49 protein-coding genes and 2 tRNA genes (1 of these 51 running past the window's edge) are annotated in these 57,671 nt (G+C 58.8%); 31 read left to right on the forward strand and 20 right to left on the reverse strand.

Features of this window, described 5'->3' with window-relative positions; all coding sequences use genetic code 11:
* Positions 1-6: 6 nt before the first annotated feature.
* Positions 7-534 (reverse strand): outer membrane protein assembly factor BamE, encoded by a 528-nt coding sequence (locus tag JH25_RS08545; protein ID WP_005791510.1) that lies wholly within the window; start codon positions 532-534, stop codon positions 7-9.
* Positions 535-632: 98 nt separating this feature from the next.
* Between JH25_RS08545 and fur the strand changes: the two genes are divergently transcribed.
* Positions 633-1,037, forward strand: coding sequence for a ferric iron uptake transcriptional regulator (fur, locus tag JH25_RS08540; RefSeq protein ID WP_003194220.1), 405 nt, complete (start codon positions 633-635; stop codon positions 1,035-1,037).
* Positions 1,038-1,123: 86 nt separating this feature from the next.
* Here fur and recN read toward each other — a convergent pair whose 3' ends face one another.
* Positions 1,124-2,797, reverse strand: coding sequence for a DNA repair protein RecN (recN, locus tag JH25_RS08535; protein WP_032879439.1), 1,674 nt, complete (start codon positions 2,795-2,797; stop codon positions 1,124-1,126).
* 254 nt (positions 2,798-3,051) lie between these two features.
* Here recN and grpE point away from each other — a divergent pair, with 254 nt between their 5' ends.
* The 8 genes from grpE to JH25_RS08495 all read left to right on the forward strand — a co-directional run bounded on the left by grpE (position 3,052) and on the right by JH25_RS08495 (position 13,525).
* The gene (grpE, locus tag JH25_RS08530; protein WP_005791505.1) at positions 3,052-3,612 is read left to right on the forward strand and encodes a nucleotide exchange factor GrpE; all 561 of its coding nucleotides are present in this window, start codon (positions 3,052-3,054) and stop codon (positions 3,610-3,612) included.
* Positions 3,613-3,714: 102 nt separating this feature from the next.
* Complete coding sequence (gene dnaK / locus JH25_RS08525) at positions 3,715-5,637, forward strand: molecular chaperone DnaK (protein ID WP_005791503.1); 1,923 nt, start codon at positions 3,715-3,717, stop codon at positions 5,635-5,637.
* 317 nt (positions 5,638-5,954) lie between these two features.
* Positions 5,955-7,079: a molecular chaperone DnaJ gene (gene dnaJ / locus JH25_RS08520; RefSeq protein ID WP_005791501.1), complete on the forward strand. Its 1,125-nt coding sequence runs from the start codon at positions 5,955-5,957 to the stop codon at positions 7,077-7,079.
* Between the two features lie 10 nt (positions 7,080-7,089).
* Complete coding sequence (gene dapB, locus JH25_RS08515) at positions 7,090-7,896, forward strand: 4-hydroxy-tetrahydrodipicolinate reductase (protein ID WP_005791500.1); 807 nt, start codon at positions 7,090-7,092, stop codon at positions 7,894-7,896.
* Between the two features lie 259 nt (positions 7,897-8,155).
* Positions 8,156-9,292: a glutamine-hydrolyzing carbamoyl-phosphate synthase small subunit gene (carA, locus tag JH25_RS08510; RefSeq protein ID WP_005791498.1), complete on the forward strand. Its 1,137-nt coding sequence runs from the start codon at positions 8,156-8,158 to the stop codon at positions 9,290-9,292.
* 105 nt (positions 9,293-9,397) lie between these two features.
* Positions 9,398-12,619: a carbamoyl-phosphate synthase large subunit gene (gene carB, locus JH25_RS08505; RefSeq protein WP_032879440.1), complete on the forward strand. Its 3,222-nt coding sequence runs from the start codon at positions 9,398-9,400 to the stop codon at positions 12,617-12,619.
* Entirely contained in the window at positions 12,616-13,092 is a 477-nt protein-coding gene (gene greA, locus JH25_RS08500; protein ID WP_005791494.1) for a transcription elongation factor GreA, read from the forward strand. Before carB ends, greA begins: the two co-directional genes overlap by 4 nt.
* Positions 13,093-13,120: 28 nt before the next feature.
* Positions 13,121-13,525: a hypothetical protein gene (locus tag JH25_RS08495; RefSeq protein WP_032879441.1), complete on the forward strand. Its 405-nt coding sequence runs from the start codon at positions 13,121-13,123 to the stop codon at positions 13,523-13,525.
* A 9-nt stretch (positions 13,526-13,534) separates the two neighbouring features.
* On the opposite strand, the gene JH25_RS08490 is transcribed toward JH25_RS08495, so the two are convergent.
* Entirely contained in the window at positions 13,535-13,843 is a 309-nt protein-coding gene (locus JH25_RS08490) for a YhbY family RNA-binding protein (RefSeq protein WP_003176146.1), read from the reverse strand.
* 106 nt (positions 13,844-13,949) lie between these two features.
* On the opposite strand from JH25_RS08490, the gene rlmE reads away from it, so the two are divergent.
* The 16 genes from rlmE to JH25_RS08415 all read left to right on the forward strand — a co-directional run bounded on the left by rlmE (position 13,950) and on the right by JH25_RS08415 (position 30,165).
* Positions 13,950-14,600: a 23S rRNA (uridine(2552)-2'-O)-methyltransferase RlmE gene (rlmE, locus tag JH25_RS08485; RefSeq protein ID WP_003194199.1), complete on the forward strand. Its 651-nt coding sequence runs from the start codon at positions 13,950-13,952 to the stop codon at positions 14,598-14,600.
* A 200-nt stretch (positions 14,601-14,800) separates the two neighbouring features.
* On the forward strand, positions 14,801-16,711 hold the full coding sequence (gene ftsH, locus JH25_RS08480; RefSeq protein WP_032803717.1) for an ATP-dependent zinc metalloprotease FtsH: 1,911 nt from the start codon (positions 14,801-14,803) through the stop codon (positions 16,709-16,711).
* Positions 16,712-16,719: 8 nt separating this feature from the next.
* Positions 16,720-17,571 carry a dihydropteroate synthase gene (gene folP, locus JH25_RS08475; RefSeq protein ID WP_032879443.1) on the forward strand — a complete coding sequence of 284 codons (852 nt, stop codon included), beginning with the start codon at positions 16,720-16,722 and terminating at the stop codon, positions 17,569-17,571.
* A 16-nt stretch (positions 17,572-17,587) separates the two neighbouring features.
* A complete protein-coding gene (gene glmM, locus JH25_RS08470) occupies positions 17,588-18,925 on the forward strand; it encodes a phosphoglucosamine mutase (protein ID WP_005791485.1) in 1,338 nt (445 codons plus the stop codon).
* Positions 18,926-18,991: 66 nt separating this feature from the next.
* Positions 18,992-19,747, forward strand: a complete 756-nt coding sequence (gene tpiA, locus JH25_RS08465) for a triose-phosphate isomerase (protein ID WP_005791483.1) — start codon at positions 18,992-18,994, stop codon at positions 19,745-19,747.
* Between the two features lie 4 nt (positions 19,748-19,751).
* Positions 19,752-20,135 carry a preprotein translocase subunit SecG gene (secG, locus tag JH25_RS28230; RefSeq protein WP_003194191.1) on the forward strand — a complete coding sequence of 128 codons (384 nt, stop codon included), beginning with the start codon at positions 19,752-19,754 and terminating at the stop codon, positions 20,133-20,135.
* Positions 20,136-20,157: 22 nt separating this feature from the next.
* Positions 20,158-20,243 (forward strand) — tRNA-Leu (locus tag JH25_RS08460).
* A 96-nt stretch (positions 20,244-20,339) separates the two neighbouring features.
* Positions 20,340-20,416, forward strand: a tRNA-Met gene (locus JH25_RS08455).
* A 140-nt stretch (positions 20,417-20,556) separates the two neighbouring features.
* Positions 20,557-21,015, forward strand: coding sequence for a ribosome maturation factor RimP (rimP, locus tag JH25_RS08450; RefSeq protein ID WP_003235029.1), 459 nt, complete (start codon positions 20,557-20,559; stop codon positions 21,013-21,015).
* 47 nt (positions 21,016-21,062) lie between these two features.
* The gene (gene nusA / locus JH25_RS08445; RefSeq protein ID WP_005791481.1) at positions 21,063-22,544 is read left to right on the forward strand and encodes a transcription termination factor NusA; all 1,482 of its coding nucleotides are present in this window, start codon (positions 21,063-21,065) and stop codon (positions 22,542-22,544) included.
* A gap of 27 nt (positions 22,545-22,571) precedes the next feature.
* Positions 22,572-25,088, forward strand: a complete 2,517-nt coding sequence (infB, locus tag JH25_RS08440; protein ID WP_032879444.1) for a translation initiation factor IF-2 — start codon at positions 22,572-22,574, stop codon at positions 25,086-25,088.
* A 159-nt stretch (positions 25,089-25,247) separates the two neighbouring features.
* The gene (gene rbfA, locus JH25_RS08435; protein ID WP_003176137.1) at positions 25,248-25,643 is read left to right on the forward strand and encodes a 30S ribosome-binding factor RbfA; all 396 of its coding nucleotides are present in this window, start codon (positions 25,248-25,250) and stop codon (positions 25,641-25,643) included.
* Positions 25,644-25,646: 3 nt separating this feature from the next.
* Positions 25,647-26,564 carry a tRNA pseudouridine(55) synthase TruB gene (gene truB, locus JH25_RS08430; RefSeq protein WP_005791476.1) on the forward strand — a complete coding sequence of 306 codons (918 nt, stop codon included), beginning with the start codon at positions 25,647-25,649 and terminating at the stop codon, positions 26,562-26,564.
* Between the two features lie 115 nt (positions 26,565-26,679).
* Entirely contained in the window at positions 26,680-26,949 is a 270-nt protein-coding gene (gene rpsO / locus JH25_RS08425; protein WP_003177875.1) for a 30S ribosomal protein S15, read from the forward strand.
* A 195-nt stretch (positions 26,950-27,144) separates the two neighbouring features.
* Complete coding sequence (gene pnp, locus JH25_RS08420) at positions 27,145-29,250, forward strand: polyribonucleotide nucleotidyltransferase (protein ID WP_005791474.1); 2,106 nt, start codon at positions 27,145-27,147, stop codon at positions 29,248-29,250.
* A gap of 294 nt (positions 29,251-29,544) precedes the next feature.
* Positions 29,545-30,165 (forward strand): BON domain-containing protein, encoded by a 621-nt coding sequence (locus JH25_RS08415; RefSeq protein ID WP_032879445.1) that lies wholly within the window; start codon positions 29,545-29,547, stop codon positions 30,163-30,165.
* 294 nt (positions 30,166-30,459) lie between these two features.
* On the opposite strand, the gene JH25_RS08410 is transcribed toward JH25_RS08415, so the two are convergent.
* The 13 genes from JH25_RS08410 to dksA form a co-directional block, all read right to left on the reverse strand.
* Positions 30,460-33,387 (reverse strand): DUF748 domain-containing protein, encoded by a 2,928-nt coding sequence (locus JH25_RS08410; RefSeq protein ID WP_032879446.1) that lies wholly within the window; start codon positions 33,385-33,387, stop codon positions 30,460-30,462.
* 87 nt (positions 33,388-33,474) lie between these two features.
* Positions 33,475-34,491 carry a class I SAM-dependent rRNA methyltransferase gene (locus JH25_RS08405; RefSeq protein WP_032879447.1) on the reverse strand — a complete coding sequence of 339 codons (1,017 nt, stop codon included), beginning with the start codon at positions 34,489-34,491 and terminating at the stop codon, positions 33,475-33,477.
* A gap of 93 nt (positions 34,492-34,584) precedes the next feature.
* Positions 34,585-36,522, reverse strand: coding sequence for an acetate--CoA ligase (gene acs / locus JH25_RS08400; RefSeq protein ID WP_032879448.1), 1,938 nt, complete (start codon positions 36,520-36,522; stop codon positions 34,585-34,587).
* A gap of 105 nt (positions 36,523-36,627) precedes the next feature.
* Positions 36,628-38,292, reverse strand: coding sequence for a glucose-6-phosphate isomerase (gene pgi, locus JH25_RS08395; RefSeq protein WP_032879450.1), 1,665 nt, complete (start codon positions 38,290-38,292; stop codon positions 36,628-36,630).
* A 223-nt stretch (positions 38,293-38,515) separates the two neighbouring features.
* Positions 38,516-39,367 carry a pantoate--beta-alanine ligase gene (gene panC / locus JH25_RS08390; RefSeq protein WP_032879451.1) on the reverse strand — a complete coding sequence of 284 codons (852 nt, stop codon included), beginning with the start codon at positions 39,365-39,367 and terminating at the stop codon, positions 38,516-38,518.
* The gene (panB, locus tag JH25_RS08385; RefSeq protein ID WP_032879452.1) at positions 39,364-40,164 is read right to left on the reverse strand and encodes a 3-methyl-2-oxobutanoate hydroxymethyltransferase; all 801 of its coding nucleotides are present in this window, start codon (positions 40,162-40,164) and stop codon (positions 39,364-39,366) included. The genes panC and panB overlap by 4 nt, the downstream gene beginning before the upstream one ends.
* Positions 40,165-40,526: 362 nt before the next feature.
* A complete protein-coding gene (gene folK, locus JH25_RS08380; protein WP_032879453.1) occupies positions 40,527-41,012 on the reverse strand; it encodes a 2-amino-4-hydroxy-6-hydroxymethyldihydropteridine diphosphokinase in 486 nt (161 codons plus the stop codon).
* Between the two features lie 2 nt (positions 41,013-41,014).
* Positions 41,015-42,418, reverse strand: coding sequence for a polynucleotide adenylyltransferase PcnB (locus tag JH25_RS08375; protein ID WP_032879455.1), 1,404 nt, complete (start codon positions 42,416-42,418; stop codon positions 41,015-41,017).
* 697 nt (positions 42,419-43,115) lie between these two features.
* Positions 43,116-44,555 (reverse strand): sigma-54-dependent transcriptional regulator, encoded by a 1,440-nt coding sequence (locus tag JH25_RS08370; protein ID WP_032879456.1) that lies wholly within the window; start codon positions 44,553-44,555, stop codon positions 43,116-43,118.
* A 22-nt stretch (positions 44,556-44,577) separates the two neighbouring features.
* On the reverse strand, positions 44,578-47,532 hold the full coding sequence (locus tag JH25_RS08365; protein WP_005791453.1) for a sensor histidine kinase: 2,955 nt from the start codon (positions 47,530-47,532) through the stop codon (positions 44,578-44,580).
* Positions 47,516-47,692, reverse strand: coding sequence for a hypothetical protein (locus JH25_RS28715; RefSeq protein ID WP_003176118.1), 177 nt, complete (start codon positions 47,690-47,692; stop codon positions 47,516-47,518). Before JH25_RS28715 ends, JH25_RS08365 begins: the two co-directional genes overlap by 17 nt.
* 62 nt (positions 47,693-47,754) lie before the next feature.
* Entirely contained in the window at positions 47,755-48,642 is an 888-nt protein-coding gene (gene gluQRS / locus JH25_RS08355; protein WP_032879458.1) for a tRNA glutamyl-Q(34) synthetase GluQRS, read from the reverse strand.
* 82 nt (positions 48,643-48,724) lie between these two features.
* Positions 48,725-49,159 (reverse strand): RNA polymerase-binding protein DksA, encoded by a 435-nt coding sequence (gene dksA, locus JH25_RS08350; RefSeq protein WP_005791430.1) that lies wholly within the window; start codon positions 49,157-49,159, stop codon positions 48,725-48,727.
* 319 nt (positions 49,160-49,478) lie between these two features.
* Here dksA and JH25_RS08345 point away from each other — a divergent pair, with 319 nt between their 5' ends.
* Positions 49,479-50,651, forward strand: a complete 1,173-nt coding sequence (locus JH25_RS08345) for a pyridoxal phosphate-dependent aminotransferase (RefSeq protein ID WP_032879459.1) — start codon at positions 49,479-49,481, stop codon at positions 50,649-50,651.
* Positions 50,651-51,364 carry a DNA/RNA nuclease SfsA gene (sfsA, locus tag JH25_RS08340; protein ID WP_032879460.1) on the forward strand — a complete coding sequence of 238 codons (714 nt, stop codon included), beginning with the start codon at positions 50,651-50,653 and terminating at the stop codon, positions 51,362-51,364. Before JH25_RS08345 ends, sfsA begins: the two co-directional genes overlap by 1 nt.
* Here sfsA and JH25_RS08335 read toward each other — a convergent pair.
* Complete coding sequence (locus JH25_RS08335) at positions 51,361-51,678, reverse strand: Rieske (2Fe-2S) protein (protein ID WP_032879462.1); 318 nt, start codon at positions 51,676-51,678, stop codon at positions 51,361-51,363. The two genes, sfsA and JH25_RS08335, sit on opposite strands and share 4 nt — an antisense overlap.
* A 156-nt stretch (positions 51,679-51,834) precedes the next feature.
* On the opposite strand from JH25_RS08335, the gene JH25_RS08330 reads away from it, so the two are divergent.
* From JH25_RS08330 to JH25_RS08320, 3 genes are read left to right on the forward strand one after another with little or no spacing between them, the layout of a single operon-like run.
* The gene (locus JH25_RS08330) at positions 51,835-52,713 is read left to right on the forward strand and encodes a heme/hemin ABC transporter substrate-binding protein (protein WP_032879463.1); all 879 of its coding nucleotides are present in this window, start codon (positions 51,835-51,837) and stop codon (positions 52,711-52,713) included.
* Between the two features lie 50 nt (positions 52,714-52,763).
* On the forward strand, positions 52,764-53,747 hold the full coding sequence (locus tag JH25_RS08325) for a FecCD family ABC transporter permease (RefSeq protein ID WP_177327434.1): 984 nt from the start codon (positions 52,764-52,766) through the stop codon (positions 53,745-53,747).
* Positions 53,747-54,514, forward strand: a complete 768-nt coding sequence (locus tag JH25_RS08320; RefSeq protein WP_032879465.1) for a heme ABC transporter ATP-binding protein — start codon at positions 53,747-53,749, stop codon at positions 54,512-54,514. The genes JH25_RS08325 and JH25_RS08320 overlap by 1 nt, the downstream gene beginning before the upstream one ends.
* 243 nt (positions 54,515-54,757) lie before the next feature.
* On the opposite strand, the gene JH25_RS08315 is transcribed toward JH25_RS08320, so the two are convergent.
* The 3 genes from JH25_RS08315 to JH25_RS08305 form a co-directional block, all read right to left on the reverse strand.
* Positions 54,758-55,030: a TfoX/Sxy family protein gene (locus JH25_RS08315; protein WP_005791418.1), complete on the reverse strand. Its 273-nt coding sequence runs from the start codon at positions 55,028-55,030 to the stop codon at positions 54,758-54,760.
* A gap of 202 nt (positions 55,031-55,232) precedes the next feature.
* Positions 55,233-55,577, reverse strand: a complete 345-nt coding sequence (locus JH25_RS08310; RefSeq protein WP_032879466.1) for a pentapeptide repeat-containing protein — start codon at positions 55,575-55,577, stop codon at positions 55,233-55,235.
* Positions 55,578-55,667: 90 nt separating this feature from the next.
* Positions 55,668-57,224, reverse strand: a complete 1,557-nt coding sequence (locus JH25_RS08305) for a bifunctional aminoglycoside phosphotransferase/ATP-binding protein (protein WP_032879467.1) — start codon at positions 57,222-57,224, stop codon at positions 55,668-55,670.
* 118 nt (positions 57,225-57,342) lie between these two features.
* Here JH25_RS08305 and mrcB point away from each other — a divergent pair, with 118 nt between their 5' ends.
* Positions 57,343-57,671, forward strand: the 5' end (the start) of a protein-coding gene (mrcB, locus tag JH25_RS08300) for a penicillin-binding protein 1B (protein WP_005791412.1). The gene runs 1,996 nt beyond the window's last position; 329 of the gene's 2,325 nt are visible here — the first part of the coding sequence; its start codon is at positions 57,343-57,345; the stop codon falls past the right edge of the window.

Consider the following 57,671-nt stretch of genomic DNA (forward strand, 5'->3'; position numbering starts at 1 on the left):
GCAAAATTATTGCGGGCTGGTGTCCAGAGGCTGTGGCGTCGGGACGGGTACAGTTTCGACACCGTCGACGTCTTTCTGGATCTGGTCCAGCAAGGAGCCTGGCTTGGCCGGCACCTCGGATTTCGGCTTTTCGGCTTCCTGCGCAGGCGCGGTCACGTTGGTGCCGCTGTCCTTGCCCAGCAAGGCTTCATCGCGGCTTACGCCGGGCATGAAGTCACCGGACAGGCTCACGAGCTGGTCATTGCCATTGAAGATGACACTGACGCGCTCCTGTTGGCGTTCACCGCCACCGGGCTGCAGGCTGTAGAGATAATCCCAGCGATCGGCATGGAATGTGTCGGTCAGCAGGGGGTTACCCATGATAAACCGTACTTGCCGTCGGGTCATTCCCGGGCGTAACTGGTCTATCATGTCCTGCGTGACGACATTGCCCTGCTGGATGTCGATTTTGTAAACCCCGGGGAATGAACAACCGGCGAGTGCGAGCAGTCCCACAAAGGTGAAACTGGTTAGCAAGAGCTTGGTGTTTTGCATCGGTGGGCGACTTCCACTATCTTGGCTGGGACAACGTAAACGCCGATCATACCCGTATTAAGAGAAGCTGCGAAGCAGCATCCGCGAGAAAGCTAACCATGGTTGAAAATAGCGAACTACGCAAAGCCGGTCTCAAAGTGACTCTGCCACGAGTCAAGATTCTACAAATGCTCGATTCTGCTGAGCAACGCCACATGAGTGCCGAGGATGTTTACAAGGCGCTGATGGAGTCTAACGAGGACGTCGGCCTGGCCACGGTTTACCGTGTACTGACCCAGTTTGAAGCCGCAGGGCTGGTGGTTCGCCATAATTTCGACGGCGGTCATGCAGTATTCGAACTGGCTGACGGTGGTCACCATGACCACATGGTTGATCTGGATACCAATGAGGTTATCGAGTTCACCAGCCCTGAAATCGAAGCGCTGCAGCATAAGATTGCTGAGGAGCACGGTTTCGATTTGGTCGACCATAATCTGGTGCTGTACATCCGTAAGAAAAAGTAAAAATCGACGCAGTTTTGCTCTGCGAAACGATTGAAGGCGACCCTAGGGTCGCCTTCGTGCTTTCTATAAAGAGGAAAAGTACCCGTTCAAGCCTTCGCGGCCACGACCATTTTTTTCGCGTGAGCCAACGACTCCTTGGTCAGGTCGATACCGCCGAGCATCCGCGCAACTTCTTCTACCCGTTCCGACTTGTTCAGCTTGGAGACGGCCGTGTGTGTCGCATCGCTGCCGCGCACCTTGTGCACAAATAGATGTTGATGCCCTTGAGCCGCCACTTGCGGCAAGTGAGTCACCGTAAGTACCTGGCCGCGATCCCCCAGGCGACGCAACAATTGGCCAACAATTTCTGCAGTTGGCCCGCCGATGCCAACGTCTACTTCATCGAATACCAGTGTCGGTACCCGTGAGGTCTGGGCGGTGATCACCTGGATCGCCAGGCTGATCCGCGACAACTCGCCGCCTGAGGCCACTTTGGCCAGGGCCTTGAGTGGCTGACCCGGGTTGGCGCTGACCAGCAGTTCTACCTGCTCCAGCCCATGGGGCTGCAGTTCGTGGCTGGCGTTGGCGCGCAGTTCGATGGTGAAGCGCCCGCCCGGCATACCCAGGCGCTGGATTTCCTGCTCGACGGCGCTGGCCAGGCTGGTGGCGGCCTGTTGGCGCAGGTCGCTCAGCTCCTGGGCCTTTTCCTGATAATGGCGGGCAAACGAAGCGAGCTCCTCGCCCAGTCGCTCGATGGACTCGTCGTTGGCGTTCAGTGTGTCGATTTCATCCAGCAGCTTCTGTTGCATGGCAGCCAGTTCAGTGGGCTGGATTCGATGCTTGCGCGCCAGGGTATAGATGGTGTCCAGGCGCTCTTCTATTTCCTGCAGGCGTGCCGGATCGGCATCGAAGTGGTCCAGGAAGCGGTTGAGTTCACCGACGGCTTCTTCAACCTGGATCTGTGCGCTGGTGAGCAGGGTAGTGGCCTCATTCAACGAGCCGGAAGCATTGTTCACGCTGGACAGGCGATTGAGGCTGGCTGTCAGTGCGTTGAGCACATTGCCCGAGTCGCTCTCGCTGCATTGCTCGACGACCTGGCGGCAGATACCCAGCAAGGTCTCTGCATTGGTCAGGTTCTTGTGTTCCTGCTCAAGCTGCTCCAGTTCGGTCTCGCCCAGGCCCAGGCTTTCAAGCTCTTCGAGTTGATAGCTGAGCAGTTGGTGGCGGGCGCGTTGTTCATCGCCGGAGTTGGAGAGGCGTTCCAGCTCCTGGCGTGTCTGGCGCCAGCGTTGGGCGGCCAGTTGAACCTGGCGGGCAAGGTCGGTGGCGCCGGCGTACTCGTCGAGCAGTCGGCGGTGAGTATCGGTTTTGAGCAGGGACTGGTGTTCATGCTGGCTGTGGATATCGATCAGCAGCTCACCCAGGGCTTTCAGGTCGCCAAGTGGGCAGGGCGTGCCGTTAATATAGCCGCGGGAGCGACCTTCGGCAGTGATCACCCGGCGCAAAATACACGGGCCTTCATTGTTCAGGTCGCGCTCGACCAGCCATGCCTCGGCCTCGGGAATGTCGGCCAGGTCAAAGGTGGCCAGGATATCGGCTTTGTCGGAGCCTGGGCGTACCACGCCGCTGTCGGCGCGGTCGCCGAGGGTCAGGCCGAGGGCGTCGAGCATGATCGACTTGCCGGCGCCAGTTTCGCCTGTGATTACGCTCATCCCGCGATCCAGTTCGAGATCCAGATGTTCAACGATTGCGTAGTTATGTACAGACAGGTGCACGAGCATGACGGCCGCTCCCAGGCTTGAGGTCTGGTTATTTATACAGTGTTTTGTTTGTGGCTGACAATCCTGGCGCTTAGCTCGATTTGCTTGATCAACAGCTTTTTTTAGCGCGATGAGGAATGTAGGAGCAGGAAATGATCTGAGTCATGCGAAAGACTTTTGGTAACGCCCGCGCCCTTGAACCTGGAAATTGTGGCCCCATATACCGGAACAGAAGCGCGAGTCGAGATCGCGCATGATTTTGAAAGGAGAAATCTATGGCTGACGAACAGACGCAGGATACGCAAACTCCAGACGCCAATGCGGCTGCCGGTGATGAGCTGGCCACCCGCGTGCAAGTGCTCGAAGAGCAATTGTCCGCTGCGCAGGATCAATCGTTGCGTGTTGCCGCCGATCTGCAGAACGTCCGCCGCCGTGCCGAGCAGGACGTAGAAAAGGCTCACAAATTCGCGCTGGAAAAATTCGCTGGCGATCTGCTGCCGATCATCGACAGCCTTGAACGTGGTCTTGAGTTGTCTGACCCGGCCGACGAAAACATCCGCCCAATGCGTGAAGGTATCGAGCTGACGCTGAAAATGTTCCAGGACACCCTGAAGCGTTATCAGCTGGAAGCGATCGATCCGCAAGGCGGCGAGCCGTTCAATGCTGAGCATCACCAGGCCATGGCCATGCAGGAAAGCCACGATCTGGAGCCTAACAGCGTGATGAAGGTGTTCCAGAAGGGTTACCAGCTCAATGGTCGCTTGATGCGCCCGGCAATGGTGGTGGTGAGCAAGGCTCCTGCACCCGCTGCACCTTCTATTGATGAGCAGGCTTGAAATCCGCCGCAAGGCCCCCATCTATAAGTCAAGCGTTTAAGTGCTACCGCAGTTAGCCACAACTGCTGCGGCAACCAAATTCAAAGTTCGGGAGAGTAAATCATGGGCAAAATTATCGGTATTGACCTGGGGACCACCAACTCCTGCGTCTCCGTGCTGGAAAACGGCGTTGCAAAAGTTATCGAAAACGCCGAAGGCGCACGTACCACTCCGTCGATCATCGCTTACGCCAACGACGGTGAAATCCTCGTCGGTCAGTCGGCCAAGCGTCAGGCTGTGACCAACCCGCATAACACCCTGTATGCGGTAAAGCGTTTGATCGGTCGTAAGTTCGACGAAGAAGTCGTACAGAAAGACATCAAGATGGTCCCTTACAAAATCGCCAAGGCCGACAACGGTGACGCCTGGGTTGAAGTAAACGGCCAGAAAATGTCGCCGCCGCAAATTTCGGCTGAAATCTTGAAAAAGATGAAGAAAACCGCCGAAGACTACCTCGGTGAAGCAGTGACTGAAGCGGTGATCACCGTTCCGGCCTACTTCAACGACAGCCAGCGCCAGGCAACCAAAGACGCCGGCCGCATCGCGGGTCTGGACGTAAAACGTATCATCAACGAGCCAACCGCAGCCGCTCTGGCTTACGGCATGGACAAGGCCAAGGGCGACCACACTGTGATCGTCTACGACCTGGGTGGCGGTACTTTTGACGTGTCCGTGATCGAGATCGCAGAAGTTGACGGCGAGCACCAGTTCGAAGTGTTGGCCACCAACGGCGACACCTTCCTGGGTGGTGAAGACTTTGACATCCGTCTGATCGACTACCTGGTAGACGAATTCAAGAAAGAAAGCGGCATGAACCTCAAGGGTGACCCGCTGGCCATGCAGCGCCTGAAAGAAGCCGCTGAAAAAGCCAAGATCGAGCTGTCTTCCGCTCAGTCGACCGACGTCAACCTGCCGTACATCACTGCAGACGCTACCGGTCCTAAGCACTTGAACGTGAAAATCTCGCGCTCCAAGCTCGAAGCTCTGGTTGAAGACCTGGTTCAGCGCACCATCGAGCCTTGCCGTATCGCACTGAAAGACTCCGGTATCGACGTTGGCTCGATCAACGACGTGATCCTGGTCGGCGGTCAGACCCGTATGCCGCTGGTTCAGAAGCTGGTAACCGAGTTCTTCGGCAAAGAAGCACGTAAAGACGTGAACCCGGACGAAGCTGTTGCCATGGGTGCTGCCATCCAGGGTGCGGTATTGGCCGGTGACGTAAAAGACGTATTGCTGCTGGACGTGAGCCCGCTGACCCTGGGTATCGAAACCATGGGTGGCGTGATGACTGCGCTGATCGAGAAAAACACCACGATTCCTACCAAGAAATCCCAGGTGTTCTCGACTGCCGATGACAACCAGGGCGCCGTGACCATTCACGTGCTGCAAGGTGAGCGCAAGCAAGCCGCGCAGAACAAGTCCCTGGGCAAGTTCGACCTGGCTGAGATTCCACCAGCACCACGTGGCGTGCCACAAATCGAAGTGACCTTCGACATCGACGCCAACGGCATCCTGCACGTCGGCGCGAAAGACAAGGCAACCGGCAAAGAGCAGAAGATCACCATCAAGGCCAACTCCGGTCTGTCTGATGAAGAAATTCAACAGATGATTCGTGATGCTGAAGCTAACGCTGATGCGGATGCCAAGTTTGCTGAACTGGCTGGCGCCCGTAACCAGGGTGATGCGCTGGTTCACTCGACTCGCAAGATGATCGCTGATGCTGGCGACAAAGTGACCGAAGAAGAGAAAACCGCAATCGAAGCGGCCTTGGTTGCACTGGAAGCCGCCATCAAAGGTGACGACAAGGCTGCCATCGAAGCCAAGATCGAGGAGCTGTCGAAAGTCTCCGCACCGGTCGCTCAGAAAATGTACGCCGAACAAGGCCAGCCGGCTGACGGTGCTGCGCAGCAGGCAGAGCCAGAAGCCAAGCACGACGATGTTGTCGATGCCGAGTTCGAAGAAGTCAAAGAAGACCAGAAGAAGTAACTTGGTCGCCCGGTTGACCGCTCACAAGCGGTGACTGGTAGGATGTCGCCGCGCGGGAGCTTGCTCCCGCGTTGGCGTGTCTGGGGTATGCGAATTTTTACAGCATGCGACAACGCTCGGATGCTGGCGGTGTGATCGGGAATGCTCCTGCTTTCCGAATGGCATTCACCGCGTTTTTGGCCGGGGGCCTGGCTGAAAGCAGTAATGACCAGGATCGTTGAATTGACGTGAGTTGGGTCCGGGCCTGTATTGGGGCTCAACGAGTTTGGCAGGGTTCAGGAGGGCCAGGCCGAACGTCCTTAAGAGTGCAAAGACTTATGGCAAAGCGTGACTATTACGAAGTATTGGGTGTGGAGCGCGGGGCCAGCGAGGCGGACCTGAAGAAGGCCTACCGTCGCCTGGCGATGAAGCACCACCCCGACCGTAATCCGGATAACAAAGAATCCGAAGAGATGTTCAAAGAGGCCAATGAGGCCTACGAATGCCTGTGTGATCCCAATAAGCGTGCGGCCTACGACCAGTACGGTCATGCCGGCGTCGACCCGAGCATGGGTGGCGGCGGTGCCGGTTTCGGCGGTCAGAACTTCTCCGATATTTTCGGCGACGTGTTCAGCGATTTCTTCGGCGGTGGCCGTGGCGGTCAACGTGGCGGAGCGCAGCGTGGCAGTGACTTGCGCTACACGCTGGAGTTGAATCTGGAAGAAGCCGTGCGCGGCACCAGCGTCAATATTCGTGTGCCGACGCTGGTTAACTGCAAACCGTGCGACGGTTCGGGTGCCAAGAAAGGCTCCTCGCCGATCACGTGCCCGACCTGTGGTGGCATTGGTCAGGTGCGCATGCAGCAGGGCTTCTTCTCGGTGCAGCAAACCTGCCCGCGTTGCCATGGTCAGGGCAAGATCATTTCCGACCCGTGCGATTCCTGCCACGGCGAAGGTCGTGTTGAAGAGTACAAGACCCTCTCGGTGAAAGTGCCGGCGGGTGTGGATACCGGTGATCGTATTCGCCTGTCGGGCGAAGGCGAGGCGGGGACCCAGGGCGGTCCGACTGGCGACCTGTACGTGGTGATCAATGTGCGTGAGCACTCGATCTTCCAGCGTGATGGCAAACACCTGTTCTGCGAAGTGCCGATCAGCTTTGTCGATGCGGCCCTGGGCGGTGAGTTGGAGATTCCGACCCTTGATGGTCGAGTCAAACTCAAGATTCCCGAGGGGACACAGACTGGCAAGCAGTTCCGCATCCGTGGCAAAGGCGTTGCGCCAGTGCGCGGTGGCGGTGCGGGCGACCTGATGTGTCGTGTGGCGGTGGAAACCCCGGTCAACCTGGGCCGTCGTCAGCGCGAACTGCTCGAAGAGTTCCGCAGCTCGCTGGAAGGCGATGACTCCCATTCGCCGAAAACCACTGGCTTCTTCGATGGCGTGAAACGCTTCTTCGGCGACCTGTAAGGACGTGAATATGCGACGTATAGCCGTAATGGGCGCTGCCGGGCGCATGGGCAAGACGCTGGTCGAGGCGGTGCAGCAACGCTCGCCGGCCTCCGGGCTGACGGCGGCGATTGTTCGCCCGGGCAGCACGTTGATCGGTGCGGATGCCGGTGAGTTGGCATCGTTGGGCCGCATCGGTGTCTCGCTGACGGGCAGCCTTGAGCAGGTGGCTGACGAGTTCGACGTGCTCATCGATTTCACCTTGCCTGACGTGATGCTGAAAAACCTGGCCTTCTGCCGCAAGGCAGGCAAGGCCATGGTGATCGGTACGACTGGTTTGAGTGCTGAGCAGAAGCAGTTGCTGGTGGAGGCTGGCAAGGATATTCCGATCGTCTTTGCTGCCAACTTCAGCGTTGGCGTGAACCTGTCGCTGAAATTGTTGGACCTGGCAGCGCGTGTGCTGGGTGACGAAGCCGACATCGAGATTATCGAGACTCATCACCGTCACAAGATCGATGCGCCGTCGGGCACTGCGTTGCGCATGGGTGAAGCTATCGCTGATGCGCTGGGCCGCGATCTATCGAAAGTGGCGGTATACGGGCGTGAAGGCCATACCGGTGAGCGCGCGCGCGACACCATCGGCTTTGCAACCGTGCGCGGTGGTGATGTGGTTGGCGATCACACGGTGCTGTTCGCCACCGAAGGCGAGCGCCTGGAGATCACGCACAAGGCTTCAAGCCGCATGACGTTCGCCAAGGGTGCAGTGCGAGCTGCGCTCTGGTTGGAAGGCCGCGAGCCGGGCCTGTATGACATGCGCGACGTGCTGGATCTGCACTAATCAGTAGCTTAAATGGGGCCTCGGGATTATCCTGAGGCCCCGTTTTTACCCGCTAAGCGACGTCCTGTCGCATTCTCCTGCCTTTAAGGCTCATTAGCGGTGGACCCAAAAAGCCTTTTTCTGTAAGCTACAGCTTTAGTGTGTCCACTAAAAGCGCGCAGAATAATTCGATGAAGAAGCGGGGTGACGTGTCCATACGTCACTCCGCTTTTTTACAACCTGCGATCGCCCTTTCAGGCTTTATTTACGGGAGGTCTTCTTGACTAAGCCAGCCATACTCGCCCTTGCTGATGGCAGCATTTTTCGCGGCGAAGCCATTGGAGCCGACGGTCAAACCGTTGGAGAGGTGGTGTTCAACACCGCCATGACCGGCTATCAGGAAATCCTTACCGATCCTTCCTACGCCCAACAGATCGTTACCCTGACCTATCCGCACATCGGCAACACCGGTACTACACCGGAAGATGTCGAGTCTGATCGTGTCTGGTCGGCCGGTCTGGTGATTCGTGACCTGCCACTGGTTGCGAGCAACTGGCGTAACACGATGTCGCTGTCCGATTACCTGAAAGCCAACAATGTTGTGGCGATCGCCGGTATCGATACGCGCCGCCTCACGCGCATCCTGCGTGAAAAAGGCTCGCAGAATGGCTGCATCATGGTCGGTGACAATATTTCCGACGAGGCGGCGATTGCCGCAGCACAAGGCTTCCCTGGCCTGAAAGGCATGGACCTGGCGAAAGTCGTCAGCGTCAAAGAGAAGTACGAGTGGCGTTCCACTGTGTGGGATCTGAAGACCGACAGCCACGCGACTATCGAGGCTGCCGATCTGCCTTACCACGTGGTCGCCTATGACTACGGCGTCAAGTACAACATCCTGCGCATGTTGGTCGAGCGTGGCTGCCGCGTGACCGTGGTGCCCGCGCAAACACCTGCCAGCGATGTGCTCGCGATGCAGCCGGACGGCGTGTTCCTGTCCAACGGCCCGGGTGACCCCGAGCCATGCGACTACGCTATCCAGGCCATCAAGGACGTGCTGGAAACCGACATTCCGGTGTTCGGTATCTGCCTTGGTCACCAGCTGCTGGCTTTGGCCTCCGGCGCCAAGACCCTGAAAATGGGCCACGGCCACCACGGTGCCAACCACCCGGTACAAGACCTGGACACCGGCGTTGTGATGATCACCAGCCAGAACCACGGTTTTGCGGTGGATGAAGCCAGCTTGCCGAGTAATGTGCGCGCCATTCACAAGTCGCTGTTCGACGGTTCCCTGCAGGGCATCGAGCGCACCGACAAGAGCGCGTTCAGCTTCCAGGGCCACCCTGAAGCCAGCCCGGGCCCGAACGACGTAGCGCCGCTGTTCGACCGTTTCATCAATGAGATGGCCAAGCGACGCTGACTGAGTGCTCTGCGGGCGGCCCCGAACCACGGTGGCCCCCGCAGGCTCTTCAAGGATTGTTCTAGACGGCTTGCCGACTGACCTGCGGATTTGAGTGACAAACCCATGCCAAAACGTACAGACATAAAAAGCATCCTGATTCTCGGCGCTGGCCCGATCGTGATCGGCCAGGCCTGCGAATTCGACTACTCCGGCGCCCAGGCCTGTAAGGCCCTGCGTGAGGAGGGCTACCGCGTCATCCTGGTGAACTCCAACCCGGCCACCATCATGACCGACCCGGCCATGGCCGACGCGACGTACATCGAGCCGATCAAATGGCAGACCGTTGCCAAGATCATCGAGAAAGAGCGTCCGGACGCGCTGCTGCCAACTATGGGCGGCCAGACTGCATTGAACTGCGCCCTGGACCTGGAGCGCGAAGGCGTCCTGGAAAAGTTCGGCGTAGAGATGATCGGCGCCAATGCCGACACCATCGACAAGGCTGAAGACCGTTCGCGTTTCGACAAGGCCATGAAGTCCATCGGCCTGGCGTGCCCGCGTTCCGGTATCGCCCACAGCATGGAAGAAGCCAATGCGGTCCTTGAGACCCTGGGCTTCCCGTGCATTATCCGTCCGTCCTTCACCATGGGTGGCACCGGTGGCGGCATTGCCTACAACCGTGAAGAGTTCGAAGAAATCTGCGCGCGTGGCCTGGACCTGTCGCCGACCAAAGAGCTGCTGATCGACGAATCGCTGATCGGTTGGAAAGAATACGAGATGGAGGTGGTCCGCGATAAAAAGGACAACTGCATCATCGTCTGCTCCATCGAAAACTTCGATCCGATGGGCGTGCACACCGGTGACTCGATCACCGTGGCTCCGGCGCAGACCCTGACCGACAAGGAATACCAGATCCTGCGTAACGCCTCCCTGGCGGTACTGCGCGAGATCGGCGTTGAAACCGGCGGTTCCAACGTTCAGTTCGGCATCTGCCCGGACACCGGCCGCATGGTCGTGATCGAGATGAACCCGCGTGTATCGCGTTCTTCGGCGCTGGCCTCGAAAGCTACCGGCTTCCCGATTGCGCGTATCGCTGCCAAGCTGGCTATCGGCTACACCTTGGACGAACTGCAAAACGAAATCACCGGCGGTGCTATGCCGGCGTCTTTCGAGCCGTCTATCGACTACGTTGTGACCAAGCTGCCACGCTTTGCCTTCGAGAAGTTCGCCAAGGCTGATGCACGCCTGACCACCCAGATGAAGTCGGTCGGCGAAGTCATGGCGATCGGCCGCACGTTCCAGGAATCCCTGCAGAAAGCCCTGCGCGGCCTGGAGGTCGGTGTTTGCGGCCTGGACGAGAAGCTCGACCTGAGCAATCCGGAAAGCATGAGCATCCTCAAGCGCGAGCTGACCGTGCCGGGTGCCGAGCGTATCTGGTACGTGGCTGACGCCTTCCGTGCCGGCCTGAGCGTCGAAGATATCTTCGGCATGAACATGATCGATCCGTGGTTCCTGGTGCAGATCGAAGATCTGATCAAGGAAGAAGAGAAGGTCAAGACTCTGGGCCTGTCGTCTATCGACCGCGACCTGATGTTCCGCCTCAAGCGCAAAGGCTTCTCCGACCAGCGTCTGGCCAAGCTGCTGGGTGTGACCGAGAAGAACCTGCGTACTCATCGCCACAAGTTGGATATCTTTCCGGTCTACAAACGCGTTGACACCTGCGCCGCAGAGTTCGCCACCGACACTGCCTACATGTACTCCACCTATGAGGAAGAGTGCGAAGCCGCGCCGTCGGATCGCGACAAGATCATCATCCTGGGCGGCGGTCCGAACCGTATCGGCCAGGGTATCGAGTTCGACTATTGCTGCGTACACGCCGCCCTCGCCCTGCGCGAAGACGGGTACGAGACCATCATGGTCAACTGCAACCCGGAAACCGTTTCCACCGACTACGACACTTCCGACCGTCTGTACTTCGAGCCGGTAACGCTGGAAGACGTATTGGAAATCTGCCGCGTCGAGAAGCCTAAGGGCGTGATCGTCCAATACGGCGGCCAGACCCCGCTGAAACTGGCGCGTGCCCTGGAAGCTGCCGGCGTGCCGATCATCGGTACCAGCCCGGACGCTATCGACCGTGCCGAAGACCGTGAGCGCTTCCAGCAGATGGTTGAGCGCCTGAACCTGCGTCAGCCGCCAAACGCTACCGTGCGCAGCGAAGACGAAGCCATCCGTGCAGCCAGCAAGATCGGCTACCCGCTGGTGGTGCGCCCGTCCTACGTACTGGGCGGTCGCGCGATGGAAATCGTCTACGAAGAAGACGAACTCAAGCGCTACCTGCGTGATGCGGTGAAAGTGTCCAACGACAGCCCGGTGCTGCTGGACCACTTCCTCAACTGCGCCATCGAAATGGACGTGGATGCGGTATGCGACGGTACTGACGTAGTGATCGGCGCGATCATGCAGCACATCGAGCAGGCCGGCGTTCACTCCGGTGACTCCGCGTGCTCGCTGCCGCCGTACTCGCTGCCGGCGCACATCCAGGACGAGATGCGCGAACAGGTCAAGAAAATGGCCCTGGAACTGGGTGTGGTCGGCCTGATGAACGTTCAGTTGGCGCTGCAAGGCGAAGACATTTACGTCATTGAAGTCAACCCGCGTGCCTCGCGTACCGTGCCGTTTGTATCCAAGTGCATCGGTGTGTCCCTGGCCATGATCGCTGCCCGTGTGATGGCCGGTAAGACCTTGAAGGAAATCGGCTTTACCAAGGAAATCATTCCCAACTTCTACAGCGTGAAAGAGGCGGTGTTCCCATTCGCCAAATTCCCTGGTGTGGACCCGATCCTGGGCCCAGAGATGAAGTCCACCGGTGAAGTGATGGGCGTGGGCGATACTTTCGGTGAAGCGTTCGCCAAGGCCCAGATGGGTGCCAGCGAAGTGTTGCCGACCGGCGGTACTGCGTTTATCAGCGTGCGTGATGACGACAAGCCACTGGTTGCGGGCGTGGCCCTTGATCTGATCAACTTGGGCTTTGAAGTTGTCGCGACTGCCGGGACCGCCAAGCTGATCGAGGCTGCGGGCCTGAAAGTACGTCGCGTGAACAAGGTGACGGAAGGCCGTCCGCATGTGGTCGACATGATCAAGAATGACGAAGTCACGCTGATCATCAACACCACCGAAGGTCGTCAGTCGATCGCGGATTCCTACTCCATTCGTCGTAATGCCTTGCAGCACAAGATCTACTGCACCACCACCATTGCTGCTGGCGAAGCTATCTGCGAAGCGCTCAAGTTCGGTCCGGAAAAGACCGTGCGTCGCTTGCAGGATCTACACGCAGGATTGAAGGCATGATCAAATACCCAATGACCGTCCAGGGCGCCAAGGCCCTGGAAGAGGAGCACGCCCATCTGACCAAGGTTGTACGTCCGAAGCTGAGCCAGGACATCGGTACGGCCCGCGAGCTGGGTGACTTGAAGGAAAACGCCGAATACCACGCTGCTCGCGAGCAGCAGGGTATGGTCGAGGCGCGGATTCGTGATATCGAGGGCCGTATGCAGAATGCGGTGATTATTGATGTCACGACCATCCCGCATACCGGCAAGGTGATTTTCGGCACGACCGTGGAAATCGCCAACGTCGAGACTGACGAAAGCGTGACTTACCAGATCGTGGGTGAGGATGAGGCTGATTTCAAGCAAGGCAAGATCTCTGTCGGCTCGCCGATCGCTCGCGCCTTGATTGCCAAGGAAGAGGGTGACGTCGTTGCCGTGAAAACGCCGAGCGGCGTCATTGAGTACGAGATTGTCGAAGTCCGCCACATCTGAAAGACGGCGTCCGCTACGTGTGGGCGCCATGCTTTGGCAGCTCTCTCAGATGCTTTGGGTGGGCGGCCTGTGGCTGTTGCATATGGGTGTATTACCGGTGCTGGGCCTTATTGGTCTGGCACCGTTACTGATCGATGAGATCGACAAATTGCTGAGCGCGCTGCTGGTGGGTTTTGCGGCGGCGTGTGTGTTGCTCCAGGCGTTAGTGCTGGTCAAGGCTGAGGGCTTTGAGAGTTTGTGGCGGGACATTCGCGGGCAACTGCTGTTGATGGCGCTGTATGCGTGCGCGATGTTTTGCGTGGTGTATATTTGGCTGCCGCAAGCGTTGCGCTGGCAGTTATTCAGCTATCTTGTGCTAGGGTTTTCCGGTTTGGTGCTGGTCATGCAGCCGGCGCCGGGGTGGAGTGGCAGGGCGCGCGAAGCACGCCCGTGACCCTTTTCATCATTTGAAGCGATGAACGTTCGACAGTTGCTTGTTGACGCTGAAGTTCTTGCGATACAGCAGCGCCATCTTGCCGATGACCTGAACCAGGTCCGCTTTGCCCACCTTGCACAGTTCTGCAACGGCGGCCAAACGCGCTTCGCGATCAAGGATATTGACCTTGATCTTGATCAGTTCGTGATCGTTCAGTGCGCGTTCAAATTCGGCTAAAACACCTTCAGTCAACCCGTTGTCTGCCACAATCAGAACTGGTTTCAGATGGTGGCCAATGGATTTGTACTGTTTCTTCTGCTCTTGAGTGAGCGGCATAATCTGACCCCTGCGTCTGATCTTGTAAAAAGCGGCGGCCAGTTTACCCGAGCGAGTCCGGGACCGCCCAGTTAATCACGACCCGTTTTATTTTTCGAGGTGGCCCGTGGCCCGTTCCAAAACCAGCCTTAAGTGGCTACAAGAACATTTCAATGATCCTTACGTCAAAAAGGCGCAAAAGGACGGCTACCGTTCCCGGGCCAGCTACAAGCTGCTGGAGATCCAGGACAAGGATAAACTGATCCGTCCGGGCATGAGCGTTATCGATCTCGGCGCGGCCCCCGGTGGCTGGTCCCAGGTGACCAGTCGTCTGATTGGTGGGCAAGGCCGATTGATCGCTTCCGACATCCTCGAGATGGACAGCATCCCGGACGTGACCTTTGTTCACGGCGACTTTACCGAAGACAAGGTATTGGCCGAGATCCTGGAGGCTGTGGGAAATTCGCAGGTAGACCTTGTGATTTCCGACATGGCCCCCAATATGAGTGGATTACCGGCTGTTGATATGCCGCGTGCCATGTTCCTGTGTGAGCTGGCGCTGGATTTGGCAGGTCGGGTGTTGCGTCCGGGTGGCGATTTCCTGGTGAAGGTCTTCCAGGGCGAAGGTTTCGACGAGTACCACAAGAACATTCGCAAGTTGTTCGACAAGGTGCAGACCCGTAAACCGGACTCTTCCCGTGACCGGTCCAGGGAGCAGTATCTGCTGTGCCGTGGCTACCGCGGTGTTGAAGGCGCAGCGAGCGAAGAGCGTTTTTGAGAAATTCGAGGAGGGCGATAGGTTTTTTTATATCGCTTTCGTCACGAAGCTTTACGAATATTGTGTAGTCAGAGTTTCACAAAGGGTTACAGACGGCGCCTGCCAGAGTTGTAGGTAATGTAGTAAGTTAGGCCGGTGAATATCATGCGAAGCGCGCGCCAGTAGCGGAGCTTGCTTCAGAGGGTAGTTAATTGAACGATATGGCAAAGAATCTGATCCTGTGGTTGATCATCGCGGCTGTCCTGGTGACGGTGATGAACAACTTCTCCAGCCCTAACGAGCCGCAGACCCTCAACTATTCCGACTTCATCCAGCAAGTTAAGGATGGCAAGGTCGAGCGCGTAGCGGTTGATGGCTACGTGATTACCGGTAAGCGCAACGACGGCGACAGCTTCAAGACCATTCGTCCGGCAATCCAGGACAACGGTCTGATCGGTGACCTGGTGGATAACCACGTGGTTGTCGAAGGCAAGCAGCCTGAACAGCAAAGCATCTGGACTCAGCTCCTGGTGGCAAGCTTCCCGATCCTGGTGATTATCGCCGTGTTCATGTTCTTCATGCGCCAGATGCAAGGTGGTGCGGGAGGCAAGGGCGGGCCGATGAGCTTTGGCAAGAGCAAGGCACGTCTGCTCTCCGAGGACCAGGTCAAGACTACCTTGGCTGACGTTGCAGGTTGCGACGAAGCCAAGGAAGAAGTGGGTGAGTTGGTCGAGTTCCTGCGTGATCCGGGCAAGTTCCAGCGCCTGGGTGGTCGTATTCCTCGCGGCGTGTTGATGGTAGGTCCACCAGGTACCGGTAAAACCTTGCTGGCCAAGGCGATTGCCGGCGAAGCCAAGGTGCCTTTCTTCACTATTTCCGGTTCTGACTTCGTCGAAATGTTCGTCGGTGTGGGCGCCAGCCGTGTTCGCGATATGTTCGAACAGGCCAAGAAGCATGCGCCGTGCATCATCTTCATCGATGAGATCGATGCCGTTGGTCGCCATCGTGGCGCTGGCATGGGGGGTGGTCATGATGAACGTGAGCAGACCCTCAACCAGTTGCTGGTAGAGATGGATGGTTTCGAGATGAATGACGGCATTATCGTCATCGCCGCGACCAACCGTCCGGACGTACTGGACCCGGCGTTGCTGCGCCCGGGCCGTTTCGACCGTCAGGTCGTGGTTGGCCTGCCGGATATCCGCGGTCGTGAACAGATTTTGAAAGTACACATGCGCAAGGTGCCAATGGGTGACGACGTGGCTCCGGCTGTGATTGCCCGTGGTACGCCTGGCTTCTCCGGTGCCGACCTGGCCAACCTGGTCAACGAGGCTTCGTTGTTTGCTGCCCGTACCGGCAAGCGCATTGTTGAAATGAAAGAGTTCGAATTGGCAAAAGACAAGATCATGATGGGCGCTGAGCGCAAATCCATGGTCATGTCCGAGAAAGAGAAGCAGAACACGGCTTATCACGAAGCCGGTCACGCCATTGTTGGTCGCGTTGTGCCTGAGCATGACCCGGTCTACAAGGTGTCGATCATTCCTCGTGGCCGTGCGCTGGGTGTGACCATGTTCCTGCCGGAAGAGGATCGCTACAGCCTCTCCAAGCGTGCATTGATCAGCCAGATCTGTTCGCTGTATGGCGGGCGGATTGCCGAGGAGATGACCCTGGGCTTCGATGGCGTCACCACAGGCGCTTCCAATGACATCATGCGTGCCAGCCAGATTGCACGAAATATGGTGACCAAGTGGGGCTTGTCGGAAAAACTCGGTCCTTTAATGTATGCAGAGGAAGAGGGTGAGGTGTTCCTCGGTCGTGGTGGTGGCGGTCAAAGTGCCAGCTTCTCCGGTGAGACTGCCAAGCTGATCGACTCCGAAGTTCGCAGCATCATTGACCAGTGTTATGGCACGGCCAAGCAGATCCTCACCGATAACCGCGACAAGCTTGATGCCATGGCTGATGCGCTGATGAAGTACGAGACCATTGATGCCGATCAGATCGACGACATCATGGCCGGTCGTACACCGCGTGAGCCTCGCGATTGGGAAGGTGGTTCAGGTACTTCGGGTACCCCACCCGTCGTTCAGAACGAACGCCCTGAGACCCCGATCGGCGGCCCGGCAGCTGACCACTAAGGTTTGAAATGACTTCTGCTTTGTCCTCTACCCGGTTGCCTTGCGGCAACCGGGTTCTTGATTTGGCCCATACGCATGTCATGGGTATTCTCAATGTAACTCCCGATTCCTTTTCCGATGGTGGCCGTTTCAGCCAGCTGGATGCCGCGTTGCGTCATGCCGAGGCGATGGTGGCTGCCGGCGCGACCTTGATTGATGTGGGCGGCGAGTCCACTCGGCCTGGGGCTCGTGTGGTATCCCCGTTGGAAGAGCTTGAGCGGGTAGCGCCCATTGTCGAGCGTATCGCCCGCGAGCTGGATGTGATCATTTCTGTGGACACTTCAACTCCCGCGGTAATGCGTGAAACCGCGCGTCTGGGGGCGGGGCTCATCAATGATGTGCGTTCGTTGCGGCGTGACGGTGCTCTCGATGCAGCTGCAGCGACCGGCCTGCCGGTGTGCCTGATGCACATGCTGGGTGAGCCCGGTAACATGCAGGACAGTCCTCACTACGACAACCTGGTCGGCGAGGTCACTGGCTTCCTGGCAGACAGGATCGCTCAGTGTGTCGAGGTGGGCATCGCGTGCGAAAAGATCATCCTTGACCCGGGGTTTGGCTTCGCCAAGACCCTGCAACATAATTTAAGCCTGTTCAAGCATATGGAGGCGCTGCATGCCCTTGGTCGGCCGCTGCTGGTCGGTGTGTCGCGCAAGAGCATGATAGGGCTGGCCTTGAATCGCCCGGTGGGTGAGCGCTTGTACGGCGGCCTCGCGCTTGCAGCGCTTGCCGTGACCAAGGGCGCTCGTATTTTGCGTGTGCATGATGTCGCCGAGACGGTGGATGTGGTGCGCATGATTGCCGCTGTAGAATCAGCCGAATAAGAATGATGGAGCACTTATGACTAAAAAATACTTTGGCACCGACGGCATCCGTGGTCGGGTCGGCGAGTTTCCGATTACCCCTGATTTCATGCTCAAGTTGGGTTGGGCGGCAGGCATGGCGTTCCGCAGCATGGGGGCGTGCCGGATCCTGGTTGGCAAGGACACCCGTATTTCGGGTTATATGTTTGAATCCGCGCTTGAGGCAGGCTTATCTGCTGCCGGCGCCGACGTAATGCTGTTGGGGCCCATGCCGACGCCAGCGATCGCTTACCTGACGCGTACCTTTCACGCTGAAGCCGGTATTGTGATCAGTGCGTCGCACAACCCGCATGACGACAATGGCATCAAGTTCTTCTCGGGGCAGGGCACCAAGTTGCCTGACGAGATCGAGTTGATGATCGAAGAGCTGCTGGATGCGCCGATGACGGTGGTCGAATCCAGCAAGCTGGGCAAGGTGTCGCGTATCAATGATGCGTCCGGCCGTTATATCGAATTCTGCAAAAGCAGCGTGCCGAGCAGTACCAATTTTGCCGGGCTGAAGATCGTTGTCGATTGTGCCCATGGTGCGACCTACAAGGTAGCGCCAAGTGTTTTCAAGGAGCTGGGAGCGCAGGTCACTGTACTATCGGCTCAGCCTAACGGCTTGAACATCAACGACAACTGCGGCTCCACGCATATGGAGCAACTGCAGGCGGCGGTTCTGGCCGAACATGCGGACCTGGGTATCGCGTTCGATGGCGACGGCGATCGTGTGCTGATGGTGGATCACACCGGCATGATTGTGGATGGTGATGATTTGCTGTTCATCATTGCCCGTGATCTGCATGAGCGTAACAAGCTGCAGGGCGGCGTCGTGGGTACCCTCATGAGCAACCTGGGGCTTGAGTTGGCATTGGCGGAGTTGGGTATTCCGTTTATCCGCGCCAATGTCGGCGACCGTTATGTGATCGCCGAGCTTCTGGAGCGTAACTGGCTGGTAGGCGGCGAGAACTCGGGACACGTCGTATGCTTCCAGCATACGACTACGGGCGACGCCATCATCGCTGCGCTGCAGGTGCTTCTGGCCTTGCGTCGTCGTGACGAGAGCCTGGCGCAGGCGCGTCAGGCCCTGCGCAAGTGTCCGCAGGTGCTGCTCAATGTGCGTTTTGCCGGTGGTGAAAATCCGATCGAGCACCCTGCCGTCAAAGAGGCTTGTGAGCGTGTTACCCAGGCAATGGCTGGGCGTGGGCGTGTGTTGTTGCGAAAGTCGGGCACTGAGCCTCTGGTGCGTGTCATGGTCGAAGGCGAGGACGAAACTCAGGTTCGCGGCCATGCCGAAGACCTGGCAAAACTGGTAACTGAAGTTTGCGCCTGAATTCGGCTTGCCAGTGATGGTGTGGTTGGGTAACATCTGCGCCCACTTTGACCGACGGGGTACAGCATGCGTCGCACTATGGTAGCTGGTAACTGGAAGATGCACGGTACCCGCGCCAGTGTCGCTGAGCTGATCAATGGCCTTCGTCACTTGGCCTTGCCTAGCGGTGTTGATGTCGCGGTTTTCCCACCTTGCTTGCATATCAACCAAGTGGTTGATGGCTTGAAGGGCAAGTCGATCCAGGTCGGCGCGCAGAATTCTGCGGTGGAGCCCATGCAAGGCGCATTGACCGGTGAGATTTCGCCGAGTCAGTTGGTTGATGCGGGTTGTGCCTATGTACTCGTTGGGCACTCCGAGCGCCGTCAGATGATGGGCGAGCGGGATGCGACGCTCAATCGCAAGTTCGCCGCGGCACAGGCTTGTGGCTTGGTTCCGGTGTTGTGCATAGGGGAGACCCTTGAGCAGCGCGAATCGGGCAAGACTCTTGAGGTTGTCTCGCGTCAGCTGGGCAGCATCATCGAGGAGTTGGGTGTTGGTGCGTTTGCAAAGGCGGTTATTGCTTACGAGCCGGTCTGGGCCATTGGCACCGGACTGACTGCTACACCGCAACAGGCGCAGGATGTGCACGCAGCCATCCGCGCGCAGTTGGCGGCAGAGAATTCTGAAGTCGCGCAAGGTGTGCGGCTTCTATACGGCGGCAGCGTGAAGGCGGCCAATGCGGTCGAACTGTTCGGCATGCCGGATATCGATGGGGGGCTCATTGGTGGAGCTTCCCTGAATGCAGATGAGTTCGGTGCGATCTGTCGCGCCGCGGGAAACTGAAAAAATGCTGGAAACAGTCGTAGTCGTTTTTCATCTGTTGGCTGCCCTGAGCGTAGTTGCTCTGGTTTTGTTGCAACAGGGTAAAGGTGCGGATGCTGGTGCGTCTTTCGGTGCAGGTGCTTCAAATACTGTGTTCGGAAGCCAAGGTTCCTCTACCTTTCTTAGTAAGTTTACTGCTATACTTGCCGCAGGTTTCTTCATAACCAGCTTAGGGTTAGGTTACTTTGCTAAAGAGAAAGCTCATGTGCTGACTCAGGTAGGTTTGCCAAACCCAGCAGTGTTGGAAGTTCCAAAAGCAAAACCGGCTTCTGATGATGTCCCGGTGCTTCAAGAGCAAAAGTCGGCTACTCCAGCGACTGACGTACCTCCAGCTCAAGAGCAGAAGTAAGAAGGGTTGTAAGCGCTGTATTGCCGAGGTGGTGGAATTGGTAGACACGCAACCTTGAGGTGGTTGTGCCCATAGGGTGTAGGGGTTCGAGTCCCCTTCTCGGTACCAATTATCAGGAGAGCCCGCTGTTGCGGGCTTTCTTGTAGGTGGAAGGTTACATTGACCCTGTAAGGGATCGGTCGTATACTTCCGCCCCAGCTTTGTCGCGGGGTGGAGCAGTCTGGTAGCTCGTCGGGCTCATAACCCGAAGGTCGTCGGTTCAAATCCGGCCCCCGCAACCAGTTTTAGCGGAGCCCCTTTTAAGGGGCTTTTTGTTAGCTGGACACTTTCAACGCCGCTGTTCGACGGCGTTTCAAGGATGGGCGTTTCGCCCATTTTTTTATTTTGCACAGCATGCACATACATGCACGAGGGGGTTCAGGTGTCGAGCAAGCTAGAAGAGTTGCAGGCCTTGCTGGCCCCGGTGGTCGTGGCCCTAGGCTATGAATGCTGGGGTATTGAGTTTTCGGCTCAAGGTCGCCACTCAATGTTGCGCGTTTATATCGATAAAGAGGGCGGCGTGCTGGTGGACGATTGTGCCATTGTCAGCCGTCAGATCAGCGGTGTGCTGGATGTTGAAGATCCGATTTCCGTTGAGTACACCCTTGAAGTTTCCTCGCCAGGCATGGAACGCCCACTGTTCACTATTGATCAGTTTGCAAAATTTGCCGGTGAACAAGTGAAGATCAAGCTGCGTTCGCCCTTCGAAGGGCGACGCAACTTTCAGGGCCTTCTGCGCGGTGTAGAAGAACAGGATGTCGTGGTGCAGGTAGAAGACCATGAGTTCCTGTTGCCGATCGATATGATCGACAAGGCCAACATTATTCCCAGTTTTGACTGAGACGCGGATCCCGCGGATCCAATGGCTTGCGAAAGGCGAGGCGTACGATGAGCAAAGAAGTACTGCTGGTTGTTGAGTCGGTATCCAATGAAAAGGGCGTACCGGCAAACGTGATTTTTGAAGCGCTGGAGCTGGCCCTGGCCACTGCTACCAAAAAGCGTTTTGAAGACGAAGTTGATCTGCGTGTGGAAATCAACCGCCACACCGGTGCCTATGAGACTTTCCGTCGCTGGACGGTCGTCGAAGAAGCCGATCTTGATGATCCGGCCATCGAAACCTGGCCGAGCAAGGTTGCGCAAACGCACCCGGGCGCCCAGGTCGGTGATGTCGTCGAAGAAAAGATCGAATCGATCGAATTCGGCCGTATTGCTGCACAGACCGCCAAGCAGGTCATCGTGCAGAAGGTTCGTGAAGCCGAGCGCGCTCAAGTCGTTGACGCTTATCGCGAGCGCCTGGGTGAAATCATCTCCGGCACCGTGAAAAAAGTTACCCGCGACAATGTGATCGTCGACCTGGGCAACAACGCCGAAGCGTTGCTGGCCCGCGAAGACATCATCTCTCGCGAAACCTTCCGTGTCGGCGTGCGTCTGCGTGCGCTGCTCAAGGAAATCCGCACCGAGAACCGCGGTCCTCAGCTGATCCTGTCGCGTACCGCGCCGGAAATGCTGATCGAGCTGTTCCGCATCGAAGTGCCGGAAATTGCCGAAGGTCTGATCGAAGTCATGGCTGCGTCCCGCGATCCGGGTTCGCGTGCCAAGATCGCGGTTCGCTCCAAGGACAAACGCATCGACCCGCAAGGTGCTTGCATCGGTATGCGCGGTTCGCGCGTCCAGGCAGTGTCGGGCGAATTGGGCGGTGAGCGTGTGGATATCGTCCTGTGGGACGATAACCCGGCGCAGTTCGTGATCAACGCCATGTCGCCGGCTGAAGTGGCGGCAATTATCGTTGACGAAGATGCCCATGCAATGGACATCGCCGTTGGCGCAGACAATCTGGCTCAGGCCATTGGTCGTGGTGGTCAGAACGTGCGTCTGGCCAGCCAACTGACCGGCTGGACCCTGAACGTGATGACCGAATCGGACATCCAGGCTAAGCAGCAAGCTGAAACCGGTGACATCCTGCGCAACTTCATCGAAGAGTTGGAAGTCGATGAAGACCTGGCACAGGTACTGGTAGATGAAGGCTTCACCAGCCTGGAAGAGATTGCCTACGTACCGTTGGAAGAAATGCTCAACATCGACGGCTTTGACGAAGACACCGTCAACGAGCTTCGCGCTCGGGCCAAGGATCGTTTGTTGACTAAAGCCATCGCTACTGAGGAAAAGCTGGCAGACGCCCATCCGGCCGAAGACCTGCTCTCGCTTGAGGGTATGGACAAGGATTTGGCGATGGAACTGGCGGTGCGCGGCGTAATTACCCGCGAAGACCTGGCCGAGCAGTCTATTGACGATCTGCTCGACATCGACGGCATTGACGAAGATCGTGCCGGCAAGTTGATCATGGCCGCCCGAGCCCATTGGTTCGAGTAATTAGGCGCGGCCTGAGGAGAGAAGTGCATGACGCAAGTCACGGTGAAACAACTGGCCGATGAGGTCAAAACACCGGTAGAGCGCCTGTTGCAGCAGATGCGTGAGGCAGGTCTGCCGCACACCGCCGCCGATGAAGGTGTGAGCGATAGTGAGAAGCAGTCTTTGCTGACTCACTTGAAGAGCAGCCACAAGGCGAAAGTGGAAGAACCGCGCAAGATTACATTGCAGCGCAAAACCACCAGCACCCTGCGTGTTGCGGGTAGCAAGAGCATCAGCGTAGAAGTACGCAAGAAGAAAGTCTTCGTACAGCGCAGCCCGGAAGAAATCGAAGCCGAGCGCAAACGCGAGCTGGATGAACGTCGCGCAGTAGAAAATGCTGCTCGCCAGAAGGCTGAAGAAGAAGCCAAGCGTCGCGCCGAAGAAGAAGCGCGTCGCCAGCCTGCTGCTGCGCAACCTGCCAACACTGAAGCGGTTGCCGCTCCTGTTGAAGCTGTGCGTGAGGCCGCCCCGATTGCTGCTGCGCCTGCTCCTGCAGCTGACGCCCGCAAGCGCGACGAACCTCGTCGTCCGGACAAACCACGTGCCGACGATAACAATCGTCGCGGTGGTGGTGGCGATGGCGAGCGCAAAAACGCTCCGCATCGTGCCTCGGTCAAAGAGAAAGCGCCTGCTCCACGCGTTGCCCCACGTACTACCGACGAAGAAAGCGATGGCTTCCGTCGCGGTGGTCGCGGCAAGGCCAAGCTGAAAAAACGCAACGCCCACGGTTTCCAGAGCCCAACCGGCCCTGTCGTGCGTGAAGTGAAGATCGGCGAGACCATCACTGTGGGCGATCTGGCCCAGCAGATGTCGGTCAAGGCTGCTGAAATCATCAAGTTCATGTTCAAGCTGGGCACCCCGGCCACCATCAACCAGGTACTGGATCAGGAAACTGCCCAGTTGGTTGCTGAAGAGCTGGGCCACAAAGTGACCCTGGTCAGCGACACCGCCCTGGAAGATTCCCTGGCCGAGTCCCTGAAGTTTGAAGGCGAGGCAGTTTCCCGTGCACCGGTTGTGACCGTAATGGGCCACGTTGACCACGGTAAAACTTCCCTGCTCGACTACATCCGTCGTGCCAAGGTTGCCGCAGGCGAAGCCGGTGGTATTACCCAGCACATCGGTGCATACCACGTTGAAACCGAACGCGGCATGGTCACCTTCCTCGACACTCCAGGTCACGCCGCGTTTACCGCAATGCGTGCCCGTGGTGCCAAGGCGACCGACATCGTGATCCTGGTGGTTGCAGCGGACGACGGCGTAATGCCGCAGACCATTGAAGCTGTCCAGCACGCCAAGGCTGCCGGTGTTCCTCTGGTTGTAGCCGTGAACAAAATCGACAAGCCCGGCGCCGATCTCGATCGCATCCGTAGCGAACTGTCGGTTCACGGCGTGACATCCGAGGAATGGGGTGGCGAGACGCCATTCGTATCGGTCTCGGCGAAAATGGGTACCGGCGTTGACGAACTGCTCGAAGCGGTCCTGTTGCAAGCTGAAGTCCTGGAATTGACTGCTACGCCTTCGGCTCCTGGCCGTGGTGTGGTAGTTGAATCGCGCCTCGACAAGGGCCGTGGCCCGGTCGCGACCGTGCTGGTTCAAGACGGTACCCTGCGCCAAGGCGACATGGTGCTGGTCGGTTCGAACTACGGCCGTGTACGTGCCATGCTCGACGAGAACGGCAAGCCAATCAAGGAAGCAGGTCCTGCTATCCCGGTCGAGATCCTCGGCCTGGACGGTACGCCGGACGCTGGCGACGAGATGAGCGTAGTTGCCGACGAGAAGAAAGCCCGTGAAGTGGCTCTGTTCCGTCAAGGCAAGTTCCGCGAAGTCAAGCTGGCCCGTGCTCACGCCGGCAAGCTGGAAAACATCTTCGAGAACATGGGCCAGGAAGAGAAGAAGACGCTTAACATCGTCCTCAAATCCGACGTCCGTGGTTCCCTCGAAGCGTTGAACGGCGCCTTGAACGGCCTGGGTAACGACGAAGTGCAAGTGCGTGTTGTCGGTGGCGGTGTCGGTGGTATCACCGAGTCCGACGCCAACCTGGCACTGGCTTCCAACGCTGTACTGTTCGGCTTCAACGTGCGTGCCGATGCTGGCGCTCGCAAGATCGTCGAGCAGGAAGGTCTGGACATGCGTTACTACAACGTCATCTACGACATCATCGAAGACGTCAAGAAAGCCCTTACCGGTATGCTTGGCAGCGATGTCCGGGAGAACATCCTGGGTATCGCCGAGGTGCGTGACGTGTTCCGCTCGCCGAAATTCGGCGCGATCGCCGGTTGCATGGTTGTCGAAGGCACCGTGTACCGTAACCGTCCGATCCGTGTACTGCGTGAAGACATCGTTATCTTCGAAGGCGAGCTGGAATCCCTGCGCCGCTTCAAGGATGACGCTGCCGAAGTACGTGCCGGCATGGAATGCGGTATCGGCGTCAAGAGCTACAACGACGTCAAGGTTGGCGACAAGATCGAAGTCTTCGAGAAGGTTCAGGTTGCTCGCAGCCTCTAACTCGCGCACTTCAGGAGCCACACAGCGCGTGGGCATGTATTTGCCCCGCGCCGTGTCCGGACTCTAAACGCAACGCCCGGTCTGGCTTTTGTCAGGCCGGGCGTTTGCCGCTTTCAGACCCCACGGGTTTCACCGTGTGGCAGTAACAGGTAACAAGACATGGCAAAAGAATACAGCCGTACCCAGCGTATCGGCGATCAGATGCAGCGTGAGCTGGCTCAACTGATCCGTCGCGAAGTCAAAGACCCCCGCGTTGGCCTGGTCACCATCACCGCCGTTGAAGTGAGCCGTGACGTGGGTCATGCCAAAATCTTCATCACCGTGATGGGGCAGGACAACAGCGAAGAAATCGCGCAAAGCATCAAGGTGCTCAACTCCGCCGCAGGTTTCCTGCGGATGCAGTTGGCCCGCGAAATGAAGCTGCGCAGCGTTCCGCAGTTGCACTTCCATTACGACGAAAGCGTCGTGCGTGGCGCGCACCTCTCGGCCTTGATCGAGCGCGCCGTGGCTGAAGACAGTCAGCATCCGTCCACACCTGAAGACGCCAAGGAGTAAGCGGTGGCTCAGGTCAAACGTATCCGTCGCAACGTCAGTGGCATCATTCTGCTCGACAAGCCCATTGGTTTTACCTCCAATGCGGCGCTGCAGAAGGTCCGCTGGCTGCTTAACGCCGAGAAGGCGGGACACACCGGCAGCCTGGATCCACTGGCCACCGGCGTTCTGCCGTTGTGCTTTGGTGAGGCCACCAAGTTCTCGCAGTACCTGCTTGATTCGGACAAGGGTTATGAAACCCTCATGCAACTGGGCAAGACAACCACCACGGCAGACGCCGAAGGTGATGTTTTGCAGGTTCGCGACGTGACCGTTGGTCGTGCGGATATCGAAGCTGCATTACCTGCTTTTCGTGGGCAAATCAGTCAGATACCGCCGATGTACTCGGCGCTCAAGCGGGATGGGCAACCTCTTTATAAGCTGGCACGTGCGGGCGAAGTGGTGGAGCGCGAACCGCGTTCTGTTACTATTGCCCGGCTGGAACTGCTCGCCTGTGAAGGTGACACTGCTCGATTGGCGGTGGACTGCAGCAAAGGCACCTATATCCGTACCCTCGTGGAAGATATTGGTGAGAAGCTGGGCTGCGGTGCTTATGTAGCTGAACTGCGACGTACCCAGGCAGGCCCTTTCACCCTGGCCCAGACGGTCACGCTGGAAGAGCTGGAAGCGGTGCACGCCGAAGGCGGCAACGAAGCGGTTGATCGCTTCCTGATGCCCTCGGACAGCGGTTTGCTGGATTGGCCATTGCTGCACTTCTCGGAGCACAGCGCGTTCTACTGGCTCAACGGCCAGCCGGTACGCGCCCCGGATGCCCCGAAGTTCGGCATGGTGCGAGTACAGGATCATAACGGTCGCTTTATCGGTATCGGTGAAGTGAGCGAAGACGGGCGCATCGCGCCGCGTCGACTGATTCGGTCAGAATGACCGAACGAGGGTGGCTGTTAATAGGCATGGTCACTTCTCATTTATAGATACGGGGGTATGCCCTCGGCCTATTGAGATCACCCCTTGGGTGGTTTCCTGAAAAAAGGATTGCCTCATGGCTCTCGACGTTCAAGAAAAAGCACAAATCGTAGCTGACTATCAGCAAGCTGTTGGTGACACTGGTTCCCCAGAAGTGCAAGTTGCACTGCTGACCCACAACATCAACAAACTGCAAGGTCACTTCAAGGCCAACGGTAAAGACCACCACTCCCGTCGTGGTCTGATCCGCATGGTAAACCAGCGCCGTAAGCTGCTGGACTACCTGAAAGGCAAGGATCTGGGTCGTTATCAGACTCTGATCGGTCGCCTGGGTCTGCGTCGCTAATCAGCGATTGCGCTAGAGGTTGGTTGTCTGCCGTGTGCCAGTGGGATTCCCGCTGGCCCATGGTAGGCTCCCAGCCTCAAGTTTTATCTGGATACACGTTTTACCCTGGACGAGGGTCGGGCCGATTCCCGACATTGCCCAAGAATTTCGCAAGAAGACAAGTTCCCCCAAGAGCCACAAAGAAGGTAGGACACCGTGAACCCGGTTATCAAAAAATTCCAGTTCGGTCAGTCGACCGTTACCCTCGAGACAGGCCGTATCGCCCGTCAAGCCTCCGGCGCAGTGCTGGTTACCGTTGACGACGACGTTACCGTACTGGTGACCGTGGTTGGCGCCAAGACCGCTGACCCGAGCAAGGGCTTCTTCCCTCTGTCCGTTCACTACCAGGAAAAGACTTACGCTGCCGGTAAGATCCCTGGCGGTTTCTTCAAGCGCGAAGGCCGTCCTTCCGAGAAAGAAACCCTGACATCCCGACTGATCGACCGTCCGATCCGTCCGCTGTTCCCAGAAGGCTTCATGAACGAAGTGCAGGTTGTCTGCACCGTCGTTTCCACCAGCAAAAAGACCGATCCGGACATCGCTGCGATGATCGGTACTTCGGCTGCGCTGGCGATCTCGGGCATTCCGTTCGATGGTCCTATCGGTGCCGCTCGCGTTGCTTTCCATGAAAGCACCGGTTACCTGCTGAACCCATCTTACGAGCAGCAGAAAGCTTCGAGCCTGGACATGGTCGTTGCCGGTACCTCCGAAGCCGTATTGATGGTTGAGTCGGAAGCCAAAGAGCTGACCGAAGACCAGATGCTGGGCGCCGTACTGTTTGCTCACGACGAGTTCCAGGTGGTAATCAACGCGGTCAAGGAATTGGCTGCCGAAGCTGCCAAGCCAACCTGGACCTGGGCTGCTGCCCCGGAAGCCACCGACCTGCTGGGCGCTATCCGCTCCGAGTTCGGCGCTGCCATCTCCGACGCCTACACCATCACCGTCAAGGCCGACCGTTACGCTCGCCTGGGCGAGTTGAAGGACCAGGTTGTCGCCAAGTTGTCCGGTGAAGAAGGCCAGCCTTCTGCCAGCGACGTCAAGGCTGCATTCGGCGAAATCGAATACCGCACCGTTCGCGAAAACATCGTTAACGGCAAGCCACGTATCGACGGTCGCGACACTCGCACCGTGCGCCCGCTGAACATCGAAGTCGGCGTGCTGCCCAAGACTCACGGTTCGGCGCTGTTCACCCGTGGTGAAACCCAGGCCCTGGTAGTCGCGACTCTGGGTACTGCCCGTGACGCACAACTGCTGGACACCCTGGAAGGCGAGAAAAAAGACCCGTTCATGCTGCACTACAACTTCCCTCCGTTCTCGGTGGGCGAGTGTGGCCGCATGGGTGGTGCTGGTCGTCGTGAAATCGGTCACGGCCGTCTGGCCCGTCGTTCGATTGCTGCGATGCTGCCGGCTGCCGATGTGTTCCCGTACACCATCCGTGTCGTATCGGAAATCACTGAGTCCAACGGTTCCAGCTCGATGGCTTCCGTTTGCGGTGCTTCCCTGGCGCTGATGGACGCTGGTGTGCCGATGAAGGCGCCGGTTGCCGGTATCGCCATGGGCCTGGTTAAAGAAGGCGAGAAGTTCGCCATCCTGACCGACATCCTGGGCGACGAAGACCACCTGGGCGACATGGACTTCAAAGTAGCCGGTACCGCTAAAGGCGTAACCGCGCTGCAGATGGACATCAAGATCAAGGGCATCACTGAAGAGATCATGGAAATCGCTCTGGGCCAAGCCCTGGAAGCGCGCCTGAACATCCTCGGCCAGATGAACCAGATCATTGGCCAGTCGCGTACCGAACTGTCGGAAAACGCTCCGACCATGATCGCGATGAAAATCGACACCGACAAAATCCGTGATGTTATCGGTAAAGGCGGCGCGACCATCCGTGCGATCTGTGAAGAAACCAAGGCTTCGATCGACATCGAAGACGACGGCTCGATCAAGATCTTCGGCGAAACCAAGGAAGCGGCTGAAGCTGCACGCCAACGCGTCCTGGGCATCACCGCTGAGGCCGAGATCGGCAAGATCTACGTCGGCAAGGTTGAGCGCATCGTCGACTTCGGCGCATTCGTCAACATCCTGCCGGGCAAAGACGGTCTGGTTCACATCTCCATGCTGAGCGACGCTCGTGTTGAGAAAGTGACCGACATTCTCAAAGAAGGCCAGGAAGTGGAAGTGCTGGTACTGGACGTGGACAACCGCGGCCGTATCAAGCTGTCCATCAAGGACGTAGCAGCAGCCAAGGCTTCGGGCGTTTAATCACCCCGCGTTCTAGCTGAAAAAAAGGGACTCTTCGGAGTCCCTTTTTTGTGGGAGAAGGAAATTCCCCTAAAATCAGTTGTTTAGTCGCCTGCAAAAACCGCAACTTGCACGCAGGCACGACCTGCTTCATGCAACTTGCACGATTTCGAAAATCGCTCTGTTTTTTAACTTGTTGTTTTATAAAGATTTTGTCCTGTTATCCCACTTGGCACGCCGCCTGCACTATCCCTGTTAGCGCTGCAGCATGAAGGTTTACGTCTGCAGACTTTTAATAAAACAGGAGTTATTCGTATGAAGAAGTTCGCTCTCGCTACTGCTACCGCTCTGACCCTGGCGATGGGTGCTAACGTAGCCTTTGCTCAGACTTCCCAAGCCCCTATGACTTTGGCGGCCGGTGAAGCGACCAAGGCTAAGGAAAGCGTTTCGGATACTTGGATCACCACTAAAGTCAAAGCCGACCTGCTGACCGAAAAAGGCATTCCGGGTTCGGACATCAAGGTTGAGACCAACAAAGGTGTGGTTTCCCTGTCCTCCGACGTAGCAGTCTCGGATTCGCAGAAAGCCACTGCTGTAGCCATCACCAAGAAAATCAAAGGTGTGAATGCTGTTTCGGCTGACGGTCTGCTGGCTGGCGGCGCTGTCAAAGCTGACGGCATCGACAAAACCAAAGGTGCGGCACACGACGCTAAAGAAACCACCAGCGACACTTGGATCACCACCAAAGTGAAGGCTGACCTGGTTACCGAGAAGGGCATTCCTGGCACTGACATCAAGGTTGAGACCAACAAGGGCGTAGTGTCCCTGTCGTCTCCGACTGCTGTGACTGCATCGCAGAAAGAAACTGCGGTTGCCATCACCAAGAAAATCAAAGGCGTTAAAGCTGTATCGGCCGACGGCCTGAAAGCAGAGTAACGTTAAAGGTTTCGTTTGAACGATATAGCGGCGGCTTAGGGTGAGCTAGTTATCCACCCGATGCACCTCTGGAGTTCATGCGACCGACCACACGGATGTGGTCATTACAGGCCCCGGCACTTGTGTCGGGGCCTGTTCTATTTTGGGGTTGAAACAAAACTGCCAGCCAACCCCCCAAAAAAAATGTGGGAGCTGGCTTGCCAGCGATGTTGGCACCTCAGTCATTCGGTTGCACCGAGGTGATGCTATCGCAGGCAAGCCAGCTCCCACATTAGGATAGGCGTTGCTCAGAAGTTACTCAGCATCCAGATGCATTGGGGTGATGACCCGACCATCTTTCTCCGCCTGCCCCAGTTGCGCATCAATGAAGTACACCCGCTCATCTTCCAACTGGGCCTTGTCCACCAAGTAATCCTTGATGGTACTGGCGCGCTCCTGGCCCAGTTGGCGCAGCAGCACATCACTGCCGCTCCAGAACTTGATCACACCCTCTTTGAGCTTCGCCGAGCGCTCATCGCTGCCAAGGTTTTTCCATTCGGCGGGAGGTTGCTGTTTAAGACGGGTGCGGTAGATACCTTCCAGCAACGGTGCTTTTTCTTTCTCGGGCACTTCAAGCAACGAAGCTTGGGCCGGGACTTTGTCGCCACGGCGCTGGAGGATCTTGTAGTAGTTGTACTGGTATTCACGTTCCAGTCGCTGTGCCGCCAGGAACGGCCCGTCGCTGCTGGCAGCAGCCGTGCCTTCGATTTCCAGGCGCAGGGTAGGGCGCTCTTTCAATGCCTTGGCCAAGGTATTCAGCGCGCCCTCGGCATCTTTGTTCAGCTCACTGGAGCCGGCGGCGAACGAAACATTACCCAGGTCTTCAGAGCCGCCACCCGTCACCAGCCCGCCAATAAACTTGAAGGGCGCGGTCGCTGCGCGGACGACGAGGTTACGCAGGGTTTGCCACACAATCGGCATCACGCTGAATTGCGGGTTGTTCAGGTCGCCACTGACCGGCAGTTCGATCGAGATCTTGCCGTCGCTGTCCTTGAGCAGGGCGATGGCCAGGCGAATCGGCAAGTCCACCGCATCGGAGCTGTCGACTTTCTCACCCAGTTGCAACTGTTCGACCACCACTTTGTTTTCAGCCTTCAACTGGCCCTTGGTGATCACGTAGTGCAAGTCGAGATTCAGCCGGCCCTTGCGGATACGGAAGCCTGCGAACTTGCCCGAGTAAGGTGTCAGGTTGGTCAACTCGACACGTTTGAAGCTGGTCGCGATATCCAGGGCTGCCATCGGATCAAACGGGTTCACGCTGCCCTTGATGGTCACCGGGGCGTAACGGTCTACCTTACCCTTGATATCGACGCTGGCCGGTTTGGCCTGGCGACTATCGATGGTGCCAATCTGGCCGTTGAGCTGTTGAATCGCGGTGGCGAAGTTGGGCGTGAGGCTGAAGTCGGCAAAGTTGGCCGAACCATCGTTAATTGCGATCTGCCCGATGTGGATGCCCAAGGGCTTGTCTTTGCTGGCCGCCGGCTTGGCGGCTGATTTGGCACCACTGTCGGCAGGCTGGGGAATCAGCAAGTCATCGATGTTGGTGGTGCGATCGTCGTTGATCATGAAGCGCGCATACGGCTGCAGCAGGTTGACCTTGTCGATCGACAGGCTCTGACCGTGCTGATAGTTCACACCCTCCAGTACCAGGCGCTGCCACTTGAGGAAGTCGCGGGTCTTGAGGGTGTCCAGGGTATGCAACTGATCGACCTGAGCGCGGCCGGTGATTTGCAGGGCCAACGGCTCGGTGCTCTTGAGGTTCACATCCAGGTTGCCGCCCAACATGCCGCTGCGCAGTTCCAGGCGAATAAACGGGCTGATATACGACTGGGCCACCCGCAGGTCGATGTCCTGGGTATTCACTTTCAGCTTGGCGCTGACCGGGTTGAGGTTAACCTCGCCGGTTGCCTGGATCTTGCCTTGCTTGCCCACGCCACTATCGACCTTCAAGGTGAAGGGGCTTTGGTTGAGGCTGTCGAAGTTCTGCATGTCGACATTCAACGGGCCCAGTTCCAGCGCCACCGCAGGTTTGGCCTGGCGGTCGGCCAGGTGTACCTGATAGTTACGCAGTTGCACATCCTTGAGCATCACTTGCCAGGGTTTGCTTGGCGCTGCCGGTTGGGCTTCAGGTGCGTCGGCGTCGGCGTCGGCGTTGGCCGGTGCCGGTGTTGGCTTGCTTGGCTGGCTGGCGAACAGTTTCTGCCAGTCGAGTTGGCCATCGGCTTCAAGAGCGGCCCAGGTTTCCAGCTTGTTGCTGCGGATTTTGCCGACGACTACCTGCTGCTTGGCCAGGTCCACCGTGGTTTCGCTGACATCCAGGCGTTCCAGGCGTACCAATGGCCGGCCATCCGGCGCCTTGATCGCGAAGGGCGCAATGCTGGCGGCGGTGTTGGTCAGGTTCAGCTCGGTCTCTTTGGCCAGGCTGAACTTATAGTCGGTGCTGAAGTTAAGCACGCCGTCTTCCAGCACCAGTGGCAAGGCGTCACGTACATACGGCCACCAGGCTTTCATCTTGCCGTCGGTGACCTTCAAGGTACCTTCGGAGGTGATCGGTACCAGGCTGACATTACCTTTCCAGTCAATCTGCCCGCCGTCAGGGCCAGCGGCCACCAGGGTCATGTCGGCGTTGTCTTCGGGCAAGGTGCTGAGGTTTTTCAGCTCGAAGTCGAGTTTGTCGTAGAGGAATTCGATAGGTTCGCTGGGGCGCAGATCTCGGAAATGCAGATTGCCGCCCGCCAGTTTGATGCTGTCGATACGCAGCGGGAACGGTTTGGCATCGGGATCTGCGGGAGTCGGTTCGCTCGGCGGCAGTTTGAACAACTGCGCCAGGTTCAACTGGCCGGATTTGTCGAACAGCAGTTCGGTCTTGGGCTGGTCCAGTTGCACATCAGCCAGGTGCAGGGCGCGGGTCCAGAGACTGTCGGCCTGCAGGTTGGCGTAGAAGCGCTGGAAGCCCACTTGTTCTTTGCCCGGCTCACCGATCTTCAGGCCCCATAGCGTGAGTTCCAGGCTGAACGGGTTGAGCTCGATGCGCTCGATTCGCGCCGGCACCGTGGCGTAATTCGCCAACTGTTGGTTGGCAATGCGAAGAGCGATGCCGGGTAAAATCAGAAAGCCCAGCAAGCTGTACAAAGCAAGGGCGGTCAACAAGGCGCCTGCGGCGCGGATCAATCCTTTGGGCATGGGTGACGCCATCTGTGTCGAACGAGAGTGCCTTGGAGTATGGCACGGTAATTCGGTTCCGAAGAACAGTGGCTGCTGGGAAACTTCCTACAAATGCAGGATCAAGGTCTTTAACGGAGGCTGCTGATCCGTGGAAGGAAAGTCTGCCCCGGGTGTCATGACCTGCCAGTCGCGCACTGGGCGGCCGGCTTTTTCTGCGCAACGCAGCACCTGTTCACGCCAGTCATCCATGCTGACTTTCGCCAGGTTGTTACAACAGATCAGTACCCCATTGTCAGCGGTGGTCAGCAGCGCGGGCTTGAGCAAGCTCTGATAGTCGCGCAGCAGGTCGACGGTGCCGAACGCGCTTTTGGCCCAGGCGGGCGGATCAAGCAGGACCAGGTCGTACTGGCGCTGCTCCAGGCGCGGATAGCTCGGCAGCTTTTGGCCGCGACGCTGGGTGATCGGCAGGCCCGCCAGTTGGCGAATGGCCGGGAAGTAATCGGACTGTATGAACTCCATGTTCGGCAATTGTGGATTGAGCAGGCCATTTTCACGCCCCACCGCCAGGTTGCCCTCGGCAAAATCCAGGTTGCACACTTCGCGTGCGCCGCCGGCGGCCGCGCTCAAGCCCACGCCGCAGGTGTAGGCGAACAGGTTCAGCACGCTTTTGCCGGCGCTGTGATCCTTCACCCAACCACGGGTGTTACGCAGGTCGAGGAACAGCAACGGGTCCTGCCCGGCATGGCGCCCCCGCACACGGTAGCTGAGGCCCCACTCGTGGCCGACCAGGTCTTCCAGCGCCGCAGGCTCTGCGCGGTATACCGTGTCTTCACGATCGATACGCGAGTTGCCTCGGGCACGGTCGTTGTACACCAGCAGCAATTCCAGGCCCATGTATTGGTTGATCAGTTGATGCAGGTCCAGAAGGTCTGCGCTGTCCAGCGACTGATGGAAGCTCTGCACCAGCAATTGCGGGCCGTAGCGGTCGATGGTCAAGCCGCCGGCGCCTTCCTGGCTGCCGTGGAACAGCCGGTAGCAGTCTGTACCCTGGGCGTGCAGTTCGTTGATCAGGTCTTGGCGGTGATCGAGGGCGGCGCGCAGCGCCTGATTCAGGGGGGTCATGAAGCGCGCCTTGCTTGCAGAAAAATAAGAAAATCGGGACGCGGAGTTTAACAGTTAACCCCGGCCTGCACAGGCCGGGGATTATCCTGAGCGCTATCGGTTCAGGCGTTTGTCGATCAACCCGTCTACGACGCTTGGGTCAGCCAGGGTTGAGGTATCGCCCAGGCTGTCCAGTTCGTTGCAGGCGATCTTGCGCAAGATGCGCCGCATGATCTTTCCGGAGCGGGTTTTCGGCAAGGCAGGCGCCCACTGGATCAGTTCCGGTTTGGCAAAGCTGCCAATTTCCTTGCTGACCAGGTCCAGCAGGTGTTTTTTCAGCGCATCGCTGGGTTCGACGCCGTTCATTGGCGTTACAAAGGCATAGATGCCCTGGCCCTTGACGTCATGGGGATAGCCGACCACAGCGGCTTCAGCGACCTGGTCATGCAGCACCAGGGCGCTTTCGACCTCGGCGGTGCCGATGCGATGGCCGGACACGTTGATCACATCATCGATGCGGCCGGTGATCCAGTAGTCGCCGTCTTCATCGCGGCGCGCGCCGTCGCCGGTGAAGTAGTAGCCGGGATAGGGCTTGAAGTAAGTGTCGATCATACGCTGCGGGTCGCCGTAGACGCTGCGAATCTGCCCCGGCCAGCTTGATTTGATAGCGAGGACGCCGCTGCCGGCGCCGCTGATTTCCTTGCCCTGCTCATCGAGCAGCACCGGTTGTACGCCGAACATCGGCTGTGTCGCGCAGCCCGGCTTGATGCGCTGGGCGCTGACCAGCGGGCTGAGCATGATGCCGCCGGTTTCGGTTTGCCACCAGGTATCGACGATGGGGCAGCGCTGCTCGCCCACCGCATTGAAGTACCAGTCCCAGGCCTCCGGGTTGATCGGCTCACCGACACTGCCCAGCAGGCGCAGGCTGGCGCGGGAGGTGCTCTCCAATGGGCCGTGGCCTTCACGCATCAGGGCGCGCAAAGCGGTGGGCGCGGTGTAGAAAATATTCACCTGATGTTTATCGATCACCTGCCAGAAGCGCGAGCTGTCCGGATAACTCGGTACGCCCTCGAACATCAGCGAAGTGGCGCCATTGGCCAGCGGACCGTAGACGATGTAGCTATGCCCGGTGACCCAGCCCACATCGGCGGTGCACCAGAACACTTCGCCCTCTTGGTAGTCGAGTACGTACTTGAAGGTCATCGCCGCTTGCAGCAGGTAGCCGCCAGTGGTGTGCAGCACGCCCTTGGGTTTGCCGGTGCTGCCGGAGGTGTAGAGGATGAACAGCGGATCCTCGGCGTCCATCGGCTCGGGTGGGCAGTTGTCGCTGGCGGCGTCCAGGGCTGCTTGGTACTTGAGGTCGCGGCCCTCGTTCCAGTTCACGCTGGCTCCGGTGCGCTCGACCACCAGCACCGTGCTGACGTTCGGGCAACTGGCCAGGGCTTTATCGACATTCTGTTTCAGCGCCACGGGCTTGCCCCCGCGCACACCTTCGTCGGCGGTTATCACGGTGCGGCAGTCGGCATCGAGAATACGGTCACGCAGGGCGTCAGGCGAAAACCCGCCAAACACCACCGAGTGCACCGCGCCAATTCGCGTGCAGGCCAGCATGGCGTAGGCCGCTTCCGGGATCATCGGCATGTAGATGCACACGCGGTCGCCTTTTTTCACGCCACGGTTTTTCAGCACATTGGCCAGGCGGCTGACGTTTTGATGCAGTTGGCGGTAAGTGATCGTGGAGGATTTTGACGGATCGTCGCCCTCCCAGATGAAGGCCGGCTGATCGGCGCGTTGCGCCAGGTGACGGTCAATGCAGTTGTAGCTGACGTTCAGTTGGCCGCCGGCAAACCATTGGGCGGCACCGGTATTGATGTCTGACTGCTGGACGGTGTGCCACGGTGTTATCCAGTCCAGAAAGCCCTTGGCCTGTTCGGCCCAGAAGGTCTCTGGCTGCTTGATGGATTGGCGATAGAGGCGCTGATAGTCTTCTTGACTGAGTTGCGCAGCCCGGCGGACGGCATCGGCGGTGGGAAACGTGCTGATATCGAACATGAGCGATCCTTATTCTTGTTTTTGCGACAAGTGATAAAGATGCACCCTGTGGTGGGAGGGTTCAAGGCCAACGTCCAAACAGACGTTGGCCTTGAGTGATCAGCATCAGCCGCGGTGACGACCGCGGAAGTAGTTGATCAGGCCCTGGGTCGAAGCGTCCTCGGCTGAGGTTTCTTCGGCGCCCGTCAGGCGGTTGTAAACGCCTTTGCCCAGTTCCTTGCCCAGTTCAACGCCCCATTGGTCAAAAGCGTTGATGCCCCAGACCACGCTCTGCACGAACACCTTGTGCTCATACATCGCCACCAGCGCGCCGAGGCGACGAGGGCTGATGCGTTCGACCACGAGGGTGTTGCTCGGACGGTTGCCCGGGATCACCTTGTGCGGTGCCAGCTTCTGCACTTCCGCTTCCGGCAGGCCCTTTTCACGCAGCTCGGCTTCGGCTTCGCCGCGGGTCTTGCCGAGCATCAGTGCCTGGCTCTGGGACAGGCAGTTGGCGTATAACCACTGGTGGTGATCGGAGACCGGGTTGAAGCTGACGATCGGCACGATGAAGTCGGCCGGGATCAGTTGCGTCCCTTGGTGCAGCAGCTGGTGGTAAGCGTGCTGCCCGTTGCAGCCTACGCCGCCCCAGATCACCGGGCCTGTATCGGTGGACACTGGCGTGCCGTCCTGGCGGACGCTCTTGCCGTTGGATTCCATGTCCAGCTGTTGCAAATGCTTGGTGATGTTACGCAGGTAATGGTCGTACGGCAGGATCGCATGGCTCTGCGCGCCCCAGAAGTTGCCGTACCACACGCCCAGCAAACCCAGCAGCACAGGCATGTTGGCTTCGAACGGCGCGTTCAGGAAGTGCTGGTCCATGGTGTAGGCACCCGACAGCAGTTCCTTGAAGTTGGACATGCCGATGGCCAGGGCGATTGGCAAGCCAATCGCCGACCACAGCGAGTAACGCCCACCTACCCAATCCCACATCGGGAAGATGTTCTCTTCACGAATACCAAAGGCTACGGCCGCCGCGTTGTTGCTCGAAACGGCGATGAAGTGGCGATACAGCTCAGCTTCCGAACCACCCTGGGCCAGGTACCAGGCGCGGGCGGCCTGGGCGTTCTTCAGGGTTTCAAGGGTGTTGAAGGATTTGGACGACACAATGAACAGCGTGGTCTCGGCGCGCAGCTTCATGGTCAGCTCGTGGAACTCGCTGCCGTCGATATTCGCCAGGTAGTGGCAACGCACGCCTTTGTGGGCGTAGGACAACAGCGCTTCGGAGACCAGTTCCGGACCGAGGAACGAACCACCGATGCCGATGTTCACCACGTCGGTGATCGGCTTTTCGGTGTAGCCACGCCACAGGCCGTCGTGGATGCGGCCGACCAGGTCAGTAATCTGGTTCAGCACCTTGTGCACGTCCGGCATGATGTTCACGCCGTTGACCGACAGCTTGTCACCCACCGGGCGGCGCAGGGCGGTATGCAGCGCCGGGCGGCCTTCGGAAGAGTTGACGGGCTCGCCGGCGTACAGCGCATCAATCGCGCCTTTAAGGTTCACTTCCTTGGCCAGGTCCACCAGCAGGTCGCGGGTTTCGCTGGTGATCAGGTTTTTCGAGTAATCGAGGAAAAGTCCGCAGCTGCTCAAGGTAAATTGGGAAAAGCGCTGTGGGTCGGCATTGAACGCTTCGCGCATGCTGAAATCCTGCATGGCTTGGCGATGTTGAACAAGCGCTTGCCAGGCGGGCAGAGCGGTAACGTCATGAGGGGTGCGGTAGTACGCCATCGCTGCGGGTTTCCTTTTATTACAGGGACTGCCTTTAGGACACTTAAAAGCCCGGAACATCCATTCTTGTCTTAACGACTGGGTTCCAGACAGCGCTAACCATAGCGCAGGGCGATTACATTAAACCTAGCGTGTGGATATGTCTTGGCTTTGTCTGCGCTGTGGCCGGTACTTTTTTATACCGGCACAGCCGTCGGGGCAACAGGTGGAGGGTAAAGTGGGGTCAGGCGAGGTTCAGGTGCAGGTTATCGATCAGGCGTGTGGCGCCCAGATAAGCGGCGACCAGGATCACCACATCCCGATCTTCAGCCGTGGCCGGGCGCAGATGTACGCCCTGGCGCACTTCCAGGTAGTCCATGCGTAGCCCTGCGGCTTCAATCTGCCGGATTTGCTCGGCGCGAAGCTTGGCGAAATCATGATCACCGTCTTGGATGGCCGTGGCGATCTGGCTGAGGGCGCGGTACAGCACCGGCGCGACCGCACGTTGCTCCTCGGTGAGGTAACCGTTGCGTGATGACAGCGCGAGGCCGTCCGCTGCACGCACGGTGGGTTCGCCGATGATCTGGATCGGCATGTTCAGATCGCGGACCATGGCGCGAATGACCGCCAACTGCTGGTAGTCCTTCTGGCCAAATACGGCCATGTCGGGCTGGACCATGTTGAACAACTTGCTGACCACCGTGGCCACGCCTTCGAAATGCCCTGGGCGGCTGGCGCCGCACAAGCCTTCGGACAGTTGTGGCACGCTGACGCGGGTCTGGCCGTTCATGCCATCGGGGTACATTTCCTCGACAGTGGGGGCGAACAGCAGGTTGCAGCCCGCCTGCAGGAGTTTTTCCTGGTCGGCGGCCAATGTGCGCGGGTATTTATCCAGATCTTCGCCGGCACCGAATTGCAGTGGGTTGACGAAAATGCTCGCCACCACGAAATCTGCCTGCTGCGCGGCCTTGGTCACCAGGGTGGCATGGCCGCTATGCAGGTTGCCCATGGTAGGCACAAAGCCGATGCGTTTGCCGGCGCTGCGGGCGTGGGTCACGGCAGCCCGCAGTTCGCGGACGGTTTTAACGGTGTTCATGCCGAGAATCCGTGTTCAGCGCCTGGGAAAGTCACATTCTTGACTGCGCTGACGTAAGCGCTCAGGGCTGCGTGAATGCTGTCCTGGCCGGCCATGAAGTTCTTCACGAACTTGGGTACGTGACCGCTAATCGACAGGCCGAGCATGTCGTGCAGGACCAGCACCTGACCATCGGTGGCGGAGCCGGCGCCAATGCCGATTACCGGCACTTTGACGGCCTGGGTGATTTCTGCGGCCAGTTCGCTGGGGACGCACTCCAGCACAATCATCGCGGCACCGGCTTGTTCCAGGGCGATGGCATCGGCGCGCATCTGGCGCGCCTGGGCTTCATTGCGACCCTGTACCTTGTAGCCGCCGAGGATGTTCACCGACTGCGGGGTCAGGCCCATGTGTGCACATACCGGTACACCGCGTTCAGCCAGCAGCCGGATCGACTCGGCCAGCCACACGGCGCCTTCGACTTTGACCATGTGGGCGCCGGCCTGCATCAGCTTGCCGGCGTTCTGGAAGGTTTGCTCAAGCGTGGCGTACCCCATGAACGGCAGGTCGGCGATGATCAAGGCGCCGTCGTTGCCACGCTTGACGCTGGCGGTGTGGTAGGCCAGTTCATCCGTGGTCACGGGCAGGGTGCTGTCATTCCCTTGAAGAACCATGCCCAGGGAGTCGCCCACTAACAACACTTCAACCCCGGCCTGGCAACAGGCGTTGGCGAAGGTGGCGTCATAGCAGGTCAGCATGGTGATTTTTTCACCCTTGAGCTTGAGGCTCTGCAAGGTGGTCAGGGTAATGTCTGGCATGAAAAGGGTCCTCGTTCAGGCGCTTGGAAACAGCGAGTAACGCGCGTGAGTCTTCGTTTATACAGGCGCACTGTCTTGAAAGCAGTGCTTATAAGGCCTGGATTGCGCCCTGTAGCGCCGGGTTGGCGGCAGCGGGACGCCTATAGTCGTGAGGAGGACACGGGAAGTCAATTGGATGTGTTACCGCATTGTTACGATGGCGGTGTTACCGCTGTTACTGACGCGATTGCGCAACTTGTGCGCGGTTTACGGCAGCGCAGATCAAATGTGGGAGCTGGCTTGCCTGCGATGGCATCCACGCGGTGTGGCTGATACACCGAGTCGCTTGTATCGCAGGCAAGCCAGCTCCCACATTGACCGAGTCATTCTTGCGGTAAGCGTTCCAGGCCGACGAATGGGCAGGCTGTGAGCAGGGTGCTCAAGCGTTGGCCGTCAGGCAGTTGCAGGTCGGTTGACGCCAATTCAGCCAGCGGATACAGCACAAAGGCGCGCAGATGCATCTGGTAGTGCGGCACCTTGAGGCGCGGTTCGTCGATCAGGCGATCACCGAACAGCAAGATATCCAGATCCAGTGTGCGTGGGCCCCAGCGCTCAAGACGTTCGCGGCCCTGGTCATTCTCGATGGCTTGCAGTGCGTCGAGCAGGTCCAGCGGCGCCAGGCTGCTGTCCAGTGCCGCAACCGCGTTGGTGTAGCGCGGTTGGCCCGGGAGCAGGGAGTCACTTTGATAGAAGGCGGACACACCAGCGAGGTGGGTGCCAGGCAGTTGCGCCAGCGCCTCGATCGCGCTGCGCAATTGCTGTTGCGGGGCAGCCAGGTTGCTGCCCATGCCGATGTAGATACGTTCCACGTTTATTCGCCCGCGGCGCCCGAGGCATCGGCACTGCTGCGTTTACGCTTGCTGCCGCTGCGGCGACGCTTTTTCGGCCCTTCACCGGCACCATCGCCTTTGCTGCCAAGCTCACGAATCATTTCGCGACGCTGGCTGTCATTGGCGTCCTGATAGTCAGTCCACCATTCGCCCAGGCCATCGGTCTGCTCACCGGCGCTTTCGCGCAGCAGCAGGAAGTCGTAGCCGGCACGGAAGCGTGGGTTGTCCAGCAGCAGGTCAGCACGCTTACCGCTGCGACGCGGCAAACGTTCCTGCATGTCCCAGATTTCGCGGATCGGCATGGTGAAGCGTTTCGGGATGGCGATGCGTTGGCACTGCTCGGCGATCAGTTCGTGAGCGGCTTCCTGCATGGCCGGGATCGGCGGCATGCCACGGTCCTGCAGGCGCAGTACGCGCTTGGGCAGCGCTGGCCACAGCAGGGCGGCAAACAGGAATGCCGGGGTTACCGGTTTGTTCTGCTTGATGCGCAGGTCGGTGTTGACCAACGCTTCGCTGATCAGCGTGTGGGTGTACGTGGGGTTGTATTCCAGCGCCTCGGCACTGGCCGGGAACAGCGGGTCGAACAACTGCAGGTCGACGAGCATTTCGAAGGTGTCGGCGGCATACCCCGAGAGGAACAACTTGAGCACCTCTTCAAACAGGCGTGCCGAGGGGATTTCCCGCAGCATGGGCGCCAGCTCGCGAATCGGCGCGGCAGTGTGCTTCTCGATACCGAAGTTGAGTTTGGCCGCGAACCGCACGGCGCGCAGCATACGCACCGGATCTTCCTGATAGCGCTGGGTCGGGTCACCGATCAGGCGGATCAGGTTATTGCGAATGTCGTGTACGCCATTGGCGTAATCGAGGATGCGCTCGCTGACCGGATCGTAATAAAGGGCATTGATGGTGAAGTCGCGACGTTGCGCGTCCTCTTCCAGGGTGCCGTAGACGTTATCACGCAGGATGCGCCCGCTCTCGTTGCGGGAAGACTGATTGGTGTCTTCCTCTTCATCGTTTTGCGGGTGGCCGGCGCGGAAGGTCGCAACCTCGATGATTTCGCGACCAAAATGGATATGCACCAGCTTGAAGCGCCGGCCGATGATTCGTGCGTTACGAAACTCGGCGCGTACTTGTTCAGGCGTGGCGCTGGTGGCGACGTCGAAATCCTTGGGCGTGATATTGAGCAGCATGTCGCGTACGCAACCACCCACCAGGTAAGCCTGGTAGCCGGCGTTCTGCAAACGTTCGACGATGTTCACTGCATAACGGCTGAATTGAGCGCGCTGCAACGAATGCTGGCTGCTGTTGAGCACTTCAGGCGTGCTGCGTTTGTGTTGCGTACGACGCAAGGGAGAACGGAATGACTGGAACAACTTCTTCAGCATGGGATGCACTGTTTGAAGGAATGTTCGGCCATAACGAAGAATGACCGCATGATGGGCGGGGATTCTAGCATTTAGTCAGGGGATGGTGTAGGAACAAGCTACAGGCATTGCGCCTTAAGCGTTTTGGAGTCAAATCCCGGAAACTACAAGGGGAGCCGAAGCTCCCCCAGAAGTAGTTGCGTGCTCTATTTTTATTATTGATTTCGGGCTTCTTGTTTTTGTTGATCGCCCTCGCCATGAAGCTTCACCTTCATGACACTCCCAATCGAGAGTCAAGAGCAAACGGATTGCTTTGGTCGCTGTGTTGCTGATCTACGATCCAACCAGTTCAGGCTCTGCCTTAGGGCAGTTTTTGTTGTTCTCGGCCTGGTTGCGGGGCAAGCCCCAAATGCAACGCCTCTCCAAAAGAATCAGTTAGCTGCGCCTCCGCCGTGTTGTTTTTGTTATGCGTGAGTCGATTCGTCTTATTTTTATTGTCTTGTACATAGCTTGTTATTGTTTTTGTACTAAGCATATAGCAGGGTGCGTGCCAACTTTTGTACCGGCCAGCAAAATCAGGGGGTTGAGGTGGTTTTGCAGTTTTCGAGGGCAAAAAAAAGCCGGGGCTTCGTTACCGTAAGCCCCGGCTTTTGTTACGTGAAAAGTCAGCGGTAACAGTTTTTTCACATCAACAGGTGTTACCCATGGGGGCGCACCCTCAGCTCTCGCTGGCAACCCCGGTCTTGCGCCGCGGAATGCCCAGGCGCTGGCGCCGCTCCCACAGGCACTTGCGACTCACACCCAGTTTGCGGGCCAATTCGGTCTCGGTCATATGGTCCTGATGTTCCAGGACGAAATGCTGGAAGTAGTCTTCCAGTGACAAATCCTCCGTCGGCTCATGACTGGTATTGCTACCGCCGCCCTGTTGTGGGGCCAGGCCGATGAAGTCATCGTCTTCCAGGTCACTGAGCTCGATATCGATGCCCAAAAGCTCGGCGGAAATCTCCGGGCTTTCCGACAGGATCACCGCGCGCTCCACGGCGTTCTCCAATTCCCGCACGTTACCCGGCCACGAGTAATGCCGGATTGCCTGCTCGGCGTCCGCGGCAAACTTCAGGTCGGTACGGTTGATGCGTGCGCTCTGGCGTAACAGGAACGCACTGGCGATCTCGTTGACGTCGGCGCCGCGCTCGCGCAGGGCCGGCAATTTGAGGGCGATCACGTGCAGGCGGTAATACAAGTCTTCACGGAACTGGCCGATCTTGGCCAGGCTCTTGAGGTCACGGTGCGTCGCTGCAATAAGCCGCACATCAACCTTTTGCGATTGCACCGAACCGACTCGGCGAATCTCGCCTTCCTGCAACACCCGCAACAAGCGCGCCTGGGCTTCCAGTGGCAGTTCGCCGATTTCATCGAGGAACAAGGTTCCGCCGTCCGCCGCTTCAACCAGGCCAGCACGCCCGGCGCTGGCGCCGGTGAACGCGCCTTTCTCGTGACCGAACAGTTCGGACTCGATCAGCGATTCAGGGATTGCCGCGCAGTTCACCGAGATCATCGGTGCCTTGGCGCGCTTGGACAGGTTGTGCAGGGCGCGGGCAACCAGCTCCTTGCCAGTGCCCGACTCGCCCTGGATCAAAACATTGGAATCGGTCGGCGCCACTTTGCGGATCTTGCTGTACAGATCCTGCATCGGCGGGCAGGAGCCGATGATGCCGATCTCGCCATTGCTGTTGTCCACACCGGGCTTGTCGGCGCCGTTGGTCGCTTTGCCGACTGGACGCTGTTCGGCAGGCGCGCTGCTGGCCGACTGACGGTCACGCAGGATGCGGGCCACGGCTTGGAGCATCTCATCGTGATCGAAAGGCTTGGCGATATAGTCCACCGCGCCCATCTTCATCGAGTCGACCGCCGAGCGCAGGCTGGCGTAGCTGGTCATGATCAGCACCGGGGTGCCTTGGCCCAGCTTGATCAGCTCGGTGCCCGGAGCTCCAGGCAGGCGCAGGTCGCTGACAATCAGGTCGAACGTGGGGATGCTGAACCGCTCCTGGGCTTCCTGCACCGAGCCGGCTTCGCTGACCTGGTACTGATTTCGTTCAAGCAGGCGACGCAAGGCAGAGCGGATAATGGTTTCGTCTTCGACGATCAAAATGTGCGGCATTGATTCAATTCTCTCGACGGTCTCAGTTCACAGCGGACGTCGCTTCGACATGACGCGGCAAGGTCACCCGGATACGGGTGCCGCGTTGGCTTTCGGTGTCAGCCGGGCTGTCGATGGTGATTTGTCCATAATGCTCTTCAACGATGGAATAGACCAGTGCAAGGCCCAGACCGGTACCTTCACCGGGGTCCTTGGTGGTGAAGAAGGGTTCGAACAATCGGTCCATGATGTTCTGTGGGATGCCGCTGCCTTCGTCCTCCACGATCAGGTCGACCGTGTGCTCGAAAGCCTCGCTCTTGACGCGTACAGCGCTGCCGGCCGGCGACGCATCGCGTGCGTTGGACAGCAAGTTGATCAGCACTTGGGCCAGGCGTTGCGAGTCGCCATCGACCCAATGTTCCGGATCACACAGATTAAAGAACTGTACTTCGAAATTGCGCCGATTCAAGGCCAGAAGCCCAATGGCGTCCTGCGCGACCTCGGCCAGACACACCGCTTCGTCCTGGTTTTGATGCGCGCCGGAGTGGGCGAAGCTCATCAGCGACTGCACGATGCGCGAAACGCGCTTGGTCTGTTCAAGGATCTGCCCGCTGATTTCAGTGATTTCACCGTCTTCCTCGCGCTCTTCGCGCAGGTTCTGCGCCAGGCAGGCGATACCGGTGATCGGGTTGCCGATTTCGTGGGCCACGCCGGCTGCGAGACGACCAATACTGGCCAGGCGCTCGGAATGCACAAGCTTGTCTTCGAGCATCTGCGTGTCGGTGAGGTCTTCCACCAGCAAAACCAGGCCGCTGTTACCGGGGGCCAGGGGCTCATCAATGGCGGCTTTGTGCAGGTTGAGCCAGCGGGTCTGGCCGTCGAGGGCCAGGTGCTGCTTGTGCAAGTGCTCGTCGGGCAGGTTGATAAACCCCTGAAGCAGTTCTTTCCACGGATCGGCCAGGGTATTGAGGCGCGAGCCCACTACCCGCTGCGCGGCGATGCCGGTGAGTTCTTCCATGGCCTTGTTCCACATCAGGATTTCCTGGTCCTTGGCCAGGGAACAGACACCCATCGGCAGTTCCTGCAAGGTCTGGCGGTGGTAACGGCGCAAGGCATCGAGTTCCGCGGCCAGGCCGGTGAGGCGTGAGTGGTAATCCTCCAGCCGGCTTTCGATGAAATGGATGTCTTCGGTCACGTAGTTTTCGCCGCCCGCCTTGTAGGGCAGGAAGGTTTCGACCATGTCCTGGGACACGCTGGGGCCCATCAGGCCGGAGAGGTTGGCCTCGATACGGTCACGCAGACGGCGCAGGGCATAGGGGCGACGCTCGTCGAACGGCAGGTAGAGGTCACGCAGCGCTTGCTCGACCTCCTTTTGCGCCGCCTTGGCGCCCAGAGGCTTGGCCAGTTGCGTGGCAAACTCCTGGGGCGAGGCTGCGTGCAGTTCGCGGCGTTGCGGGCGACGCACGTTGTCCACTGCGCAGGCTTCGGCGGCGCTGGTTTCTTCGGCACTGGCGTTGGTGAACAATGAGATCAGGGTAAACATCAGTACGTTGGCGGCCAGCGAGGCAATGGCCGCCATGTGCCAACTGGTGTCGTCGAGCACGTAAATCATGTTCAGCAACGGGATGTAGAAGCCCTGCAAGTTGCCGACCAGTGGTAGCAACATGGTGACGATCCACACCAGGATCCCCGCCAGCAGCCCTGCGATAAAACCACGGCGGTTGGCGGTCGGCCAGTACAGCACCGACAACACCCCCGGCAGGAACTGCAAGGTGGCGACAAACGCGACAATGCCAAGGTTGGCCAGGTCTTGCCCGGCGCCGAGCAGCAGGTAGAACCCGTAGCCGGCGGTAATGATCGCAACGATCAGCGCGCGGCGGGTCCATTTCAACCAGCGGTAGATATTGCCCTCAGCCGGCGGCTGGTACAGCGGCAGCACCAAGTGGTTGAGTGCCATGCCCGATAGCGCCAGCGTGGTGACAATGATCAATCCACTGGCCGCCGACAAACCGCCGACATACGCCAGCAGTGCCAACGCCGGGCTGTTGGCGGCAATGCCGATGCCCAGGGTGAAATACTCAGGGTTGGTGGTGGCCCCCAGTTTCAGGCCGGCCCACAGGATCAACGGCACCGCCAGGCTCATCAGTAACAGGAACAGCGGCAAACCCCAGCTCGCACTCACCAGTGAGCGTGGGTTGAGGTTTTCGGTGAAGGTCATGTGGTACATGTGCGGCATTACGATCGCCGAGGCGAAGAACACCAACAGCAGCGTGCGCCATGGGCCTTCCTGCAAGGGTGTGTGCAGCGCGGCGAGGGCAGTCTGGTTTTGCAGCAGCCACAGCTCCAGCTGTTGCGGGCCGTCGAACACGCCGTAGAGCGCATACAGGCCGACGCCGCCGATGGCGATCAGCTTGATGACCGACTCAAAGGCAATTGCGAACACCAAACCTTCGTGTTTCTCGCGGGTAGCAATATGGCGCGAGCCGAAGAAAATTGTGAACAGGCTGATCAGTGCACAGAAAGCCAGGGCAACACGGTGTTGCACGGGTTCGCGGGTCAGGATGCTGATGGAGTCTGCCACTGCTTGAATCTGCAGGGCCAGCAACGGTAGTACGCCGATCAGCATGAAAATCGTGGTCAGCGCACCGGCCCAGGTACTGCGAAAGCGGAAGGCAAACAGGTCCGCCAGGGATGATAACTGGTAGGTACGAGTGATTTTCAGGATCGGGTACAGCAACACCGGCGCCAGCAGGAATGCACCGGACACCCCCAGGTAACTGGACAGAAAGCCGTAGCCGTACTGATAGGCCAGGCCCACCGTACCGTAGAACGCCCAGGCGCTGGCGTACACGCCCAGGGACAAGGTGTAGGTCAGCGGATGGCGAATGATCGCCCGCGGAATCATTCCGCGCTCACTGATCCAGGCCACGCCGAACAACGCAGCCAGGTAGGCGGCGCTGATCAGCAGCATCTGGGTGAGGCTAAAGCTCATCGGCATCTTTTTGGCTCTGCAGGATGAAGGTCACGACGATCAGGATCAGCCATAGCAGATAAGGGCGATACCAGGCGCCCGTGGCGTCGATCCACCAATCCATGATGGCGGGGGAGAACAGGTAGATCCCGACGACCAGCAACAGGACCAATCGATAGATGTACATATTGGCCTCTGATTAAAAATCTGCGGCGATGGTAACGGATGGCGGGCAACCTGCAAGCGCCTTCAACTCAATTGCGCTTCGGCCAGCGTGAGTGTGCGCGGGATCTGCGTCGCGTCCCAGTGCGTAATGCCCCAATCCAGCAGTTCCCGTGGGCTTGCGTAAAGCAGTTCGTTACCGGCTGGCTGGCCGAGGGCGCGCAGTGCGCGAAGCAGCAAGGGCGTGGCCTGGTCGGCGGTCAACGGTGGAGAGCGGTAGGATTTTCCCAGTTTGTTGCCGTCCGGCTGCACAATCAGTGGTACATGCAGGTAACGTGGCTGGCGCAGGCCGAGCAGCTCTTGCAAGTAAAGCTGGCGCGGCGTGGAGTCCAGCAGGTCGGCGCCGCGCACGATATCGGTAACCCCTTGCCAGGCATCGTCGAGGACCACGGCCAACTGATAGGCGTAGAGGCCGTCGCGGCGCCGGATGATGAAGTCGCCGGCGTCGCGGCCCAGATGCTGTCGGAACTCGCCCTGCACGCGGTCGGTAAAGTGGTATTCCAGTTCAGGCACACGCAGACGGATGGCAGCATCCTGCTGGTCGTGGCCGGCATTGCGGCACAAGCCTGGGTAAATCCCGTTGTAGGGTTCCAGTTGCTTGCGCGAGCATGTGCAGGCATAGGCCAGGCCATGGTTGAACAGGTCATTCAGCACTTTGGCGTAGGCGTCATGCCGCTCGCTCTGCCGAACCAGCTCGCCATCCCATTCAAAGCCGTAGCTTTGCAGGGCATGCAGGATCGCCGCCTGGGCGCCGGGCTCTTCACGGGGAGGGTCAAGGTCTTCCATGCGCATCAACCAGCGGCCATGTTGGGCGCGTGCGTCGAGGTAGGAGGCGAGGGCAGCAACCAGGGAGCCGAAGTGCAAATGGCCGCTGGGCGTGGGGGCGAAACGCCCGATATAGGTAGAGGCTGTCATGGGCGGATACTACTGCAAAACCGGTAAACGCCAGAAACAAAAATGGGGCGTTTGCACGCCCCATTCGTTCAGTTCGGCAGGGTTACTTGCCGACCTGTTTTTCCTTGATTTCAGCCAAGGTCTTGCAGTCTACGCACAGGTCCGCAGTCGGGCGGGCTTCGAGGCGGCGAATACCGATCTCGACGCCGCAGGATTCGCACCAGCCATACTCTTCGTCTTCGATCAATTGCAGGGTCTTGTCGATCTTCTTGATCAACTTGCGTTCGCGATCACGAGCGCGCAGTTCAAGGGCGAATTCCTCTTCCTGGCTGGCACGGTCTGCCGGGTCCGGGAAGTTGGCTGCTTCGTCCTTCATATGGTCAACCGTGCGGTCGACTTCCTGCATCAAGTCCTGCTTCCACTGCTTCAGGATTTTGGAGAAGTGCTCGCGCATGGGCTTGCCCATGTATTCCTCGCCCTTGGATTCAACGTAGGGCTGGAAACCGCTGATGCTCTGTTGCTTTGCTTGGGTGGACATGAATAGACCGCCTCTCACTCTTCTAATCCATTGCGCAGGATTGCAACGTCACCGACACCTGCCGGCCCTGCGGCTGCAAGCGGGCGAACTTACCAGATAGATTCAGGGTGCGCTACTCCCGGTTGTCGAGCTCCAGGGCAAAGGGGTTGCAAACTGCAGCAGCCCGCCATGACTGGGTATGTATCGCCTCGAATGTTGATTTTAGCTGTTTTACGAGCGTGCGCAGGGTGCACTTGCAGCCCCAATCAGGCAATAGAGCATGTTTTACCGCGAGGGTTCGGTAGAATCCTGATTTTGTCCTCACCGTTAAGGAAGGCTAATGGCTCAGCCCTACAGTGCGCGCAGTCGCGCCATCGAACCTTTTCATGTCATGGCGTTGCTGGCACGCGCCAATGAGCTGCAGGCTGCCGGCCACGACGTGATCCATCTGGAAATCGGCGAACCGGACTTTACCACCGCCGAGCCGATCATCCAGGCCGGCCAGGCTGCGCTGGCCAACGGCAAGACGCGCTACACGGCGGCCCGTGGGGTGCCCGAGTTGCGCGAGGCCATCAGCGGGTTTTACCAGCAGCGCTACGGCTTGAGTGTCGATCCCGAGCGTATCTTGATTACGCCCGGTGGCTCCGGCGCGTTGCTGTTGGCCAGCAGCTTGCTGGTCGACCCTGGCAAGCACTGGCTGCTGGCTGATCCAGGCTACCCCTGCAATCGACACTTTCTGCGGCTGGTAGAGGGCGCGGCGCAATTGGTGCCGGTGGGGCCTGAGGTCCGCTATCAGTTGACCGCCGATCTGGTCGCCAGGCATTGGGACCAGGGCAGCGTGGGCGCGCTGGTTGCGTCACCGGCCAACCCTACCGGCACAGTCCTCACGAGGGACGAACTGGCAGGCTTGTCGAGTGCAGTCAAAGCGCGTAACGGCCACTTGGTAGTGGACGAGATCTACCACGGCCTCACCTACGGCACCGATGCCGCCAGCGTGCTGGAAGTCGACGATGACGCCTTCGTCTTGAATAGTTTTTCGAAGTATTTCGGCATGACCGGATGGCGCCTCGGTTGGCTGATAGCGCCTCCTGCTGCGATCAGCGAATTGGAAAAACTGGCGCAGAACCTCTACATCAGTGCGCCGAGCATGGCCCAGTACGCTGCCTTGGCCTGTTTTACCCCGCAGACCCTGAGCATTCTTGAAGAGCGCCGCGCCGAATTCGGCCGGCGTCGTGACTTTCTGCTGCCGGCGCTGCGCGAGCTTGGATTCGGTATCGCCGTGGAGCCGGAAGGGGCGTTTTATTTGTATGCCGATATCAGCGCGTTCGGCGGCGATGCCTTCGCGTTCTGCCGTCACTTTCTGGAGACCGAGCACGTGGCTTTTACACCCGGGCTGGATTTCGGTCGTTATCAAGCGGGCCACCATGTGCGTTTTGCCTACACGCAAAATATTGACCGACTGCAAGAAGCGGTGGAGCGCATCGCTCGTGGCCTGCGGAGCTGGCAAGGCTGATGCGCTTTCATCCTCCTCTTGAAGAAGGGCGGCTGATCCGCCGCTACAAGCGTTTTCTCACCGATATCGAAACCGTTACCGGCGAGTTGCTTACCATTCATTGCCCGAACACCGGCTCGATGCTCAATTGCATGGTCGAAGGTGGCCAGGTCTGGTTCAGCCGTTCCTCGGACCCCAAGCGCAAGTTGCCAGGCACCTGGGAAATTGCCGAAACGCCTCAGGGCCGGCTGGCGTGCGTCAACACCGCGCGGGCCAATCAGTTGGTTGAAGAGGCGCTGCTGGCTGGCGTGATCACTGAACTCAATGGCTTTACGGCGCTCAAGCGTGAAGTGCCGTACGGTCAGGAGAAGAGCCGCATTGACTTTCGCCTGGATTACCCACAGGGCGCCGCCTTCGTGGAGGTCAAAAGCGTCACCCTGGGTTTTGACGCAACCTCGGTGGCGGCTTTTCCTGATGCAGTGACGCAGCGCGGCGCCAAGCACTTGCGCGAACTGGCTCACCTGGCGCGTGAAGGTGTGCGGGCGGTGCAGTTGTATTGCGTGAATTTGTCGGGCATCGATGCGGTTCGCCCAGCGGTGGAAATTGACGCCGGTTACGCTGCGGCGTTACGCGAGGCCAAGGCCGCGGGTGTGGAGGTGCTGGCTTACGGCGTACGGGTCACACCGCAAGAGATGTATGTCGAGCGTCGACTGAAGGTGTTGTTGGGCGACTAGAGTTCTACCCACAAGCCTTGTTCATCCTCATGGCCGGGCAGGGCGGTGAGACTCTGGCCTGCGCACGGGCCGGCGATGCACTCGCCGCTCTCGATCAGGAATAGGGCGCCATGGGTGGCGCATTGGATCAGGCTGGCGCTGGCGTCGAGGAAGCGGTCGGGCTGCCATTCCAGCGGGACGCCGCGATGGGGGCAGCGGTTGCGATAAAAGTAGGCAATGCCGTCTCGGCGCACGGCCAGCAGTTTATGGCCATCGATATCAAAACCGCGGCTGCTGTCGGGTGCGAGGTCGCTTGAGGGGCAGAGAAACTTCATTTCAATCCTTAAGTGCCTTGACGTTCAAATGCAAACAATTATCAAATGGCCGCTTCGCCCGTCAGCTGACTGGGTGCTTAATACGATGTCCGGCAGCAATGTTCTGTCACATTGATGAGTGCCTGAATGGCCCTGCTCTAGGAAGGAAACCCTGTTATGCGCCTGAGTACCAGCGCTATTGCGCTTGTTGCCTCATTACTGGTCAGCCACGGGGCACACGCCTCTGAACTGCCACAACGCTGGGTCAGTGCTGGAGGGGCGCTATCGGAATGGGTGACGGCTTTAGGCGGCGAATCGAAATTGGTCGGGGTCGACACCACCAGCCAGCATCCGCAGTCGCTCAAGGCGTTGCCGAGTATTGGCTACCAGCGGCAGCTGTCGGCTGAAGGCATTCTCAGCCTGCGCCCGCAAATCCTTGTGGGCACTGAGGAAATGGGGCCGCCGCCGGTACTGGCGCAGATTCGCAATGCCGGCGTGCAGGTCGAGATGTTTTCGGCCCAGCCGGATTTGCCGACATTGAAGGGCAACCTTGAACACTTGGGAAAACTGCTGGGCAGTGAGACCCGGGCAGACGCACTGTTTGCCAAATACGGGCAGGCGCTGGAGCAGCAAAAAAGCTGGGTGACCAAGGCCCAGGCGGCGCAAAAGGCTCCGGGCGTGCTGTTGTTGCTGGGCCATGCCGGTGGCAAGCCGCTGATCGCGGGCAAGGACACGGCCGCCGATTGGATATTGCAGCAGGCGGGCGGACGTAACCTGGCCACGCACTCGGGCTATAAGCCCTTTTCAGTCGAGTCTTTGGCGGGGTTGAGTCCTGATGTGCTGGTGTTTGCCGATCGCGCGCTGACCGGTGATGCGGCGCGCGCTGCCTTGTTCAAGGAAAACCCGATTCTCGCGTCGACACCGGCAGCCAAGCGTGGGCGAGTGTTTGAACTGGATCCGACCTTGCTGGTGGGTGGCCTGGGGCCGCGATTGCCAGAAAACCTGGTGAAACTGTCCGCTGGTTTTTATCCGTCCCAGGCTAAATCGGCTCCATGACCACTCTGCTTAAGCCCAAGACACTGTTTATTGGCCTGTCGCTGCTGTGTGTGTTGGCGATCTGGCTTTCATTGGCCCTCGGACCGGTCAGCTTGCCGTTGATTGATACGCTCAGAGCCGCGTTAAGGCTATTGGGCGTGCCGATTGAGGCGGCGGGGTTGGAGCAGGCTGAATTGATTCTGGGGCAGATTCGCCTGCCGCGGACCCTTTTGGGGCTGGCCGTCGGCGGTGTCCTTGCGTTGTCGGGCGTGGCGATGCAGGGATTGTTTCGCAACCCGCTGGCCGATCCTGGGTTGGTGGGTGTGTCCAGCGGTGCGGCGTTGGGGGCAGCGGTGGCGATTGTCGGCGGTTCGTTCTTCGGTGGGCTGCCGGATGCGTTCGGTCCCTATTTGTTGTCGCTGTGCGCATTTCTGGGGGGGCTGGGCGTTACCGCACTGGTCTACCGGTTGGGGCGTCGCAATGGCCAGACCAATGTCGCGACGATGCTGCTTGCCGGTATCGCGCTGACGGCACTGGCCAGCTCAACGGTGGGGCTGTTTACCTATCTGGCCGACGATGCCACCTTGCGCACCCTGACGTTCTGGAACCTGGGCAGCCTCAATGGCGCGAGCTATTCGCGGTTGTGGCCCTTGCTGTTGGTAAGCGCGGGCGTCGCGCTGTGGTTGCCGCGCCGGGCGAAAGCGCTGAACGCATTGCTGCTGGGTGAGTCGGAGGCCAATCATCTGGGCATTGATGTTGAGGGGCTCAAGCGCGAGTTGGTGTTCTGCACGGCCCTGGGCGTTGGCGCAGCCGTGGCGGCTGCGGGCATGATTGGTTTTGTCGGTTTGGTGGTGCCACATCTGGTGCGGCTGCTGGCGGGGCCGGATCATCGGGTGCTGTTGCCGGCGTCAGTGCTGGCGGGCGCGAGCCTGCTGTTGTTTGCCGACCTGGTGGCGCGCTTGGCGTTGGCGCCGGCGGAACTGCCGATCGGTATTGTCACTGCATTTATCGGTGCGCCATTTTTCCTCTATTTATTGTTACGAGGGCGCGCCTGATGCTGCGGGTAGAAGCGTTGCAGATTCGGCGCGGTGGTAAAACCGTGTTGTCCGATGTCACCTTGGACCTGCTGCCGGGCGAAGTGCTGGGCGTGCTGGGGCCCAATGGTGCGGGCAAAAGTACCTTGCTCGGAGCGCTGTGCGGGGAGTTGTCGCCTGATGAGGGCAAGATCTGGTTGGACCAGCAAGAATTGAAGAGTCTGGGAGGGGCGCAACGTGCCCAGCGTCTGGCGGTGTTGCCACAGACGTCCACCCTGGACTTCGCCTTTCGTGTCGAAGAGGTGGTGGGCATGGGGCGCTTGCCTCATCAGGCCGGGCGAGTGCGCGACGATCAAATCATCCGCGCGGCGCTGCACGCGGCCGACGTGGGCCACCTGAGTGGCCGCAGCTACCTGGCCTTGTCGGGCGGCGAGCGACAAAGGGTGCACTTGGCGCGGGTGTTGGCGCAGTTATGGCCAGGTGAGGCGGGGCAAACGTTGTTGTTGGACGAGCCAACGTCGATGCTTGATCCCCTGCACCAGCACACCACCTTGCAGGCGATTCGCAGCTTTGCCGACAAGGGGGCTGCGGTGCTGGTGATCCTGCATGACTTGAACCTGGCGGCGCGTTACTGCGACCGGATCCTGCTGCTGGAAGGCGGACGCCCCCATGCTCTGGATAGGCCCGCAACAGTCCTGCAACCTGAGCCACTCAAGGCTGTATTTGGTCTGGATGTGCTGGTACAACCGCATCCGGAGCGGGGGCATCCGCTGATCATTGCGCGCTGAAGTCAGTAATTTGCAGGCAAAAAAAGACCCGGCAAGAGCCGGGTCAAATAACCGTGATTAGCCTGATGAGGAGATAATCTGAGAGTCCGAACCAATGGTCTTTCAGTTATCGGCTGATCTCGCGACCAGTTGTGATAATCATAACGATTCTCATTTGAGAGTCAACTATTGTTTTATCTGCTCATCCAGTTTTTCTCAAACGCTCGTTTGTAATGCCTGTAAACATTGGGCTTGAGGGCCGATCTAGTTTTTCTGCCGCGCTGACAGGGCATCCAACTGGCGGTTCAGCGCCTCCTTGCGTTCAGAGGGGAGGTCGTTCCAGTGCACATCCATCAATGCGCCTTCAATGGCGTACAGCAGAACTTTCGAAGCTCGGAAGCCGCGAGTCCGTACGGCTCGGTAAGCATCGACCGCGCCCAGGCGGCGCAAGTCAGACGCGCTGTGGATACCCACCGCATGCAGCCACTGCGCTGATGTCTTGCCGAGGTTTTTCAGGTGTTGCAGCTCATCGTTCATCAAGCCTCCTTGCGACGGCCGAATGGTGCGGTGGGTATCGTGACCAGGCAGCCTGAAAATGAGTGTAGCGCTCAGTAGGAAAAACGCAGTTCTTTGGGCAGGAACGGCTGAAAAGCTTATAAGAATGTGGCGATGCTTTAGCTGACGGGCAGGCGTGAAACGCCCGGCACGCTTGAGGCGAAGCCGGGGTTCAGAAGGTGGATTACTTGGTGCGGTAGCGTAGGCGAGTGCCGAAGTTGACTGACATCAGGATCTCGTCAGCCGTGAGCTCGGGTGGGAAGTAAGTGCCGGAAATCTGCGCGTGGGCCAGGCTCGCGCCTTCCATCGAGCAGTCGCGTAAATCCAGGCCGCGCAAGTCGGCAGAGCGAAAATAGGCGTCGGTGAAGTCAACGCCTGCGGCGTTCAGATCTCGCAGGTCCAGCCCTCGGAAGTCGCCACCGCGCATATCGATGGTGCCGTCTTGAGGGCGCTGCTGGTTGAAGCCGCGGATGTCATCCTTGTGCAGGAGCGCATAGAGCGGGGTATCAAGAAGCTTGGGCTGACTCACGATAGCGACTCCTGTTAGGTGGTGATGTCATTATAGTGGCTATATTGCCGGGTCGTGCGTCATGTGGGCGACACGACCAGGAAATATTGCTTACAAGCCCGGGAGGCGCTGGCGAATATGCGCGACCAACGCATCCAGCGTTCCGCTTTCATTGGTTTCCACGCGCTTGCTCAGCAACAGCTCTTGCGCCGTCAACGGCTCACGACTGGCTTGCTGCTCTTGGATAACGCTCAGCGTTGCGTCGGACGGATCGTTTTGATCCGCCTGACGTTGTGCCAGCCAACTGCTGATAACCGCTTGAGGTGCGTTGCAATCGAGGATCAGGAATGGCGCGCCGGTGGCTTCGGCGATCTGGGCTGCCGCATCACGTTGAGCGCGTTTCAAGAAGGTCGCATCCAGCACCACCGGGTAACCTGCGCGTAGTACGGTCTCGGCAATTTCGTTCAAGCGTGTATAGGTGGCAATGCTGGCGTCCTGATTGTAGATGCCGGCCTGTGGCGCGTTTTCGACCTGCTGCTCGCCAAACAGACGCTTGCGCTCCACATCCGAACGCAGGCGTACGGCGCCGAGGGCCTCGACCAGGCGCATGGCTACATGGCTCTTGCCTACCGCTGAAACACCATGGGTGATTGCCAGAAAGCGCGACGGAATGGTGCTGTAGCTTTCCGCCAGGTTGGCGTAGTTGCGGTACTGGCGCAGGGTAGTGGCGCGCTGCACCGGGCTTGCCTCGCTCGGCATGCTGAACAGCGCAACCTTTGCACGTACCAGCGCACGGTAGGCTTTATAGAAATTCAGCACTTCCAGGCCTTGATAGTCGCCGGTCAGTTCCAGGTACTGGCTGATGAAGCGGCGCGCCAGAGACTTGAGCCCACGGTCTTCAAGGTCCATGGCGAGGAAGGCGGTATCGGCGTACACATCGGTAAAGCGGAAAGGCTCGTTGAACTCGATGCAGTCGAAGATCACGACGTGGCCGTCAATCAGGGTGGCGTTGCCCAGGTGGATGTCACCGTGGCATTCGCGAGTGAAACCATCGAGCTTGCGTTGTTCAAGCAGCGGCTTGAGGCGCTCGAAGCTGCTTTCGGCCCAGGCTTGCAGGGCCTCAAGTTGAGTCAGGTCAGCTTTGTCGCTGAGGAATGGGCGAATCTGGTCGAAGTTCTGGCGTACCGGCGCCATGACTTCATCCGGCGTGCCGGCCGGGTGCTCTTGCGGGACCTTGGGGGCAGTGAGGTGAAAGTGCGCAATCTGACTGGCCATCTCGTCGATGTGGGCGTTGGTCAGTTCGCTGTTGGCTTGCAGGGTGCTGAGCATCTGGCTTTGCGGGAACTGGCGCATTTTCAGTGCGTACTCGATGACCGGGCCGTCGCCGCCCAACTGCGGCGCGTCGGCAGTGCCGGTAATCGGCAACACTTCAAGATACAAATCTTTGGTCAAGCGCTGGTTGAGACGCAGCTCCTCATTGCAGAAGTGGCCACGTTTTTCCAGATCGGTGAAATCCAGAAATCCGAAGTTCATCGGTTTCTTCAATTTGTAAGCATAGGGACCTGTCAGAACCACCCAGGAAATATGGGTCTCGATGACTTGAAATGCTTCAACCGGATGAGGGTATAAAGCCGGGTTTTGCAGGGCAGCGATCAGGGACTGGCTCACGGGCGATCCTTCAAAGTCTGGGAGAAATCATCGTGGCCATTATGGCTGCTGATGCCAGTCGTGCAAACCGCTGTCCGGCTCATGTTGATCATCAATAAAGTGCGTATAATCCGCCGCCATGACTCGAACCCGATCTCCCCGTTCCCGTAAAAAACCTCCTTCCCGCAGCTTGCGCCCCTGGTTGGGCTGGGCGCTCAAGCTGGGCCTGGTTGGCCTTGTGGTGGTCGCCGGCTTTGCGGTGTACCTCGATGCCGTGGTGCAGGAAAAATTCTCTGGCAAGCGCTGGACGATTCCGGCCAAGGTGTATGCACGCCCGCTGGAACTGTTCTCCGGGCAGAAGCTGAGCAAGGAGGACTTCCTTACCGAGCTCGACGCACTGGGCTATCGCCGCGAACCTGTGAGCAATGGCCCCGGCGCCGCAGCCGTCAGCGGCAACACCGTCGACCT

This window comes from Pseudomonas sp. BRG-100, from assembly GCF_000737955.1.
Classification (GTDB): domain Bacteria; phylum Pseudomonadota; class Gammaproteobacteria; order Pseudomonadales; family Pseudomonadaceae; genus Aquipseudomonas; species Aquipseudomonas synxantha_A.

Coding starts and splice junctions, on each gene's coding strand:
- pgi (WP_032879450.1), bottom strand. CDS start 38,292: ATGGCGTACTACCGCACCCCTCATGACGTTACCGCTCTGCCCGCCTGG.
- JH25_RS08415 (WP_032879445.1), top strand. CDS start 29,545: ATGAAGAAGTTCGCTCTCGCTACTGCTACCGCTCTGACCCTGGCGATG.
- JH25_RS08365 (WP_005791453.1), bottom strand. CDS start 47,532: ATGCCGATGAGCTTTAGCCTCACCCAGATGCTGCTGATCAGCGCCGCC.
- rbfA (WP_003176137.1), top strand. CDS start 25,248: ATGGCAAAAGAATACAGCCGTACCCAGCGTATCGGCGATCAGATGCAG.
- carB (WP_032879440.1), top strand. CDS start 9,398: ATGCCAAAACGTACAGACATAAAAAGCATCCTGATTCTCGGCGCTGGC.
- JH25_RS08545 (WP_005791510.1), bottom strand. CDS start 534: ATGCAAAACACCAAGCTCTTGCTAACCAGTTTCACCTTTGTGGGACTG.
- JH25_RS08335 (WP_032879462.1), bottom strand. CDS start 51,678: ATGAAGTTTCTCTGCCCCTCAAGCGACCTCGCACCCGACAGCAGCCGC.
- dksA (WP_005791430.1), bottom strand. CDS start 49,159: ATGTCCACCCAAGCAAAGCAACAGAGCATCAGCGGTTTCCAGCCCTAC.
- nusA (WP_005791481.1), top strand. CDS start 21,063: ATGAGCAAAGAAGTACTGCTGGTTGTTGAGTCGGTATCCAATGAAAAG.
- JH25_RS08315 (WP_005791418.1), bottom strand. CDS start 55,030: ATGAACGATGAGCTGCAACACCTGAAAAACCTCGGCAAGACATCAGCG.
- folP (WP_032879443.1), top strand. CDS start 16,720: ATGACTTCTGCTTTGTCCTCTACCCGGTTGCCTTGCGGCAACCGGGTT.
- JH25_RS28715 (WP_003176118.1), bottom strand. CDS start 47,692: ATGTACATCTATCGATTGGTCCTGTTGCTGGTCGTCGGGATCTACCTG.
- tpiA (WP_005791483.1), top strand. CDS start 18,992: ATGCGTCGCACTATGGTAGCTGGTAACTGGAAGATGCACGGTACCCGC.
- glmM (WP_005791485.1), top strand. CDS start 17,588: ATGACTAAAAAATACTTTGGCACCGACGGCATCCGTGGTCGGGTCGGC.
- recN (WP_032879439.1), bottom strand. CDS start 2,797: ATGCTCGTGCACCTGTCTGTACATAACTACGCAATCGTTGAACATCTG.
- acs (WP_032879448.1), bottom strand. CDS start 36,522: ATGTTCGATATCAGCACGTTTCCCACCGCCGATGCCGTCCGCCGGGCT.
- gluQRS (WP_032879458.1), bottom strand. CDS start 48,642: ATGACAGCCTCTACCTATATCGGGCGTTTCGCCCCCACGCCCAGCGGC.
- dapB (WP_005791500.1), top strand. CDS start 7,090: ATGCGACGTATAGCCGTAATGGGCGCTGCCGGGCGCATGGGCAAGACG.
- fur (WP_003194220.1), top strand. CDS start 633: ATGGTTGAAAATAGCGAACTACGCAAAGCCGGTCTCAAAGTGACTCTG.
- JH25_RS08405 (WP_032879447.1), bottom strand. CDS start 34,491: ATGACCCCCCTGAATCAGGCGCTGCGCGCCGCCCTCGATCACCGCCAA.
- JH25_RS08495 (WP_032879441.1), top strand. CDS start 13,121: ATGCTTTGGCAGCTCTCTCAGATGCTTTGGGTGGGCGGCCTGTGGCTG.
- panC (WP_032879451.1), bottom strand. CDS start 39,367: ATGAACACCGTTAAAACCGTCCGCGAACTGCGGGCTGCCGTGACCCAC.
- panB (WP_032879452.1), bottom strand. CDS start 40,164: ATGCCAGACATTACCCTGACCACCTTGCAGAGCCTCAAGCTCAAGGGT.
- JH25_RS08375 (WP_032879455.1), bottom strand. CDS start 42,418: ATGCTGAAGAAGTTGTTCCAGTCATTCCGTTCTCCCTTGCGTCGTACG.
- JH25_RS08320 (WP_032879465.1), top strand. CDS start 53,747: ATGCTGCGGGTAGAAGCGTTGCAGATTCGGCGCGGTGGTAAAACCGTG.
- greA (WP_005791494.1), top strand. CDS start 12,616: ATGATCAAATACCCAATGACCGTCCAGGGCGCCAAGGCCCTGGAAGAG.
- dnaK (WP_005791503.1), top strand. CDS start 3,715: ATGGGCAAAATTATCGGTATTGACCTGGGGACCACCAACTCCTGCGTC.
- infB (WP_032879444.1), top strand. CDS start 22,572: ATGACGCAAGTCACGGTGAAACAACTGGCCGATGAGGTCAAAACACCG.
- JH25_RS08370 (WP_032879456.1), bottom strand. CDS start 44,555: ATGCCGCACATTTTGATCGTCGAAGACGAAACCATTATCCGCTCTGCC.
- JH25_RS08345 (WP_032879459.1), top strand. CDS start 49,479: ATGGCTCAGCCCTACAGTGCGCGCAGTCGCGCCATCGAACCTTTTCAT.
- grpE (WP_005791505.1), top strand. CDS start 3,052: ATGGCTGACGAACAGACGCAGGATACGCAAACTCCAGACGCCAATGCG.
- sfsA (WP_032879460.1), top strand. CDS start 50,651: ATGCGCTTTCATCCTCCTCTTGAAGAAGGGCGGCTGATCCGCCGCTAC.
- JH25_RS08490 (WP_003176146.1), bottom strand. CDS start 13,843: ATGCCGCTCACTCAAGAGCAGAAGAAACAGTACAAATCCATTGGCCAC.
- JH25_RS08330 (WP_032879463.1), top strand. CDS start 51,835: ATGCGCCTGAGTACCAGCGCTATTGCGCTTGTTGCCTCATTACTGGTC.
- secG (WP_003194191.1), top strand. CDS start 19,752: ATGCTGGAAACAGTCGTAGTCGTTTTTCATCTGTTGGCTGCCCTGAGC.
- ftsH (WP_032803717.1), top strand. CDS start 14,801: ATGGCAAAGAATCTGATCCTGTGGTTGATCATCGCGGCTGTCCTGGTG.
- rpsO (WP_003177875.1), top strand. CDS start 26,680: ATGGCTCTCGACGTTCAAGAAAAAGCACAAATCGTAGCTGACTATCAG.
- dnaJ (WP_005791501.1), top strand. CDS start 5,955: ATGGCAAAGCGTGACTATTACGAAGTATTGGGTGTGGAGCGCGGGGCC.
- JH25_RS08410 (WP_032879446.1), bottom strand. CDS start 33,387: ATGCCCAAAGGATTGATCCGCGCCGCAGGCGCCTTGTTGACCGCCCTT.